This window comes from Paenibacillus sp. DS2015, assembly GCF_050433705.1.
Lineage (GTDB): Bacteria > Bacillota > Bacilli > Paenibacillales > Paenibacillaceae > Paenibacillus_AQ.
In genome coordinates this window covers 1-47,637 of the sequence record NZ_JBNPWS010000039.1, presented here as the reverse complement: position 1 = coordinate 47,637, position 47,637 = coordinate 1, and the positions used below count along the sequence as shown (strand labels likewise).

Here is a 47,637-nt window from a genome sequence, read left to right as displayed (position 1 = left end):
TAATGCAAGCTTTTTTTCAATTTCATTTTCATGTGATTGTTAAGCTTTCTGATTCGTTTTGACCGCCATTTGTTGGCCGGACTAATAATATATCATCTCTATTATTAATATGCAAGCTTTAATTTTAATTCAAAGCCAACACTACTGTTACGCATTATTGTAGCAGATCTATGGTTCTCCTCTTTCTCATAGCATAGCCTTGCCAACAATAGACGAGTTAATGATATTAAATCTCGCCTATTTATTAATCTGATGTACCATCGTAAAATTTCCTTTCATCTTATATAGCTCTTTTATCATCCTTCTTATGGTCTCATTTTCTTTGTATAACTAGCAGATCAGACAAGTGATCACAAAATAACCTTTAAGAGTTCTTCAAAGAATCATCTATGGAGCAAGGTGTAACACTAGAATATTTTCAGTATCAAATCTAACTTCAACCCTCGGAGTCCACTGCTCATGTAGGTTCCACTTACACCCTGCTACTCCTTCTTCGCTCTAAAACTCAGCTTGTCGGTCCTAAATAGTCGAATTTATGATTACGCACATTCGTATTTATGTATTCATCTGCTCGATGTTCTCTATTTATTTCACCTCCGTGACCTTGCCCTTCGAATCAATGGCCGCATTAAATGAGAGTTTGTTCATCTTAGTAATAATGCTTTTATTGTAGCTCTTATCCATGAAGTTAGGTTGACCTCTTATAATTTTTACTGGCGTAATTTTACTTGTCATTTTATCGTTATCAATTTCAAAATCTACCATCATGGAATCTAGCGTCTTATCTCCGCCACGTGTCGACCGATTAAATATGAAGTTACCTAATGAATAATAGATGGGCTTATTCTTATAATACTCAATCCCCATCAAACAATGACTATGTGATCCAATAATAATGTCCGCTCCGCTATCTATCATCTGTTTAGCCATCGTACGTGCATACTTTTCAGGATAATCCATAAATTCTTGGTTCCAATGAATGTACATAATCGTGAAATCATTTGCTTTGGCAGATTTTTTGATCTCACTTAGCATGGGTTCAAGCGTATAAGCCGAGGCTGCCCCTGCACTCTTCTTACCCGCATACCAGGAAGGATCTGAAAGTACACGGCTTACCCCAATAACTGCGATTTTTTTACCCTTTATCGTTTGAGTATAAGGCTTAAAAGCCTCTTTTATATTCTTACCTGCGCCCGTATAACCAATATTGTATTTGTTCAAATGTAATAACGTGTCTAGCATCGCATCTTGTCCATAATCGAGAATATGATTATTCGCTAGAGTAACTCCGTCTATACCAGCATATATCAATCCCTTGAGGCTGGTAGGCTTGGAGCGAAAGGCAAACATCTTATCAGCAGCTTTGCCCCTGAGTGAGACAGGTGTCTCCAAATTTGCAAAGGCCATGTCTGCTTTTTTCAATATAGGTGCTACTTTTACAAACGGGTAGTTGGCTCCAAACTTAGTAATCTGATCCCCCACATAACCATCTAGGAGAATGTCACCTACAAAGACAAGCTTAATGTTTGTTTTTGTGAGAGATTCACTAGATACAACCGAAGTAGGATAGATAAATAATAGAATTAGTATAATGCCTAGTAATTTTCGCAAGAACACACCTCATTTACATATTTATTTAATTATAAACATATTTAACAAATGATTCACACAAAAATATAACTCTCTTTATATTCCAACAGTAAAGTTATCTACGTGCCTACCGATTGCAGGGTCGGAGAGTCCAATTAGAAAAGAACATACAGGAGGATCAATATGAAAAAATTAGCTAGTAGAATCTTACCTTTTGCCGTTGTATCTTCATTAGCGATAACCACGATTTTCTCAGGGTCAATATCTTACGCAGCCAGCAAGGACAAAGATCAGCCAAAAATTAAGAACGTTATCTTTTTAATCGGAGACGGCATGGGTCAATCCTATACCACTGCCTACCGTTACCTTAAAGATGATCCATCTACCCCTGTTATGGAACCAACAGAATTCGACAAGTACCTTGTAGGTAATCAAATGACTTATCCACATGACGAGAAGGAGAATGTCACCGATTCGGCTTCGGCTGCTACAGCTATGTCGGCTGGGGTCAAGACCTATAATGCTGCTATCGCTGTTGATACTCATCAAAAGGACGTTAAAACTGTTCTTGAACGTGCTAAGGAATTAGGAAAATCGACTGGCTTAGTAGCGACTTCGGAAATTACCCATGCTACACCCGCTGCATTCGGAGCGCATGACATCAGTCGTAAAAATATGGATGCTATCGCAGACGATTATTATGATGACCTTGTCAACGGTAAACACAAGGTGGACGTCCTCCTTGGTGGAGGATTGAAAAATTTCGTCCGTGAAGACCGTAATCTAACCGAGTTGTTTACAAAAGACGGCTACGGCTACGTGACCGATCGAGCGGGGCTACTAAAGAACACGAATGATCGCTTGCTTGGTTTATTCGCCCCAGGCGGCTTAGATAAAGCCATTGATCGAACGAACCAAACTCCTTCTTTAGTGGAGATGACAAATGCCGCAATTACACGATTGAACAAGAATAAAGATGGTTTCTTCCTAATGGTAGAGGGGAGCCAGATTGACTGGGCAGGACACGACAATGATATCGTAGGTTCAATGAGCGAAATGGCTGATTTCGAGAAGGCTTTTAAAGCGGCCATTGATTTCGCTAAGAAGGACGGTCATACGTTAGTTGTGGCTACAGCTGACCATTCAACAGGCGGATTGTCCATTGGAGCACGAGGAACTTATATCTTTGACGTAAGTCCAATTAAGGCCGCAAAACGTACATCTGACTTCATGTCTCAAGAAATATTCAAAGGTGCAAGCGTAGAACTAACCCTCAAGAAATATATCGATTTAACATTGACCGCAGAGGAAATTCAGTCCGTCAAGGATGCAGCAGCTACTAAGGAGCAAGATAAAATAGACAATGCCATTGATCTTATCTTTGATATCCGTACAAATACAGGCTGGACTACAGGCGGCCACACAGGCGAAGATGTTCCTGTATTTGCATACGGTCCAGGTAAGGAAATGTTCTCAGGACTTATTGATAACACAGACAATGCTAAAATCATCTTTAAAATACTAGAGGATAACGCTCCGAAAAAAACAAAAACTAAATAACCCCTCATAAAATAAGAAAGGCTACGCCTGTGTACAGGGCGTAGCCTTTCTTATTTTATTCATGAAAGCCAGTTATGTGCGTGCTGGCTACCCAATAATATATTCAGTAGCTTCATTTAATAATTGTTCAAAATTATCTGGATAATCATGATCCAAACCATCAACTTCTATAAATACATGATCCACATTCTTCTCATCCAGTAAGGTCACCAACTGTAACGTAGATTCATAACAATCTTCATCGTCATTGCCGCATATCACATATCCCTTCATATTCTTCTCAGCTAAAGTGTCCAATAAAGGCTCCCACTCTTCAATCTCTGGAAGCCATGGTGCAACCAAAATGAATCCCTTAGCCGATATTTCCCGAGACAAAAGCGCATTCAATGCTACTCCCGCCCCAGCAGAAAATCCTCCCACAATAACATTTGCTGTATCCCTTCCCGGAATCTCTACGAGTTGATGGTAATGCTCTTGTAGCTCATCTACTCCTTTATCTACATCTTCCCAATCATAGCTGTCTGAGAATTGAATTTGCGAGGACTGTGGTAATGCTAACATACACTGAGCCGACACGATAGACTTCCAGTATCCCTCTGATATTTCGATATTCTCTTGATCACCATGTAAGGAAATTAGTAGTATCTGAGATTCATCTTCCGAACGGTTCTCATCACGTATCACTTTTAAGACAGGTATTGCTGTTTGCTGTGCCTTAGCTTCTCGTTCCTTACAGCGTTGGACCATCTCTTGAAAGGCTTCATACTTATGGAGCGACTGCAAATCCTCATCTTCTATTAAATAATCATATCCATACCAATAACCACATTCTATGATGGCTTCTCTCATGATAGTCAATGCCTCTTGTTCAAGCCCTGCCGCACCTGCCAACGCATATCTATAATTAAATATTTGTGCTTTATTCCCCTGCACATCTCTCGCATGTTCTGTAATAAATTGGTAAGCTTCCAAGCTACCTGCATCCTCACTTAACTCTAATGTCCTATTTATTAATTGTGTAAATGTTAGTGTCGTCATGTTACCCTCCTTGGAATCACTCAACTTTATATATTTATTGTTAGAAAACGTAATGATTCTGTCAACGATCAGACAAAGTGATCTCTTTATAAAAAGGGAGAAAATGACGATATAATAATAGATTGGCCTAACGTTACTCTTTTCACACGGTATACATTCTAGTGAAAACCAATAATATGAGGGTTGTCATTAATTCTTTCTATTAAGCGGTTGTTCAAAAAGCCATCTATTAACCACAGGAAGTAATATTAGAAGGATATTTCCCTTCTAACCTGAGTTTCAACCCTTGAAGTCCGTTGCTCATGTAAGTTCACCTACACTCAGCTACTCCCTCTTCGCTCTGAACTCATCTTCTGAAGCGTTTAAAAAAACGCAGTAGCTTAAGCATACGCTAGGGTACTGAATAGTCGACTTTTTAAACAATCACTAAGGCGTTTGCTTTTAAATCAAGCTATTCGCTTATTTCGTTCTCAATATATGGAGGTACTACTATGGCAAAGATTTTGGTGGTTGATGATTCTCTATTTATGCGAGTTATTCTAAAGGAAATCATTCTAAACATGGGTCACACTGTTATTGGAGAGGCTGAGAATGGCATCGAGGCTATTCAGAGATATTCCGAACTACAACCCGATCTAATCACAATGGATATTAATATGCCTATGATGAGCGGAATTACTGCCCTCAAAGAGATACTAGAAATAAATCCCCAAGCTAAGATTCTGATCTGCTCTGCTCTTGGTCAACAAAAGTTCATTACAGAAGCCATTCGAGCAGGTGCCAAAGACTTTGTTGTGAAACCGATTCAAGAGGAACGCGTCATTGAAGCTATCTCCAAAATTATTTCCCGTTAAAAATACTAGTACTAATATTGAAATAAATAGAGATGTCTTGCAGTCGCAAGCTTCAGCACAGCTCTATTTATTATTCCCCAAGTTCTAAGTTGAGGAGTGACTCTACGGTTAGCAGTTCAGTTTCTCTTGTACCGATTTCAATTTCTGCACGCTGGATGAAGCTTTGTCTCGACGATCATCTATTTTGACGGATGTGGACACGCGTTGAGCTCCTGATATAAAAGGAGATTCATGCAAAGCAACAATAGCTTTCCATACTTCATCAAGAGGTCCCTCAATAATGGTACTCATAGATGTTAGTTGGTAAGTAACTCCTTGCTGTTGTTTCAATACCTTTTGCATATCTGCTACATAGGAACTTAGACTGGTTGTGGATGTTCCAATAGGAACTATCGTCACTTCAGCGATAGCCATTTTTAGTGCCTCCCTCATTTATTCATACAATCATTGTAACCAACTCACGAAGCAATCGCAAAGCCCATATAGCGTCTCCTATCTGACCTTATATAACCCTAATGATGTATATATTTGTATCATTGTTAAAGTTCACAATGGTGATTCCAGAGACAATCTGTTATAATCCCACATCCACTTCAGCTTATATAAAACAAAGGTTGCGCATACTATATATTGATGATATATTGATTTAACTACTTAACGATCGCTAAATATAGTGAATACAAACAAGTTCTATTTTCCAGAAAAAAACAACATCATATGCAGAGAGACGGGGTAGACAGGGGTAAGGTCCATCCAGCGCAATCTATTATCTACTGTGATGACACTCTTTGCAATTATATTTCAATGCCAGCAAAACTCACAGTATAGTGGAGTTTCTGGAAGCAAGCTCGATCATGACCTTGCTCCTTATGTCGCTAAGTCATTTGCGAAGAAATTCAATATAGGGTTACACTACTTTAGTGAGAATATTCCTTCGGAAGATCAAGAAATTACTCAAGGCAATTTAACATTAGCTAACGCCCATCCCCGTTCGTTCTTTCTTTTGCAATGCAAGAGGTACAAGCAGCATGTCAACAAGCGGCAGAAAACTTAATTCACGACTTACACACCCTGTCTAGCCGCACTGGTGGTCAGATTCCATTCACTAGCATGAATTACCGTACATCTACTATAAGCTGAAGGACACATGGTTATCGATCGTCTGTTGACTGCCACAATGCATGGAATCGGTAGTGGAGAGACACCTATCTTTCTATACCCAATCTTCAAATAAAGGTGGGAGTTACCCTGTCACCCGGAGATCCTTACTATCCTTTATTCTTAAAAGCTACTACTCCCTCCCTGCGTTCGCTGGAGGCGCCTTTTCACGAGTTCTGAAACGCAAGTGCAATCTCATATGTGAACTGAATGCTAACGCACGTAGTCGTCAGACTCTTTTTGGAATCTTCCCTTTCGCGGAAGTACAAATCAGCGTATTATGGATATTCAGGCTCTCTGAATTCGTTCTGCGGCAAATATAATCTCTAATATGAGATGATAAATATTGAAAGGAAGAAACCCATGCCCCAATTTGTAACTAAACCGAACAATCGCCAACTCGCTTTTGATGAAACTCGTCTCTCCGTTTATACTGATCGTCAACTAGAAGGACTAGAAGCACTTAATAAAGAACGTCTGGTCAAAAGTGTACTCAGTAAGCTTCGTCGTGAGGAAGTAACGGGTGAGGAGATTAGCAACGCCTTTACAATGGCGGCACTTGAGCTTGTTACCATAGAAGAACCCAATTGGAAATTTGCAGCAGCACGTTCCCTGCTTACTACCCTATATAAAAAAGCTGCTTATTATCGCAGATATAAATCATATCCAGACGAGCCTTACGGTGCACTATATCCTCTAATTTCTGACTTAGTTCAGAAGGGAATTTATCGTGAGGAGCTCTTGGAATACTATACAAAGGAACAAATTGAGGAACTTGCTCAGATTATCGACTATCGTCGCGATCTTCTATTTGACTACATCGGTCTTTTGACACTTACAGAACGTTACCTAACGACAGATTTCGATGGACATGTTATGGAATTGCCGCAGGAACGTTATATGGTCATTGCTATGTACCTCATGCACAAAGAGCCGGCTGAAAAACGTATGGAACTGGTCAAAGAATCTTACTGGGCGATGAGTAATCTGTATATGACTGCTGCGACTCCAACGATGTCTAATGCAGGTAAAAAAGTTGCCGGTCAACTCTCCAGTTGCTTCATAGACACTGTAGATGACTCCCTAGAAGGCATTTTTGACTCCAACACGGATGTTGCCCGTTTAAGTAAAATGGGTGGCGGAATTGGTGTTTATCTAGGTAAAGTTCGCGCACGTGGTTCGGATATTCGGGGTCATAAGAACACAAGTTCAGGAGTCATTCCATGGATTCGCCAATTGAACAATACGGCAGTTAGCGTAGACCAATTAGGAACACGTAAAGGTGCAATTGCTGTTTACTTAGATGTATTCCATAAGGATATTCTAGCTTTCCTTGATCTGAAATTAAACAATGGTGACGAGCGTATGAGAGCCCATGATGTATTCCATGGCGTATGTATCTCGGACATGTTTATGGAAGCAGTAGAAGCTCGTGGTGAGTTCAATTTGTTCTGTCCTCATGAAGTTAAGAAAGTCATGGGATGGAAAAATGAAGATGGACGTCCCCTTGGACTTGAAGATTTCTACGACGAGACGCTAGGTCAAGGAACATTCCGTGATAAGTATGCAGAAGCTGTTGCCCATCCTCTGCTATCCCGTATTACGGTCCCAGCGATCGACATCATGAAACGGATTATGAAATCTCAGCTTGAGACGGGAACACCGTATATGTTCTATCGCGATACCGTAAACCGCGCCAATCCTAACAGTGCACACGGAATGGTATACTCCTCCAACTTATGCACGGAGATTATGCAGAACCAATCAGCGACTGTTGTCGAGCATGAAGAATTAGTGACTAAGGATGGACAAACTAGAATAGTTATTTCCAAAATTCCTGGTGACTTCGTTGTATGTAACTTGAATTCTATCCATCTTGCGCGTGCTGTACCTGCAGGTGTTCTAGATCGACTAGTACCTATTCAAGTCCGCATGTTAGATAATGTCATTGATATTAATAATATTGAAGTTCTCCAAGCACAATATACAAACAGCCAATATCGTGCCGTTGGACTCGGCACTTTCGGATTGCATCATTTACTTGCACTTGAGGGCATTCGCTGGGAGTCTGACGAAGCCGTAGCATATAATGATAACCTGTATGAAAGAATCAACTATCTTCTTGTTCGTTCCAGTATGGAACTAGCTAAGGAAAAAGGATATTACCCTAAATTCCATGGCTCTGATTGGGAAAGTGGTGAGTATTTCAATCACCGTGGTTATACCGATGGTCAACATGTAGGGAAATTCGTCACCACTGCGGAGTGGAAGGAACTTCAACAAGAAGTTCAACAAACCGGTGTTCGTAACGCGTGGATGTTCGCGATTGCACCTAACGGTTCAACTTCGATTATTGCGGGTTCCACGGCGAGTATTGATCCACTATACGATTTATTGTCCTATGAAGAAAAAACAACATACAAAATTGCTAATCCAGCACCAGACTTATCAGATAAAACGATCTGGTATTACAAGACAGCCTTCAATATTGACCAACATTGGTCCATTAACATGGCATCTGCCCGTCAACGTCATGTCGATCAAGGTCAGAGCTTCAATTTCTACGTACGCCCTGACATTAAGGCGACTGATTTCTTGGACCTACACATTCATGCTTGGAAAGCAGGTATGAAGTCCACTTATTACGTACGTAGCCGTGCGCTAACGATTGAAGAATGCGATTCTTGCTCAAGCTAATGGATGACCCTGACCCCTACTAGACCTTCTCTTTATGGGAGGGTCCACAAGTACAATTAAAGGAGTAGTTTGTATGAAAATGCAGCAAATTTTCAATACTGAAGCACCTAACCAATCGACACGAATTATTGAAGGAGAATGCTCCGGCATTCTGAACTGGAACGATATTCGTATGCCCCATATGTATAAATTATATAAAGTACTGCTGCTCAATCACTGGATTGCTGATGAAATCCCGATGTCTAAGGATGCTCAACAATTTCCGGGACTAGATCCTGAAGAGCAACGTGTATTCAAGATTAATATATCATTACTTGCTGTGCTGGATTCTATGCAGACGATGTTTGTAGGAGACGTGAAACGTTATTTCACAGACTCTTCTCTTGAAGCCATCTCTGCAATTATCGGTCAACAAGAAGTGGTTCATAACCAATCTTATTCGTATGTTCTATCTTCTATTGTATCTGATCAAGAGCAGAAGGAAATATTCGAATATTGGAAGAAAGATCCTGTATTGCTAGAACGTAATCGTTTCATCGCAGATATTTATCAGAATTTCCGCGAAAATCAGAATCCACAGACCTTCTTTGAGTCTATGGTAGCCGATTTGATTCTAGAAGGTATTTTCTTCTATAGTACATTTGCTTTCTTCTACAACCTTGCACGTGACCAGAAGATGATGGCGACTAGCCAAATGATCTCGTATATTCAACGCGATGAGAACCAACATTGTTATTTCTTCGCTGAAGTATTCAAACAACTTCTGGTTGACTTCCCAGAGTTAAATACGAAGAAGAACATAGATTATCTGTATACTACAATTGATCAAGCGGTTGAGCTTGAAATCAATTGGGCTCACTATACACTTACGAATGTCCGTGGAATTGATCTAGATGAACTATCCGACTATGTCAAATACACTGCCAATAAACGCCTTAAATTAATGGGAATGGAGAAAGCTTATCAAGGTGTAGATGTCAATTGTATGCCTTGGATTAAACCCTTCTCTGATGATGCACTCAATACAACCAAAACAGATTTCTTTGAGGCGAAGTCTCGTAACTACGGTAAGGTAGGCGATGATAACGGGTTCGGAGATCTATAACCATCATTGTAGCGCCATTATGAAGCGTTCCGAATATACAAAGGGATCTAATCGTTAGCAAGCGGTTAAACTAATATCCATCCATAATTCACAATTCATAAAAAGGCGGCCGAAAGGTCGTCTTTTATTTAACCTGACATATAAAAATGGAGTGTCAAACTGTCACCAGTTTACACTCCATTGTCTTATTAAATTGAATTTATCACCATAAAACGGAATAGATTAATAGTAAGTTCAGTTCGGTTTATTATAAATTATAACTTCAATCCACTTTCCTTACGCTCTACTTTGAATCTTGTCTCTGTAGCCAATTCTTCTAAAGCTGCCTGCAAACGAAGTTGTAGGTCTTCTGAAATTTCAGTTCCTCCATCATCAGTACGAACGACTTGAGAGTCTACGGTATATACGCCACCTAGAATGTGACGTGCACCTAGTACAGATAAAACAGGCTTCAGCGCATAATCAATAGCAAGTAAATGAGCTAAACTCCCGCCAATAAATAAAGGTAACGTAATTTTTCCCGCGAATCCCTTTTCGGGTACAAGATCAAGGAATGTCTTGAGTACACCTGTGTAGGAAGCTTTATATACCGGACTTGCAATAATCACTCCATCAGCTTCTGCAAGGAGCCCATTAGCTTTTACAATATGCTCACTTTCAAATTTGGTATGAATAAGATCTTCTGCTGGCAACTTCACTACATCAATACGTTCCACTTCAAATCCTGATTTCTTCAGAAGATCCTCTGTATATTCAAGGATTGCATTAAGTCTAGAAGTCAATGTAGGACTTCCGTTAATTACAACAATTTTAGGCATCATTTCATTCTCCTCATCACATCATAATAGGTTAAAACCAATTATTATTATTCTGCTCATTCCACTATTTATATCTATTCCGATTAGTTTACTTAGCTTTAATTATGGTATCAATCATTTTTAATATTGTCAACACCTAGTTAGAACATTTACCTATATTGCATATAGCCTTTGTTTAGTTTATACTAGCGTCAAAGAATTGAACAGCTTATCACGCCTATGATCAGAATCCAACTGTGAGGCGTTTACGATCGGAGCAAGACTTTAAGCTCTCTAAGTTAACCGGCATCCGTCCGTTACCGCGGAACCAAGAGGATCGAAATTTGACCATCATGTCAGATTTCATCAAGTTGGGTGGCACCGCGAGCAGACGCTCCTCGTCCCAAAGGATGAGGGCGTTTTTTGTATTTTTATAGACAAAGGAGCTTGCGGACATGTTAGATATTCGGTTCATTAGAGAGAATTCAGAGTTATTACAGGAAACAGCACAGCACAAAAACATGAAGGTCTCGATCCCTGAGTTATTGGAGTGGGACAGCAAGCGACGCGACCTTCTGCAGAAGACAGAAGTGTTAAGAGCAGATCGTAACCGCTTGACGCAGACTATTGCGACGCATATGCAACAAGGTAATCTTCAAGCTGCCGAACCACTCAAACAACAGGTAAGAACAATGAACGAAAGACTCACCCTCGCAGATAAAGAATGGGCGGATGCCGATCAGCGTTGTAACGAGCTCTTACTCATGATCCCTAACGTTGTATCTCCCGACACTCCCAGAGGAAAGAATGATTCCGACAATGTGGAAATACGTATCAGTGGCGTGCCAACTGCATTTACATTCGAGGCCAAAGATCATGTCACCTTAGGTGAATTGCATGATTTAATTGATATTCCTCGCGGCGTTAAGACGGCAGGGAGTCGGAACTATTTTCTCAAGGGAGCTGGCCTCTTCCTTCATCTAGCTGTACAACGCTTAGCGCTTGATCTATTAACATCATACGGATTCACGCCCATGGATGTACCCGTCATGGTTAGACCCGAAGCCTTAAGGCGAACTGGCTTCTTTCCCTCAGGAGAAGACCAAACGTATGAGTTAGTCGATGAGAATAAATGGCTGGTTGGTACTTCGGAGGTATCCCTTGTATCGTATTATAGTGATGAAATTGTTGATCTCACTGAACCGATTAAATTAGCAGGAGTATCCACATGCTTCCGTAGAGAAATTGGATCAGCTGGGAGAGATGTTCGCGGCTTGTATCGAGTGCATCAATTCGCTAAGGTAGAACAGGTCGTCTTGTGTCCCAATGATCCTGCTCTATCGGAGCAAATTTTACAAGAAATCACAAGCCATGCGGAAGAAATTCTTACCTTACTAGAACTTCCCTATCGGGTAATGGCTGTCTGCACCGGCGATATGTCGCAGAAAACGTACAAACAATATGATATTGAGACATGGATGCCGAGCCGTCAGGCCTATGGAGAGACACATTCATCTTCTAATGTGCATGATTTTCAAGCGAGAAGGTCTAATATTCGATACAGAGATGCTAATGGAAAATTAGAATTCTGTCATACACTCAATAACACTGCTGTTGCTTCACCTCGAATACTCATCCCATTACTTGAGAATCATCAGCGTGAAGACGGCTCCATCTATATTCCTAAAGCTCTCCGTCCTTATATGGGCGGGCTTGAACAGCTTAATCTTCTATAAATCCGTAAGTGCATGAACAAAACTAAGCCCTCTCCATTCACTCAATTCGTGAATGTGAGAGGGCTTTTAATTCTTCATTAAAGGGAGCTTAATGTCTCCACCATCTGAACCTTTTGGGTGTGGCATGTGACGTGGATTTCGATAGCTCTTCGATTTCCTTCATCATATCTGAAGTGTGTGCATTTCCTTCTATTCCGTAATCCATTCTTTGCTAGGCTTCGTCCTCTTGCCACTTCGTACTAGAATATTGAATAGGCATAACCACTCTTTGCATTTCTGGAAATCCTTCATACATAACTCTAACCCTCCCCGGAATGTTTGCAAGCATTTACCTTGCAAATAATCATCCATCTTTAGGTACTGAAGGATATAGCAAGGTGTTGCCTGCTAAATGTTGGTTGCGCTTCCATAATAACATATCTCCAGACTTGTAGTAATGTGTAAGTGCTCTAATAGGTGTCATCCTTGTGTCATTAGCACTAAAGTTATGGGTACAGGAACCTTTTCTTACGTTCGTGATTATGCTGATGTTATTGACCCCAGCGAACAGAAGGAGCAACTCATAATGAGGACTAAACCCTATTCTCCCATGATGTGGCGAATCGAAATTGGAAGATATGTATTGCATAAGTTAGCCTGTGCAGGACTTGCTTATTTCACGTTGATGTTATTGTTAAACGTTCTACATTCGTTTGTCCTAGATAACCACAATGAGCCCCTAATCATTCTCCCCCTTTCTCCGGAACAGTGGATCTACGGATATATCATGATTGCCACTATCCTCGGTGACATCATATATTCCAAATTTCACACTTTATTGAAGATGAGTTTAGCATTTCTGTATACAATATTGGGATTTCTAACAGGCTTCTTCTTATTTATCAATGAGGTGGTGGGTCATCCTTGGCTCATAGGTGTGATGGGAATGGGCTCTATTCTACTCTTCTATGCAAGCACAATAGCCATACCCCGGGAATCTCTTGCGACTCCCCTCATGGCATGGCTTATTCCAATCATAACTTGGGTATTGTTATAAGTAACTATTCAATACGCTACCGTAAACCGGGCACGTGTGAAATAAGGATCTTCCACTTCATCAATCATTGCAGCTGCAAAGTCTTGAATTGAAATATAACTTCGATCCGCTTCATCTAGAACGATCTTATCTGTACCAATTCGAAACTGGCCCGTACGGCGTCCAGATTCTATCGTCGCCGCTGGACTGAGATACGTCCAATCCAAGTCTGACTCACTATATATACGCAGGGCTTCAGCATGTGCAATAGCTAGTGGACGATACTCCTCAGGGAAGTCAGGTGTATCCATCAATTGAAGTCCAGGCGATACTTCCAAACTACCCGCACCACCCACAACAAGAAGTCGTAACACACCCGCACGGCGAACCCCTTCTATCAGTGACCGAGCGGCCTCCAACAGTGCATCTTCTCCACCAAAAGAAGGACCATAGGTACTAACAACAGCATCGTGACCTAACGAGATAGAGGCCACCGAAGCAGGATTCATAATATCGCCCTCAACCACTCGTAAATTATCGTGTTGTTCTGTCCATTGCTTAGCATCACGCACAACAGCGGTCACTTCAAAACCACGATTTAATGCTTCACGTCCAATACGCTGACCAATGTTCCCATTTGCTCCAAATAATACAATCTTCAATTCTAAGTCCCTCTTTTCATAGTCTTTATGTCTTTAGTACATTCTATCTAGGTGCAATCAATCTGCCCAAGGTTTTATTTATGGTTCAAGTTATTTTACCACCACAACCCTGCGCTTACACCCTACTGTCCTAAACTTTCTTTATGATGTAACATATAAACATGTTCATAAACCCCTTAAACTGGGTTATACATATAAGTATGTAGGAAAAATTTGAAAGGTTGGTGTCAGAAATGTCCAATACGTCTAAGCTTCTGAAATGGGTAACATGTGCTATCGAAGCTTTCTTTGCTATTCCTCTGATTGGAGGAGGATTCATTCTTTCATATGGCTGGACGCCACTGTTTGTCGCACTCATACTCCATGTAATCGCTATTCTGTCGCTCCTTAAAGATCGCGGTTCCATTATTGGTAATGGACTCGGCGTTATCACTTCCTTAGTGGGCATTATTCCTATCCTGGGTTGGATCATGCACGCCGTTACGGCACTAGTGCTATTGATTGAGGCTATTACATTGCGAAGCAAACCACGATATTAGTGTACCCACGTCTTATGCCATAATCACCACAACCTTGCCACCTTGAATATTCAAGTTGCTTATGCAATAGTGGAGTAAGAATAAAGAAGGAGGGATCGAGATTGTCCCTTACGGAGGCCATCACCACTTATATGAGCTCAATTGAAGGTGTCCTTGTTATGTGTCTTGCCGTCGTTCTATTTATATGGATGTACATACGCACTACTGTACAGCTGAGGACATCTGGTAAAGAGCGCCTAGAACGACTTCAGCAATCTTTGCTGCTATACAGCCGGGTGACTGGGCCGCTCGGCGAAATAACAACGAAGCACACGCCAGATCCTGAAGAAGTAAGTCATCTGGTTTTCCTACTACAGGAATGCAAGGCAGCCCCCTTATTAACACGAGATATACATGAACAGATTGACGCATACATAAGGGAACGAGATAAAGATCGGCTGCGACTACTATATAAATCTTTAGAGCGCGAGGTCAATCGTAGAATTGAGGAACAAAGTACGCTCTTAAGTAAACTCGATAATCCTAGCTGGGGATTAAGCTTCTGGCTATTATTGAAGCCAGCCGTCCCCTTTATGACCGCTATTGCTGTTCTAATCTGGGGCCTTCAACTATATCAAGTTCTTAGAGTTACAGGAAACTCCAGCTCATTTCCTTGGGGGAACATCAATGCTTGGATGCGTTTTGTTTCTTGCCTCATAGCTACATTTACAATCTATCTTGTATTAAGAGATACTAAGCGGACTTCCTATCGTGCTACATATAACCTATTGTGTATATTAATCTCTGCTGTTGCGCTACTTCATATATTAGGATTGTATATCGCCCCTTATATTCTAGCCGTTCAGCTGATCCTTTATTTAGCTGGCTTCCGACTAACCCCTAATCGCTCTCGTCGAGATAGACCTTATGCAGGTCACGATCTTTCACTTAAGGAAGCGGTACCGCTTATTCATGAGGATGCTCTTCCTTCAGTATCAGCAGCTATTGAAAGTACAGACCTATTGCCCAAAACCACACGTTCAGATCGGATCCTTTCTAGTTCTAAGAATGACAGATCATGACTTAGGCTAATTATTCTTGACAACCAACAGAAAAAGCCGCAAGTGTCCATGTCTCTTCTTCATACGGAGAGCTCATGTGAACACCTGCGGTATTATTTATTCATAACATATTGATTGAACTAAAGTATTCTCCCCAGAGTTCTATAGATTCTAAAGAAAATCCAAACGATACTAGATTGGCTGGTCTTTCGTTCAATCTCTCTACTTAACGTGAACTAGATTTTCTTAAATGTGGAGACGCCATCCGTGAGACTTCATTAGACTTAGCAGCGCCAGATGACGTGTTCTCAAAACGTTTGCGCTCCGTTCTTTCCATTTGGACAATTTGACCTTCATGCACTACAATCTGTAGTGAGCCAAATTCCATATCGTTGAGAAGATCAGTAATGCGCGTTATCCATACCTCATCTACTTTAAGTGGTTTTGCCATAAGATGTCGTCTCCTCCCCCCGATTCGTAAACCATTCACGTCTCCGTACTTTCCGCCTAAATGCTTTTACTCAATTATCATTCTTTTCCAATTAGTTTAGTGTGATTTAACTTTAGCATGCCCTTAAAAGAGATGTCAACGATCATTTTGACTTGAAAACCAACTTTTTAATAATAAAGTAACCATCGCGAGCAATAGAAGTAAGGATGCCACGGCAAAAGAGGCTGAAAATTGGTATTCGTTATAAAGAATCTCTACGTGTAAAGGTAATGTATTCGTCTCTCCACGTATATGACCAGATACAACGGAGACGGCACCGAACTCCCCCATGGCTCTTGCATTACATAGAATAATGCCATAGAGCAGGCCCCATTTGATGTTGGGCAGAGTAACCTTCCAGAAGATCTGCCAGCCATGTGCACCTAAAGTCACCGCAGCCTCTTCTTCTTGTAAACCTTGATCCTCCATCAAAGGAATCAACTCTCTCGCAACAAAAGGGAACGTGATGAACAATGTAGCCAGGATGATCCCAGGTACAGCAAATATTATTTTGATATTATGGTCAGACAGCCATGGTCCGAACCATCCCTGTGCGCCGAACACCAGTACATAGACCAACCCACCAATAACAGGCGAGACGGCAAAAGGAAGATCAATCAGAGTAATTAATATCCCTTTGCCTCGAAATTTAAATTTCGTAATGGCCCAAGCAGCAGCTACCCCAAATACGGTATTGAGAGGTACGGTAATTAGAGCTACCAATAAGGTTAGCTTCAACGCCGATAACGCATCGGGATCCGTTAATGCCATCGAATATACCGACCAGCCCCTTTTGAGTGCCTCCGTAATGACGATAATTAGAGGAAGTACAATTAACCAAAGAAGTACCAGTCCAGCACTTCCAATCAGTAGCCATTTGACCCACGATGCCTCTGTCGTTGCCGAGTGAGAAGCCGCCTTTCTTGGTGATGTCGTTAAAGGTACAGAACCCGCCATATGAACATCCCCTTCTTTAAAAAGTGATCACCCAGAGTACCTTGTTAGCGGGAGGCTCGACGGGTCCATCTTTGGAATGAATTAATAATGAGTAGTAGTACGAATGAAACGAAGAGCAGTATCATAGCTACGGCTGTAGCTCCAGCATAATCGTATTGTTCAAGCTTCGACATAATTAACAACGGTGCAATCTCAGTTCTCATCGGCATGTTACCTGAGATAAATACGACTGAGCCATATTCTCCAATTCCCCGAGCAAAAGCCAAAGCGAAACCCGTGATTAATGGTGGTATTAGCTCAGGAAGTAGCACTTTACGAAAGGTACGAAATCGTCCTGCTCCTAGTGTAGCTGCAGCTTCCTCCGCATCCTTCTCCATATCCAGTAAAACCGGCTGTACAGTTCGGACAACGAAGGGTATCCCAATAAACATCAACGCTAGTGTAATCCCAATGGGTGTGAATGCCACCTTAATTCCAAGTGGCTCCAACAGAGAGCCAATCCATCCATTCTGTGAGTATAATGCAGTTAGTGATATACCCGCTACCGCAGTCGGTAACGCAAACGGAAGATCAATTAAAGCATCAAACAATGACTTGCCCGGGAAGTTATAGCGTACTAACACCCAGGCCAGAAGGAGTCCTAGCACAGCATCCAATAAGGCAGCTACCGCTGAAGTTGTGAAACTAACACGATAAGATGCGAGCACACGAGGATCAGTCGCTACATGCCAGAATTTATCCCAAGTAAGTCCCGTAGAATTGAAGAGCAACGCCGTCAAGGGAAGCAATACGACCAAGCTTAAATAAAAGACGCTGAACCCCATCGTAATCCCAAACCCAGGAATCACTTTACGCTGGACACTCTTGACTTGACTCATGCCTCTTTCATCCTTTCCTTGCCTTCGGTTTAATGAACCGATCAGCTATGTAGAATGAGATCAAGTTCATTTACTACCTTGTTTTCATTCTAGGTTCCTTAGATTGAGATCAAGTTAATCTGCTTCCTTGATCTCATTCTAGGTACCTTAGATTGAGATCAAGTTCATTTACTTCCTTGATCTCATTCTAGGTGCCAGGTACATAAATCTGATCAAATACTCCGCCATCATTGAAATGCTTCGCTTGCGTTTCTTTCCATGTTCCAAATACATCTTTTAGCGTAAAGAGTTCAATGTTCGGAAAAGAATCCTTGAATTTCTCTTTAACACTATCTAGTGTCGGACGGTAGAAATTCTCAGCAGCAATAGTCTGACCTTCTTCAGTATACAAATACTTCAGATAAGCTTCAGATACTTCTCTTGTTCCCCGTTTATCGACCACTTTATCTACTATAGCTACTGGAGGTTCAGCCAATATACTCAATGGAGGATATACAATATCAAATTTATCAGGGCCTAATTCTTTGACAGATAGAATAGCTTCATTCTCCCATGCAATCAACACATCTCCGATTCCTCGTTCAACAAAAGTCGTTGTAGATCCCCGTGCACCCGTATCCAAGACAGGAACATGTGAGAATAATGCCTTTAGGAATTCCTGAGCTTTGGTTTCATCATTGTTATTCTGCTTCAGCGCATAGCCCCATGCCGCAAGATAATTCCAACGTGCCCCACCCGACGTTTTGGGATTTGGCGTAATCACTTCAACACCATCTTTAATTAAATCTGACCAATCATTGATACCCTTGGGGTTTCCCTTACGGACCAAGAACACAATTGTCGAGGTATACGGTGAACTATTCAACTCGAACTTGCTCTCCCATCCCTCATTAATGAAGCCTTTTTCTTGAAGAGCATCAATGTCATATCCAAGTGCTAATGTCACCACGTCTGCTTCTAGCCCATCAATAACGGATCTACTCTGCTTACCAGAACCACCATGAGATTGCTTAATCGTAACGTTCTGCCCCTTCTCCTTCAGCCAATAAGCCGAGAACGCCTTATTATATTGTTCGTAAAGTTCTCGTGTAGGATCATAAGATACATTCAAAAGCTCTACATCTTTTAGTTGTTCTGTCCCTGTTGTAGTCCCGGTTGTATTCGTAGGTTCTGAAGCCTTAGTCTCTGTTGTTTTGTTTCCGCATGCAGCCATCGTCACAGTCATCAATAATACTAAAGCCGTAATAACCCCTTGTTTTATTCCCTTTTTCATCTTCTTCACTCCTACAATTCTTCGATTACCCTACAAACCTAGGAACAACAAATAGACAAAGGAATACATCAACTGGACTGTCAAACCAACCTCGAAGAGATTGTGTCTGCAGCATACAAGTGATGATATTCCTCCGTCTGTACGGTAAGAACCATTATTTAATTATTCCTACCCGATTAGTAAGGTATGTCGTTATTGTAATGAGCATTACCCGAACTGTCAAACCTTTTTTTATAAATAAATAAAATAAATTTCCATTTGTGATAAACTCTTGGCTTTACACTGGTTGAATACACATCGGTCTAGGTATTAAAAGGTTGAATCCCGTCTCTGTCAAACGTCCCGTTTCCGACTCCATCGCAAAAGAAACGACGCTACCACTATCTTGATTAGCTACAATAATATGCCCCGATGGTGAAATCGCAAAGTTCCTCGGTGTCACTCCATGTGTAGATACCCACTCCACAGCCTTTAAACCGCCTGTTTCTGGATCAATCGAATAGAGACCTATACTATCATGTCCACGGTTAGAGACGTATAAGAATCGACCACAAGGGGATACATGAATGTCGGCGGCTGTATTGTCTCCTTGATACTCTAGTGGGAGTGTCGAGATGCTTTGCAATATTTTCAACTCTACCGACGTCTCGTTATATGCAAATACGGTAATTGTATTACTTAGTTCATTCACACCATACCCCCATTTCTTCTCAGGGTGAAAATCAAAGTGGCGTGGACCCGATCCAGGCGGAAGATTTACCTCATGGTGTGTAACAAGAATCCCGTCTTCCAATCGGTAGAATATAATCTGATCTATGCCAAGGTCACAGACCATCACATACTGACCTGACGTATCCGAAAAAACAGAATGAGGATGTGCTGCCTCTTGCCGATCCGTGTGGGTACCCGATCCTGTATGTACGATGATCGATGACATTTCGTCCAATGCACCATTACTCCCAAGCCGGAACACATTAATTTGTCCCCCAGAATAATTAGAGACGAACACGAACTGTTCATCAGAAGAAAGGCTTATATAACATGGATCCGCCCCTTCTGTTGGTTTTCGATCCAATAAATGAAGTTCACCCGTCTCCTCATCAATTGAATAGACTAGCACTTCCCCTTCAGACTGTTCACTTACTGCGTACAATCGATTCCCTGCTGCATTTAGCCTCAGATAAGAGCAATTATTGATTCCTGCCATCGTACTTACGATACGCATAGAACCATCATCCCCATTTATAGAGCAAATATATATTCCTTTCTCTTCATTCGACGTACTGTTAGCCGTATAAAAAAGCGTTTCATTATGCAAATTCATATCAACACCACTCCTTATATTAAGTCTATTCTAGTTATTACCCAGTTTATAGCTCCATATATCAAAAATCCCTCATACCATCACCGTAATGATGTTATAGAGGGATCAGATTAATCTATGAGCATAGCTTAAGATTTCCTTCTCAGCGCTTTAAATTGTTTGTATTGAAAATAAAGGGTGCAACCAATACAGTAACCACATATTGCAACAAAGGCTGCCACAAATAACATCCCAGCAAATACATAACCTACAATCGGTAATTGCAACAGAAAACCAAGTAACGATAACGTAATGAAACCCACTGCTAACTTGTTATTGAAGCGCTGTAACTCCACCGCCTGCGTAGCCCTTCCCTCAACCTTAAGAAAAGATTTAGCAAGCAACACAAACACATTCTTACCCGTAAGAAGTCCTATAATCTGAATAAGCCAGAGTGCAAGTAATATATATGGTTGATTAAACAATGCAGTTAAAACAACAAATAGAACAATACCTGTCTGATTCGTTTTAACGTACGCTTCTGGGATTTCTTTCATGAACGTCACCACCTTCGTGTTAAATATAATTCATTATTCATATATGTACAATAGGAATTATATCAGGCCAAATTGCGAAATAACCCGGTATTCACCGGGTTAAGTAGAATCTTTATTTTCTTATTAACAACTTTATTAAGATGAGGGTCGATGAAGGTCTTATTCGGAACTTTGATCATCTTCTAATGGAAATAACTGTTTACTCTTACCCGATTGAATATCACGAGTTACATCAGCTAAAGTGATGTTATCGTAATGTCGTTCTAATACCAATTCTCCACTACCATAGATTTGCTCCATTACCTCCTGGATGTGCTCTGAGACTACACACGCGGCCTCTCCACCACCAGAGAACCAATTCGGTTGAAGTGAGCCTCTAGCAAGTAAACGATACAAATCGCCAAGCGTTAATTCATCACTGTTGATGTTCAACAAATAACCTCCACCAACGCCTTCCTTAGTCGTGACATAGCCCTGTTTACGAAGTAACCCAAGTACTTTACGGATACGAGCAGGATGAGTACAGACACTTTTTGCAATTTCATCGCTGTTCGCCATATGGTCTTTTTTTAAACTAAGTAGGGTTAAACAATGGACGGCAATATTAAATTCACTATTCATTACATCGCTCCCTCTCATCTGTAAATATATATATAACAGTTTTTTATGTCAAGTCTTCTAATAATCAGTGACGAATCTCCTATAAAAAATGAGCCCTTTCCATAGAAAGGGCCCCAAGTAGATTAGACATATGAAAGGGTTTACAAAACCTATTATAATATGAATATTCGTTTTTGAAAACGCTTTTTTTGAATATTCATCCATTTTGATATTTATTCCTGTTTAATAAGGGGCTCATCACCACGATTAGCACTTAAAACGATGTGTAATATGGAACATAACGTTTAGCAGACGGAGACGCTTCCGATCGCTATTGCCCATTTTATTGTATATTCCGCTGTTTCCTGTGAAAACTATTTCTATGATTAAATATTTATTGACCAAAACTAACCTTGTTAGCTATAATACTAATTACATTAATTAAATTGCTAATAACATTAGTATTAGGAGGTATATTATGAAATCGACCACAATACAAAAAGTACATCAACTTTCATTCCTACCACGTCTATTTCCAATCAATGTGTACCTTGTAGAAGAAGACGATGGGTTAACTCTAATTGACACGGGTATGCCTTTTAGTAAGAATGGAATACTTAAAGCTGCTTCTAAACTAGGTAAACCCATTGTCCGGATTGTACTAACACATGCTCATGGTGATCATGTAGGTGCTCTTGATACTCTTAAAGTAGCTTTACCAGACTCCAAGGTATATATTTCCCGACGTGATAACGCCCTGCTCTCCGGTAACACAGAACTTGAAGCTCATGAACCACAGACTAAAATACGTGGGAGTGTACCTACCCATATTGTGACTAAACCGGATTATTTACTGGAGGATCTGGATCGCATAGGTTCACTACAAGCTATCGCTTCCCCTGGTCATACACCTGGACATATGGCATTCATAGATACCCGCAGTGATATCCTCATTGCTGGAGATGCCCTCCAGACACGTGGAGGATTAGCGGTATCGGGACATATGAACCCCTTATTTCCGTTTCCAGCACTAGCAACATGGAATAAAGAAACGGCATTAGAAAGCGCTAAGCGCCTATTGCTACTGAACCCAACTTGGCTCGCTGTAGGCCACGGCCTAGTTATGCAGAATCCTAGCCAGGCAATGGACCTAGCTATCACAAAAGCACAAGCTGCTCTAAAGGAGACATAGTAATGGTAAAAAAAATGAGGTTGGATCGCAACATTATATTAACAGCCGCAACAGAAATTGCTGATTCGCATGGTTTAGAATCCGTTACACTATCTGCGCTTGCAGAGAAATTGGGCATACGTTCCCCTTCACTATATAATCATATCGAAGGTCTACCCGGACTCCGAATTGACCTAGCCGTGTTCGGATTACAACAACTCCGACACCTGATGACCGAGGCAGTTATAGGCAAATCAGGTAATGAAGCGGCACGCAGTCTCGCCATTAGCTATGTTAAATTTGCTAGGCTTCATCCTGGGCTCTATGAAGCCGTATATCGCCCTCAACCTAATACTAATTCTGCCTTAGAAGAGGCAGGCAATGCCTTGGTTGAAATGATAATTCGCGTACTAGAACCTTTCCAGTTGGGAGAAAAACAGACTATTCACAGTGTTCGTGGTTTACGTAGTCTTCTACACGGATTTGCTTCACTTGAACAGAACGATGGTTTCCGTATGGGCATCGATCGAGATGAAAGTCTACATTTTATGATCGAAACTTTCCTTCAAGGACTGAGACAATAAGAAACAGGATTATCCACCTTCTATTGAGGTAATATTGAGGTAATAATGTTTGCACCGCTCTTCAATTGAAAGTCCCCATCTGTGTGATATAATAAACTTACTTCAAATTGCAAATTATTATAGAGAGGGGTATTAGACCTTGCCTAACATCAGTCCCTCAACTCTTCAAATAGGAAGTACTATTGGAGCTCTTGTTCTCGCACTGCTCACCATTTTCATCCGACTGAGAGCTAGTAATAAACCTGTAACCGTTAAGAAAATCATCATACCCCCTTTAGGAATGTCTACTGGATTCTTGATGTTCGTTGCCCCTATGACACATATTCCCTTGTGGTGGGGAGTTATCGCATTATTCGTGGGTTGGTTTCTCTTCTCGTATCCACTCATTCGTAGTACTCATTTCAAAAAATTGGATGGCTTGATCTATGCGGAGCGTTCTCGGAGTTTCATAGTTATACTACTCGGTCTACTCGTCGTTCGTACAATACTCCATCAGGTGATTGAACAATACGTTTCCATTGCTCAATCTGGTGCTCTGTTCTTCTTACTAGCCTTTGGAATGATATTACGGTGGCGTCTATTTATGTACAAAGAATATCAATTGTTTCTGCGTGATTAACTTATATGCCCTACATTCGACCATATAGCTCAACTTCGATCTAATTCTAGGTTGAGCCACATGATCGTAATAGCTTCTATTTATGCTTCCATTCACGATTCAATTTATGTTAAGTTATCTCAATTTCAATATCAGTGCTTACAAAATGGATAGTGGTGATAAATGATCTCTTACAGTTCATATTTTATTGTAAAATCCAAGAGCTAAGTGGTATATTTATATGAACGCTGAAAGAAACTGTCATCATCCATAATTTAAAGGCACTGCTACCCTTAACAAAAGGTACAACCTCGACTATTTACAGTCTTGTGTTGCGCCTTTTTCTTATAGTGGCTGTTAAAAAGTTGACTATTCAGCAACCTAGAAAAGGAGAGCAATAATACTATGTTTCTTGAAGCCGTATATCACCGCCCACAACAAAATTGGTGTTACGCCTATAATGGCACTACAATCCACCTCAGAATTCGTACCAAAAGGAATGATGTTACCAGCATTTCAGCAATGACTGGGGATAAGTATGCTTGGGATCGAACAATGGAATACTTACCTATGACCCTTTTAACTACCGACGAAATGTTCGACTACTGGGAATGTGAAGTGACACCCCCTTATCGCCGATTGAAGTATGGTTTCCTATTGCAAAAAGATGAAGAAAAATGTTGGATGACAGAGTATACATACCTAAACGAAGCTCCCGACAATCCTGATCGACTATTCGAATACCCATTTATCAACCCAGTTGATGTATTCAAGACGCCTGAGTGGGTTAAGAATGCCGTATTCTATCAGATATTTCCTGAACGATTCGCCAATGGAGATCCTAGTATTAACCCGACAGGCACACTTCCATGGGGTGAAACTCCGCTACGAGATAATTTCTTTGGCGGTGATTTACAAGGTGTCATCGATCACATTGACCACCTCAGTAACCTGGGGATCAATGCTCTCTATTTCACGCCGTTGTTTACGGCGACGACCAATCATAAATATGATACCGAGGACTATCTTCAAATCGATCCTCAGTTTGGTGACGTTGATCTATTGAAGAAGTTAGTAGCACTTTGTCATGAACGTGGAATACGCGTGCTTATGGATGCCGTATTCAACCATTCCGGAAGAACCTTTGCTCCATTCGTTGATGTACAGAAGAACGGGGAATCTTCTCGTTACAAAGATTGGTTCCACATTTCCAAGTTCCCCATTCATGTAGAGAATGGAATTCCAAGTTATGACACCTTCGCTTTTGAGCCATTGATGCCAAAGCTCAATACTGAGAATCCGGAGGTCAAAGCCTACCTTCTGCATGTAGCAGAGTATTGGATTAAGGAAGTTGGCATCGACGGATGGCGATTGGATGTAGCTAATGAAGTAGATCATCAGTTCTGGAGAGAGTTCCGCCAAGTGGTTAAAGCTGCAAATCCCGACGCTTATATTCTAGGGGAGATATGGCATGAATCTTCGAGTTGGCTGCAAGGTGATCAGTTTGATGCCGTGATGAATTATCCTTTCACCCATGCCACGCTTGATTTCTTCGTAGACGGTTCTACAGATGCAGAAGGATTCTCACATGCTATTGGCAAACAGCTGGCGCGCTATGCCCGTCAAGCCAATGAGGTGGCCTTTAACTTACTAGACAGCCATGATACACCGCGCCTAATTACACTCTGCAAAGAGGATAAACGTAAAATGAAGCTCGCTGTGTCATTTCTATTTACATTTATCGGCACACCATGTATTTACTATGGTGATGAAATAGGACTTACCGGTGATCAAGATCCAGCCTGTAGAAAATGTATGGAATGGGATCCTGAGAAGCAGGATCAGGATTTATTCAGCTTCTATCAAGAATTGATTAAGATTCGTCTGAAGTACAGCGCATTTCGTACAGGTACATTTACATTCCTTTCTTCTGAATCGCGTAGTACAACACTAGCCTATGCCCGCGAGGATGAGCAGGGTAAATTTATAATTCTCATGAATAATCACGATGAGCAGCAATCCATCGAAATACCCTTAGCAGAGAACCGATTAGAAGAGATCCGCTCGGGTGAGACCTATATGATCAAGAATGGATCACTAAACGTAACATTACCTTCTTACGGTTGTTTGATATTTAGAGTCGTACGTTAGTAAGTAGAGTCATTAACCCTAACAAAGGGGATATTCTTAGGTCAGATTATGACCTAAGAATATCCCCTTTAATTCGTTTAGTAGCGACTCAGCATTAATTGGGTTTTTAACCCGTCTGCAGGAACGAGCCAACCCTTATTATTCAAGCTATTAATGAGTGCTGTACGGTTAACGCTAGCCTCGTTATAATTCGCCGTTTTGAACGATATTTCTACGAGCGGTTCTATTCCTGTACCCGCTGCATCACGTATAGGCCACACTTCCACATCTACCTCAAGCCCGTTCCAGCTACCTTCATATTTACTGACAAGCACAGGACCGTAAGCACGGGCATTTTGAAGCTGTCCCTTACCCCAATTACTTGAGCTCCAATCTTTCAACTTACCAGGCAATTTATCCAGCAACATCCCCCGGGCAACGGCTTCAGATGGAAGTCCTAAGGCGCCATTTAATGAAGTACTGACCTTTTTATCTAGCGATATGCTTAAGGTTTGCTTGCCATATCCCCAATCTACCTCTGCCTCATAATTATCATCCGTAATATCAAAGCCCTCGTTATTCGCAAGGGTTAGAGCCGCTTGGATATCCCCATTTTGAATCGCATACCTTTTTTTGTAGTTTAACTCGTAGTTGTCTTTATTCTCTTTTTTTCTAAAACGTGCATTCCAGCCTTGCGCCTCAAGATCTAAGCTGAGGGTATCAAAGTACTCGACATTAACCTGTTTGGGACTGGATAGACTGAATTCGGACCTTATAGCAGAGGTCAGTGAAAGATTTCCATCCAATACTTGCGTAGAATCCAGCAGCAACTTGACCTCGTAGGATGGAACCATGTTAGCCTCCTGGCCCTTTGCTTGAACCATCTCAGGTGCGTGTAGTACCGATACTAACATTGTCGCACCAAGGAACACTGCACTTGCTTTTGCCAACCAATGTTTCATCCTCTCAACTCCTATTCATGAATGGGATTACAAATACTATGTTAGAGGTCCATTGTCATGAAGAGATCAAACGGGAAAACTAATTTTGTTAATTATTCCACTAATTTATAGATGAGAGGCAAGAATTTTTAAAGCTACTATGAAGTGTATCAATAAACTTCTCTGTCAATCGGGAGTCATAACGATCCTTGTTATAGCAGCAATGGATAGAACGCTCGAAATTAGCATGGGGTACTTGCCGCATGAGCAAGCGTCCCTGCTTGACTTCCTCCTGTACAGCCAGACCTGAGATAAAGGCGATGTGTCCGCCCTGCTGCACGGTCTGTTTGATAGCTTCAATCGAATCCAATTCGATAGGGCCAACCAGGCCAACCTGGTGATTGTTCAGCCACCTCGTCGTCATTTCCCTCGTACTTGATTCTTTCCCGTGAAGCACAAAATTAGCTGTCGCTATCAAGCCCGGATTGAGCTCTTCATAAGATGCCAAATGATGATCAGGCGAAAAGATGACGACCAATTCATCCTCGCAAAGGCTGTGAGTGGATAAGAAAGACTTCTCGAAAGGCTCCGATGAAATAATCCCCAAGTCAATTTCGTGATTCCAAAGCTTCTCTTTAATGATAGGCGCTGGCTTGACCAATACCGACAATTCAATACCAGAATTAGCTTTGGAAAAGTCACTCAGTACCTCCGGCAACACATAGGTCGCTGGAACATAGCTGGCTCCAATGGTGAGCTTCCCCCTGGCAAGACTTCCGTATTCCTTCACGACACGTTCGGCCTCCTGCGCCAGCTTATTAATGCGGGAGGCGTAATGGAGTAAAGCCCGTCCGGGTGCGGTCAAGAAGGTCTTATCCCCCCGCGATTCGAACAGTTTAACGCCCATATCCTGCTCCAATCTTTTCATATGATAAGTGATGGTCGGCTGCTTTAGCTCTAGTACGTTGGCGACAGCTGTGATTTTCTTATGTTTTTCTAGTAACTCAACGATTTTTAATTTCAACAAATTCATGCGCTAACGCCTCCAATTCCGTTTTATCCACTGTAGCATAGAAAAATTCGATGATTGTTAAAGCAAATCCACTAAAAAGTTAATGTTTCATTTACATATCTCAAACAAAGGACAAATAGTTCGCCGCTATACTGATCACAAGACTGATAACAAGCTTAAAGAATAGGCAGGTTAACAAAAATGGGAGATATCACTATCCGTCTGTTAGAAAAGTCCTTTGGTTCAGTCCAGGCGCTACGACCTTCAAGTCTGACGATTGCCAAAGGCAGCTTCACTACACTACTCGGCCCTTCCGGCTGTGGGAAGACAACGCTTCTACGGATGCTGGCTGGACTGGAGACCCCCGATGCAGGAGAAATTCATGTGGATGGAGAGTGCTATTATTCGAAAGACCAACGAATTAATAAGCCAGCTCACCAGCGCCATTTCGGGATGGTATTTCAGGACTTTGCACTTTGGCCACACATGACTGTTTTTGAAAATGTTGCTTTTGCTCTGCGCGCAGCTAGAAAGAAAAATGGCTTAAAGGAGTCGGTGCTTCATGCGCTGAGAACCGTGCGGCTAGAAGGTATGGAGAAGCGATTTCCGCACGAGCTCTCTGGTGGACAGCAGCAGCGAGTAGCCTTTGCCAGAGCAATCATAATGAAGCCACAGCTCGTGCTGTTCGATGAGCCGCTCAGCGCCCTTGATGCTATGCTCCGCGAAGAAATGCGTGCAGAGCTGTTGCATTTAGTCAAAGAGATTGGTATTACCGCCCTCTATGTCACACATGACCAGACAGAAGCCATGAGCATGTCAGATGAGGTTGTAGTGTTGCAAGAGGGAGAAATATTACAGCGAGGGACGCCGGAGCATATTTACAGCGCCCCAACCCATCCCTTCGTTGCTCAGTTCATAGGTAAGTCTAATTGGCTGATGAAGGATAAACGAATGGTTCGACCTGAGCATATCCGCTGGAGGGAGGAGAACATCGCTGATCATCGCTTTGAGGGTACGCTACGCCATGCCAGCTATATGGGAGACCGCTACGAAGTTGAGCTTGACATGCATCAGGATCTTGGAATATGGACAGCGTACTCTTCTTCCCGGTTGTCCATCGGTGAGACGATACAGGTATATGTATCTCCAGAACATGTACATGATGTTGTGTTATAAGTTACTTCATTCGTTAATGGAAGTTATAGCAATCACGCTAGCCTGAACAGGCGGCGCACTATGATTAGGGGGCAATACAAATGAAAATAGCCAAACAAGGGTTGATGCTTGCTTTAACAGTATGTATGGGAATAGGTTTAGTCGGTTGTGGAGCAGCAGGAAACAATGCACAACCTGCGGAAACAGCACCAACAAATTCAGTATCAGCACCCGTGGAACCACTGGATACAAATAAGAAACTAAGCGGCACTTTAGCCGTCTATAGTGCAGGCCCAGAGGGCTTAGCCAATAAGATCAAAGAAGGATTCGAGGCCAAAACAGGTGTCAAGGTAGAGATGTTTCAAGGGACAACAGGAAAAATACTCGCTCGTATGGAAGCCGAGAAATCAAATCCAGTCGTAGATGTCGTTGTGCTCGCATCGCTACCAGCGATGCAAGGGCTCAATCAAGATGGCATGCTCTTGGGCTATCCTGAGGCGATCAACGCAGACAAACTGATCGCGGACTGGTCTGACCAAGATGGACATTATTTCAGTTATAGCGCATCTGCTCTTGGCATTGTCTATAATACGAAGCTTGTTCAGACCCCTCCTGCTTCGTGGGCGGATTTAGCCAAGCCTGAATGGCAGGGAAAGGTGAACATCCCCGATCCATCCTTATCTGGTTCTGCGTTGGATTTCATCTCGGGCTACCTGAGTGATGTAGGGGAGAATGGCTGGACGCTCTTTGACAGCTATAAACAGAATGATGTGGCAATGGCTGGAGCTAATCAGGAAGCTCTTGATCCAGTTATTACAGGCGCCAAATCCATTGTGGCCGCTGGTGTTGACTATATGGCTTATAAAGCGAAGGCCGCAGGAGAGCCTATTGATATTGTTTATCCTAAGGAAGGTAGTGTCATCAGTCCGCGCCCAGCTGCCATTGTGAAGACGAGTACAAACACCGACAATGCTAAAGCATTTATCGATTATCTGATTTCAGATGAGGCACAAGAGATGGTAGCCAGCGCATACTTGCTACCCGGTCGCTCGGATGTTGAGGCGAAAGACCGCACAAATGCCAGTGAGATAACCACATTTAATGTGAACTGGCAGTGGATGAACGAGAACAGCGACAGTGTTACAACGAAATTCTCGCAATTGTTTAAGTAAGACGAGCCGCCCGGCGGTTCGGGCTTAGATGGGTGGTACGACAATGCAAACCAATTCTTTCAAATCATATAGATGGATATGGCTCGTGCTGGCACTGCTACTACTTGGCATGCTGGTGCTAGCACCACTGATGATGATCTTTTGGACGAGTCTGTATCCTGACCAGACCTTTGATTTACAGGCGCCGCTACGCAATATCATGCAGAGCGATTTAAGCCAGGTACTATTCAATTCCATCTGGTTGGGAATGTGCGTCATTGCCGTGACAACGGTACTGGCATTCCCCCTGGCTTGGATTATGGCGAAAACGGAACTGCGCCGTCATAAATGGCTTGATATCGTGCTGCTAATACCATTCATGACTCCTCCCTATATTGGTTCGATGGGCTGGATGTTATTTATGCAGACCAACGGTTATATGGAACAGTTCATCCCAGCGGCTTCGGCCCTGACCCCTGCGTTCTTTAGCTTCGGGGGAATGGTTACTATTATGAGCCTGCATCTGTTTCCTTTCCTGTATTTGTTGCTGCGCAATTCGCTTCTCCAAATCAGCGGAAATATGGAGGAAGCGGCAGCTGTGCATGGCGGTGGATTTCTTTATCGTATTAGACGAATCATTCTGCCGCTGCTCTTATCAAGTTATGTCATGGGTGCCCTGTTGATATTCGTCAAAACGATTGCCGAATTCGGCACACCCGCAACCTTTGGTCGCAAGATTGGATTCTATGTCATGACGTCGGAAATCCATAAATACATTTCAAGCTGGCCGATCGATTTTGGCAAGGCGACTTCGCTTGCTTCCGTGTTGCTCGCCTCTTGTTTAGTCATGTGGTATATCCAGAGCGTTATCAGCAGCCGTTATTCGTATCGTCTAGTCGGTGGCAAGGGAACGACTAGCAGATACGCTTCCGTTAAGAGTTGGAGAGGTCTTGTATGTTGGCTCTATATTGGTCTGCTACTGCTGGCTTCGATTGGGGTCCCGTATTTCTCTATTATTACAGCCTCACTGCTCAAGTTGCGCGGCGAAGGGATAGCCTGGTCCAATCTTACGCTACAACACTACGCTGATTTATTAGCTCCAGGATCGGATAGCTTGAATGCGCTGTTGAACAGCTTCGGCTTATCGATCGTTGCATCCACGATTGCAGTCGTGCTAGGCACCTGGTTGGCACTGACCGTACAGCGCTCCCGTACGCCGGGACAGAAGCTAGTTGATCTGTTCAGCTTGTTACCTAATACAGTGCCAGGTATAGTCATCGTCGTGGGATTGATTCTGCTATGGAATGCCAAATGGATGCCTATTCCACTATATAATACGTACGGCATGGTGGTGCTTACCTATGTCATCCTGTTTCTTCCCTACACCGTTCAATACGTGAAATCCAGCTACGGACAGATCGATCCCATGCTAATGCAGGCAGGCCATGTATTCGGCGGGCGTAGGCTGTATGTGCTACGGAGAATCTTACTTCCGCTTCTGCTACCCGGAATGCTGGCAGGATGGATGATGACCTTTACGATATCCAATCGTGAATTAGTTGCTTCCTTATTAATTTTACCGCCCGGGATGAAGACCTCAGCGACCTATATCTTCGCGCAATTTGAACAGGGTGCAGTGTCCATGGGCATGGCTATGGCGGTAATCTCCGTCGGAATAACGACCGCACTACTACTTGCAATGTCTTATATTAGTTCACAACAGAAAGTGGAATAGCTTATGACTCAACTAACCATTTGGGGTGGGGCCGGAGAACACGGCCGCTCCAGTTATTTATTACAGCATGGAGAGCAAGCCTTATTACTTGATTGCGGAGGAAAAAAAGAACGAGGGGGCCAGTATCCACTCATAGATGAAGAGGTTCTGCCTCATCTTAAAGCGGTGTTTCTGTCCCATGCGCATGAGGATCATTCGATGGCCATCCCTTTATTATATAAGCATGGATTTAAGGGGAAAGTATGGACAACCCGCACAACGGCTCAACAGCTACCCGTGTATTTTCAAGCTTGGAGCCACTATGCCTATTCTCAGTCTATCAATCTGCCTTATAATGACCAACATATCGAGGCTATTGATTACGTTTTTCTAGAGGATAGGTCTGTTCCGGGAGTCTGGGGCGAGGTGTTTCCTGGATTGCGAATGAAATGGGGGCGTAGCGGGCACCTTCCCGGTTCGGTATGGTTTGCACTTGATTGGGCTGACAAGCTGATCTACTTTTCGGGGGATTACACGGAAGAGTCTAGCTTGCTTGCTGTTGATCGACCTGTGCATTTACTAGGTCCGCAGCAAACCTATGTGGATTTGGCAATTATTGATGCAGCCTATGGTGCTGACCCAGATTCTCAGGCGATCGGGCTAGAGGAACTTGAAAGAGTGACCCGAGAAACACTGCGAAAGAATGGCACTGTGCTCTATCCCGTCCCGACCTATGGTCGAGGTCAAGAATTACTCGTATGGGCGAACGAGGTCTTTCCTGAAGCAGCTCTAATTGTGGAGCAAGTGCTCATGGAACAACTCCATCAACTTGCAACGATGCCAGACTGGCTGCATGATAATGCACTTGCCCGTATTGAGGTGATGCTTGCCTGCGGAAGGCTGAACATTGTAGCTGACACAGAGGCTCGTGAACACGCACTTTCCCGCACAGAAGGGGCGATTATTTTTACCGATGACGGTATGATGCAGTCTAAAACTGCGCAATGGTACTATAAGCGATTAGCCAGTTCAACGAAGAATGCTGTCATTCTGACAGGCCATCTAGCTGCTGGCTCTTATGGCGAGTTGCTGTTAGGAACAAATAGTACTCAGGTCCATCATGTCCGGTATAAGGTTCATCAGGGGTTGCCCGATGTTCGAAACATGCTGGAATGGGTACCAAGCAAAGCCACAGTTCTTGTACATGCCTCCAAGACAGAAACTGACCTTTTACTCAAAGCGCTACCGCATGAAGACCATCATACGCTTCATTCCCTCTGTTCTGGGGAGATACTAACCTTTTGAGTGCTCCTCCTCTGTGGTACTCTCTAGTAATACTTCTTTGTAATTCAACCTACATTTCGGACATAACAAAGCAGCTAAGGATCTACCCCTTAGCTGCTTTTCCATTCCTTGATTCTTAGATTCTCATCTCCCTACGTTTTAAATTTCACCAATGACTGCTTGAACGTCTCTGACATTTCTTCAAGTCTTTTCGACAAATCCACCAACTTCTCACTGACTATATACTGTTGCGAGGACATCGACGCTACTTCTTCTGTCGAAGCACTCGTCTCCTCGACCACTGCACTAATCGAAGTAATGGATACAGATAATTGTTGCTGGGACTCGATTAGTTCTTTAACGAACACTGAAGAGTTATCAATCTCTACTAGAAACTCATCCATTTGCTGTTTCACACTCTGAAAAATACTAGATGCCTCTTTAACAGATACCCTCTGCTCAGCCATCATAGGTGATACGGCATTCAGAGACGCTGTCGTATGCTCAATCCCACGCCAGATCTCATCTGTAATCTCTGCAACGGTTTGGATGGATTGCTTCGATCCGTCTGCTAGATTCCTAATTTCATCAGCAACCACCATGAATCCCCGTCCTGCTGTACCCGCTCTCGCTGCCTCAATCGAAGCATTCAGCGATAGAATATTTGTCTGCTGTGTCATGCTGCCCATGAGTTCAAGTATTTTTTGTATAGAGGATGTACTTTTCTTCAATGTTTCTGCATGGTTAACCATCGTTCTATTCATTTCAACAATTGTATCCGTTTTGCGCACTAATTCATCCATGTAATCTGAGCCTTGTTCACTCACCTGCACTACTCGACTAGCTGCTTGTTCCATAGTGTTATTAGATAACGATACTTTATTAATTTTCTCTGCAATACTTTCAGACAGCACACTTTCACTCTCAGCTTCCATCGCCAGATTTGAAGCTCCTACCGCAATCTCTCTGGAGGCATCGGCAATCTCTCCCGCTGCAATCGATGTACTTTTTGAGACTAAAGTCAATTCATCAGCGGTATCCAGCACTTCTTGAGCCGAACGATTCGTCTGATCCACAAGTAACCCAATTTGATGCATCATTTGATTGAAGCTAGATCCTAACCGACCGATTTCATCCTCACTATGGAAGGTGGTACGTACCTGTAGATTACCTTCTTCCCCCTCTACCATTAAATTACATAATTTAGCGAGAGGTCTACCTACATTCCGAACGACATAATAGCCAATTAATAGTGCAAACATCACTGCTACAAGGATCACGATGACAGTAACATACAGTAGTTGATTCGTCCCTTTTACAAAATCACTGATAGGGGCGTATCCCATCATTGTCCATTTTGTCGTATCCAAAGTTTTGTACACAACAAGCTGTTCTACACCATTCTCATCATCCGTTGTAAATGAGGTATCGCTTTCCTCCCCATCCTTGTCAATATGAATAAATGACTGCGTTTCAAGAAGAGCGTTATCTTGGGCATGAACTATCCGATTACTATCCGTTATCACTTTCACTTGGCCATTCACACCAATTTTTAGATTCGATAGTATTTCTCCAACTGCCTTATCCTTAATTTCAAATAATAGAATATATTCAGCCTCAGGTTGCTTCATATTCCGCAACAATCTTCCCATGGTAAGCGTTGCCTCCGAATATGAATTGAAGAACCCCTTAGTAGTGGTAGGGAACCATACAATCTGACCCTTAGCGTCAATAATTTGTTTAACCTTTGCTTGAATATCGTCATCCGTTCGAACACCACTAACACCAGCGGATTTATACGAGCTAGCTTCAACTAAGTCCTTTTTCACCAACCGAACACCCATAAGTCTACTATCAGACCCCGAAATAGAAGTTAATTTATTGCGTATTCCCTCTTCCAAATCACGCTTTTGCACAGTCCCAATATCTGCTTGGTTAATTAACTCTAAGTCATGCTTCAACTCCGTATCTACAGCTAATTGTTTGGATGAGGCCTCATATTGTAGGAATAGAAAATCAAGTTTATCAGCGGCTTGTACAATGGCCTGTGAGGAAGCTAAGGAGACCTCCTGTTTAATTATCCCTTTAGATAATTGGTAGGAAGAGAGACCTAGTGCTGTAGACAATATAACAATTCCACTAAACAAGATTGCAAATAATTTCGTACTAATAGATTTAAAGCGGAGTATACGTATTTTGTTCAATGTTGTTGCTCCCCTTTCGCAATTCTTCCTATGTAGTGAATAAAAAAAAAGGGTACAACCCACCTATTGCGAGAACTGTACCCAAATGTAACATTACTAATGATTGTATATCTAAGTTCTATATGTTACTCATTATTAAGTTTATTGATTTATTGTAAGACTTCGCCTTACCCTTTGCTCGCTCCTGATGTTAAACCTTCGACAAGAAGACGCTGTAGGAACATAAACAGAATAGTAATTGGAACAGCGATCAGGACTGCACCTGCTGCAAACAGGGTGAAGTTCGTATTCGTGTTCGAATTCACCATGTCATACAAACCAACGGCTACTGTCCATTTTTCCTTAGACCGAAGTACCATCCTCGCAAAGATAAAATCTACCCATGGACCCACAAATTGCGTCAGAGCCATATAGGTCAGCATCGGTCTAGAAAGCGGAAGAATAATACGAGTAAAAATCCTTATATTACTTGCTCCATCTATTTTAGCTGCCTCATCCAACGATCGTGGAATCGTATCTAGGAAACCCTTAGCGACAAAGGTTCCCATTAAGGGAGCTCCTGCTGCGTACACAATAATAAGTGCAAGATGTGTATCAAGTAAATGGAACTCTTTAAGGAGTAGAAAGATTGCGATCATGCTCATGAACCCAGGAAACATCCCTAGAATCAACACACCTGAGAGTGTTGTCTTCCGTCCCCGGAAGCGGAAACGTGACAGGGCATAACTTGTCAACAAGGTAAGTACAACCCCAATCAACATGGAGGCAATCGATATTTTCAACGTATTCATATACCATTGACCAAAAAAGTAACTTTTAGATGTAAATAGTTCTCGGTAATGATCCAGCGTGAACTGATCTGGAATTAGCGACTTACTATACAGTGACTTTCCTGGTCGAATGGATCCCATGATGACCCAAAGTGCAGGATATATAGCAGCAATGGCCATAAAGATGAGAATCAGATAACTTAACGACAGTTGAATGGTTTTCTTAATTTTGTATATACTCATTGGATCATATCCTCCTCTTTAAATGACTTCGTTCGACGATAGTTATAGATCGAGAACGTCGCAATAATTAAGAAGATAATGATACCTACAGCAGAAGCCATATTATACTTATTCTGTTCTAATGTTAACTTATACAACCAAGTTACAAGTAGATCGGTCGCCCCTGCATACTGATAGTCCCCGACATTCGGAGCTCCATTCGTAAGTAGGAAGATGGCATTAAAGTTATTAATATTTCCAGCAAACTGCGCAATGAGTATCGGTGCTGTTGAGAAGAGCACCATCGGTAGCGTAACAATCCGAAATTTCTGATAATTAGTTGCACCATCGACCTCAGCAGCTTCGTACATATCCCGAGGGATCGTTGTTAGAACACCCATAATCAAGATCATGGAGACTGGAATCCCCACCCACATATTGACAACAATGACGGTAACCTTTGCCCAAAAGGGATCGGTCAACCACGGAAGTCCTGCTAATCCGAAATATCTAAGATACTGGTTAATCGGTCCAAATTGACCATTAAACATATTTCTCATGACAAGCAATGAGATTAGCTGTGGAATAGCATAAGGAATAACTAGAAGCGTTCTCCAAAATCCCTTAAATCTGATTCCCTTTTGGTTAATAAGCAATGCAACAAGTAATCCTCCGAAATAAGTAGTTACCGTTGATAGAACCGCCCAGATAATTGTCCAAGTTAGGACGCCATAGAATGTATGACTCCATGTCTTGAGTGTTAGCAATTCCTTAAATGTATTAAAACCAACCCAATCGACTAGTTTAGCCGGTGGAATATGGTTAGGGGCAGAATAGTTCGTGAATGCCAACATGACCATGAATATAATCGGCATTATTGTAAGGAATAGTATACCTGCGCCTGGTAATGTCAAAAAGGCTTGCGCAAATTTGTAATCCAGGACATAGCGAATAGATTGTAGCATATTGTTCGGCGGAATTCCCCGATCTCTATTCTCTGCCGTCTTACGTGCATCTATGATATTCATAATATAAATACCTATAAAAATAACGAAGATTAACAATGTAATCAAACTTTGAATCAGGATAATAATTGAATTATCTGCCACTAGTACCGGTGGTTTACTTGTAATGTCTCGCGCTTTATCTCCCAAAGTGATAACGCCCCACAGGGCCCTCTGCAAATTACTACCGAAATAGAATATCGCAAATACTTCCACAATCAGAAATATAATACCCTTAATAAACTGTCTATTATATATTTGGCCAAGCCCCATGCTTATTATCGACAGTATGGTGGCTTTGTTTCGATGTCTACCCACAAGCTCTCTCCTCTCTCTGGTAAATCGAGGAATTACCCGCCACAGATTGCGACGGGTGATCTCTAATCGTTATTCCTCTGACTAGCCAACCGTGTATATTACTTCGTTACGCCGTTGTTCAAGTCTTTAATTTGCTCTACCGCTTTATCCAACACTTCTTTCGGATCTTTATTGTTATCCCACATTTCAGTCAAGGCAGCACCGATTGGTGTCCATGTATTATTCATTTCTGGAATGATAGGCATAGGGTTAGAGTTTACAACTTGTAGAGCAAAACCAGCTATGATTGGATCATTCTTGATTTGATCAGAATCTAATGCTTCTATATTCGTTGGTACAGAACCGACAAGCTTATTCAGAACTAGTTGTGAATCCTTAGAAGATGCGAACTGAGCGAACAACTTAGCTGCATTCGGATATTGCGTGAACGAATTTACAAAGAAAGATTTAATTCCGGAGAATGAAATGGCAGGTTTGCCATCAATCGTTGGAATTGGAGCGATAGCAAGGTTATCTCCTAGTACTTCTTTATAACCTGCAAGTTCCCAAGGACCTGTAATATCCATGGCTACATCGCCAGCGTTGAACAAGCTACGTTTAATGTCAGGCGTAATATCTCCACTCTGAATCGGGAGTGCTTCTTTTAATTTCATATAAGTCTCGAATCCTTTAACAGCACCTTCGATATTAATTCCGATATCATCTTTATTCGTACCATTCTCACCATAGATATACCCACCACCGGTTGCAATAAATGGATAGTTGAAATATAAGTTACCTGTTTCCCACATAATTCCGTATCTGTTCTTGGACTTATCTGTGAACGTTTTACTGAAAGCAATGACATCTTCAAATGACTTTGGAGCTTCCTTAATTAAGGATTTATTGTAGAAAAGAGCATATGTTTCAGCAGCTCTTGGGTATCCGTACAATGTACCATCAACCGTTACACCTTGAATGGATGCTTCTGTGTTGTTCTTAGTCGTTTCTTCACCAAAAACATCATTTGGTAATATTAGTCCTGCACTTACTGCTCTACCCACATTATCATGTGGAAACATTACAACGTCTGCAGCCAATCCAGAAGGCCCGTCTGTCGTTAATTTTGTAGCTTGATCTGTTGCCTGTACTTCTTCAACTTTGACGGGAATATTATATTTTTCTGTAAATTGCTTTGCCATTTCATCTGCAAATGCCCGTTCCTCTTTACTTTCCCAAATAATCAGTGAAGCGCCTTCTTCTGGTTGAAGTCCTGGGTCAGCAACCTCTTCTGGAGCGACAGCAGGTTTGTTAGTCGCATTCGTGACTGGAGCAGGCTCCGCATTCTTACTTGGTGTGTTGGAACCACAGGCCGTAATCGAGATAGCCAAGGTCATAGCAGTAACTAGCGTCATTACTTTGTTCATCTTCATTTTTAAATTAACCCCTCTCTAAATGGTCTAACGTTGTTAAACTTAAAACCTCTGAAAAATTGCGCAAACGATTTCATGTATTCGTTAGAATTGCCACTTACAGACTTAATTGTGTGGGTATAAAAGTTATATGATATAAGTAAGCGCTTTATTCATGGGTCTATCATACACAATAACATTTGCTTTGTAAAAACGTTTGCACACGGTATTTATGGCTATATTATCCTAAAACAACGATAATAGCCACTATTATCTTCGATTTTTACAAATTTACACAATAATGCGTTCATTTACTTCAAAATAACGGAAGAGTATGGAGAAATCAAGAGTGAATTTAAGTTAATCTCTGTATTTTTGTCTGTTGCTCTTAAGATCTCAGTGTATTTATGCTCTACTCTGCGATCAAGCGTAACTCGTTGCACTTGATCTGATAAATTATGCACAATAAGTACCTCATCAGAGAGTGTACGCCGTGTATAAGATATGATTTGTGCATTGCCTGTGTCATAATATTGAATGTCTCCATCATGAAGTGCTACTATTTCATTTCTCCATCGTACCCATTCCCGATAATGGGCCAATAATGAATCCTTCTCGCTTATCTGCAACTCAACGTTAGGTGTATGCTCTCCAACATTATAAATGGATTCTTCCCACGTTGTCTGTCCCTTCCCTTCAACCCCTTCTTCATACCAGCTCATAGGTTCACGAATTTGTTCATCTGGCTTCATTCCTAACATACCAATCTCTTCACCGTAATAAATAAACGGGTTACCTGGTAACGTCAGAAGAATAGAAGCAGCCATCTTGGCATGATCCATATTGCTATCAAGCTGACTCATGACCCGATTCTGATCATGGTTACTCAGAAAGATAGCATCCACAAATTGTCCCTCTGATTTAGCGTTAAACAACTTATATGTTCGCTCTAGCGTAAATATCATGTTGTTATCTCGTTCACTTGTCACGCTGCTAATAATAGATTCCGCTAGACTGAAATTGAATCCAGAATCAAATGCCTTATCCAAATAAGGGGCCACTGAAGCAACGGAATTCTCCCACACTTCCCCAACGATATACGCATCTGGATTAATCTCATTCATACTGCTTCGGAACTCCTGCCACCATGCAATATTCTTAGCTTCTGTTTCCTTGTTCTTATCCGATACTAAATCTTCAAAAATGTGCTTTGCTGCATCCAATCTAAACCCATCAAGACCTAGCTTAAGCCAATACTGACCGATATCCTTCATTTCTGTTCGTACAACAGCGTTATCGAAATTAAGATCAGGCATCCCATCCCAAAATGTCCCCAGATAGTGGGTATCTTTCAATTCATTCCATGGACTAGCACCCGATGCGGCACTCACGCCACTTAGATCACGGTTCTGATCCTCTGCCCATACGTACCAATCTCGATAAGGACTGTGCTTACCTTCTGCAGCATCTTTGAACCAAGGATGTTCATTGCTAGTATGGTTAACAACCAGATCCATAATGACTTTGATACCTCGTTTATGCGCTTCGTCAATTAATGTTGCCATATCTTCCATTGTTCCGTATTCGGAATTAACACTTCGATAATCAGATACATCATATCCGTGATAGCTCGGAGAGGGTTGAATCGGCATAAGCCAAATTCCACCTACACCAAGATCATCTGTCGTAGATGGGTCCCCATCGTTTAAGTAATCAAGTTTTTCTATGACTCCACGTAAGTCACCAATACCATCCCCATTCGTATCATAGAAAGATCGAACAAAAATCTCATAATAGACCGTTGAGGGTTGTTCATTAATGGAATCAATAGAAACTGCAGTAGATGATTCCTTATTCTGCCCTTCTACAAGAGGTTCAGAAGTCCTTTGTCCATTCTGCTGTGTACGTGTTACATTAAGATTATCATTGTTGCAGCCTACCAAAAGCGTTCCAAGAAGGACTGCCCCGGTTAACCCAATAGCGACCCGTTTGAGATATGTGGCTGATTTCATATTTTTCACAATTTTCCCTCCACCTAAATTTTATTGTATTTTATGGGTATCATCATAACGGAGGAGTCTCTTAAGTCAAAACGTTTGCAGTCCTATATTCCGGCTAATTCATTGATTACGGGAATATAATATGGATCTTGGCTTCTTATTTCACCATTTATCTCGATTTTGATCCAATTTGTTATTATTTATGTTATAATTAACATCAACATGCAAGGTTTGTTATTTACAACCCTCAGACATTAGATTAAGATATCAAGTGTGAAAAAGAATATCTTATTTGTTTGATTTATCGATTTACGGAAACGGTATCAACCTGGAGGTCATTATGTCTGTAACCATTAAAGATGTTGCTAAAAAAGCTGGCGTATCACCCTCCACGGTATCCCGAGTGCTATCCAATCACCCGAGAATTAGCCGTGAAACTTCTCGAAAAGTTAAAATCATTCTTGATGAGATGGGCTATCATCCCAATATCATGGCTCAGAGCCTGGTTTCTAAGACAACGAACAGCATTTGCGTTATTCTGCCTAAATCTGCTGAAGAGCTATTCTTGAATTCATTTTTCATGGAATTAGTTCGTGGTATTGTCACACAAGCTAACCGTTCCGGCTATGATGTAGTACTTAGTTCGGGGGGCAGTGAACAAGAGGAAGTCGACGTTGTATCCCGTTTAATTAATGGAAAAAGGGTCGACGGTGCTATTTTACTCTATTCACGTAAAGATGATCTTGTTGTCGAATTTCTGCAAAGCAACAATCACCCTTTCGTCTTGATTGGGCGTAGCGATAAATATCCAGATCTATTATCAGTAGATAATAATAATGTTCAGGCCGCTTATGATGCTACCAAGCACTTGATTTCCTTCGGCCACAAACGAATTGGATTTGTCAGCGGACCCCCAAATCATGTCGTTTCAATAGATCGACTTAAGGGGTACCGTCAAGCTCTTGAAGAAAATGGACTTGACATGCGCAAGGACTGGATTGTTGAAGGAGAATTTCTACAAGAAAGTGGCTACCGAGCTATGTCTTTCTTTATGAATTTACCAGAAAGGCCTACGGCCTTAGTTGTGGTCGACGACCTTGTATCATTTGGTGTTTTGCGAGGTTTACATGAGCTTGGATATAAAGTTCCTAATGATCTAAGTATTGTTAGCTTTAATAATATATCTATTGCCGAACTCTCAACACCACCCATTAGTAGTGTCGATATTGGTATTTATAATCTGGGGTATACGGCTTCACAAGCATTAATCCAATCGATCCAGAATGATAGAGAGAAACAATTTCAAAAAAGAAACATTATCCCGCATCGGCTCGTGGTAAGGGAATCTTCTATGATGCCAATGGTTGATCAGAACCATTGAATTTAGATATAATTATCTTTCAACATCAACTTTCGACTCTATCTAAATTTTCTTTACATTTAGAAATGCGTGGAGCAATCAAATTTGCTTCATTTATTTTTAATAACAATACAAACGTTTGCACAATAAAGGAGGAAGCTACAAAATGAACCCAACGAATTCCCCTATCCAAGCTTGTTTATTCGACCTAGACGGCGTCCTTGTTGACACTGCAAAATATCATTTTTTAGCCTGGAAAAGACTCGCTGATGAACTTGGATTTGAATTTACTGAGAAGGATAATGAAAGACTTAAAGGTGTAAGCCGTATGGCTTCCTTAGAGATCCTACTTGAAGTCGGTAACGTTCAGCTCGATGATGAGACCAAGCTCGCACTCGCAGAGAAGAAAAACAATTGGTATGTAGACTACATTTCAACAATGGATGACTCAGAGATCCTACCTGGTTCGCTTACTTTTCTAAAAGAGTTGAAACAACATGGGATTAAAGTAGCCTTAGGTTCTGCCAGCAAAAATGCCATGACTATATTAAACAATGCAAACTTAGTTCCTTACTTCGATGCCATTATTGATGGAACCAAAACTTCCAATGCTAAACCAGATCCTGAAGTATTCCTACTCGGTGCAGAGGCAGTTCAAATATCTCCAGAACATTGTGTTGTATTCGAGGATGCCGAAGCTGGGATTGAAGCTGCTATCCGTGGAGGAATGCGGACGATTGGCATTGGATCACCCGGGACCCTTATCCTAGCAGAATATGTCGTCCCTTCTCTCGAAGAAATGTCTGTTGAGAAATTACAACTTATCATGGCAAGAACCTAAACCAATTGCACCGATTTTTTCTCCATTCATAGGAATGTAGGAAATAGAAACACTATACTAAATCACAACTTCTGAAGGAGACGATTCACGTGAAGCAATATTTGAAATTAGACCCATGGAACATTATTGAAGAGGGATTTGACCCTCATAACCAAGAAATATCAGAAAGCGTTTTCAGCATTGGTAACGGATATATGGGTCAACGAGCTAACTTTGAAGAAGATTACAGTGGTAGTACGCTACAAGGAAGCTATATGGCTGGCGTCTACTATCCTGATAAAACTCGTGTTGGATGGTGGAAGAACGGCTATCCAGAGTATTTTGCCAAAGTACTTAATTGCACCAACTGGATTGGAATTCATGTCAATATCGCGGGTCACCCTCTTGATCTTGCCCTGTGTACTGTTAAAGATTTCGTTCGTGTATTAAATATGAAAGAAGGGACGCTCTCACGCAGCTTCATTGCGGAGCTACCTGATGGTAAGGAAGTGAAAGTGGAAGCCATTCGTTTCATCAGTGTTAGCCACCGAGAAATTGGAGCCATCCGTTATGCTCTGACTCCACTTAACTTTAGTGGTCAAATTTCCTTCACTCCATATCTTGATGGAGATATCAAGAATAAAGATTCAAATTATGACGAGAAATTCTGGATGGAAGTGTCCAAAGAGGCTGGACCAGATGATGCTGTACTAACCATTAAGACTAAGAAACTGGACTTCCACGTTACTTCAGTTATGTCCTACACCATCAGTAAGAATGGGCAACCTCTAACCGTTACTCCGGAATCGGTTCAACAAGAGAAATATGTCGCTCACCACCTCCAATTGGATGTACAAGAGCAAGAGCAAGTTGTGCTCTATAAATATGTTGCTAACGTTACTTCTCGTGATCATGGCCTAGGTCAATTGATCACTACAGCACGAGCAATACTTCAAGAAGCCATGCAAATAGGCTTTGAAGGTCTACTCCAAGAACAAATTAGTAGCTGGGATAGTAAATGGCGTGAGAGTGATATTGTAATTGAGGGTGATATTGCTGCACAGCAAGCGATCCGCTTCAATATTTATCAACTTAACCAGACCTACAATGGTGAGGATGATCGACTGAATATCGGTCCTAAAGGATTTACTGGTGAGAAATATGGTGGAAGTACTTACTGGGATACAGAAGCCTACTGCTTGCCGTTCTATCTCAGTACATCCGATGCATCCATTGCTCGTAACCTTCTAGTATATCGCTACAAGCATCTAGAAAAAGCAAAGGAAAATGCTAAGAAATTAGGCTTCAGTAAAGGTGCATTATACCCGATGGTTACGATGAATGGGGAAGAATGCCACAATGAATGGGAGATCACTTTTGAAGAAATCCACCGTAATGGTGCAATCGCCTATGCTATATATAACTATGTTAATTATACCGGAGATACAGCTTATCTAGGACAATATGGTCTAGAAGTACTCACAGAGATTTCGCGATTCTGGGAAGAACGCGTTAATTATGTACCTACCAAAGACAAGTATATGATGCTAGGGGTCACAGGACCCAATGAATACGAGAATAACGTTAATAACAATTGGTATACGAACAGTATGGCAACCTGGACAATGGAATACACACTTGAGGTCCTAGATAATTTACAGCATAATGAACCACTTATCTATAAAGAACTCATTGACAAACTTCGATTAAAAGAAGAAGAAACATCTAAGTGGAAAGACATTATTGCTAAGATGTACTATCCCTTCGATGAAGAACTGAACGTATTCCTTCAGCAGGATGGATTCCTAGACAAAGATCTAACTCCGGTCAGTGAGCTTGATCCTAGCAACCTACCTCTCAACCAAAAATGGTCATGGGATCGTATTCTTCGCTCTTCTTATATTAAGCAAGCCGATGTTCTACAAGGTATATTCACATTAAGAGATCGCTTCGATTTAGACACAGTTAAGAGGAATTTTGATTTCTACGAGCCGCTAACGGTTCATGAGTCATCTTTATCTCCGTGCGTTCATTCCATCTTGGCCTGTGAGTTAGGTTATAAGGAAAAAGCTTACGAAATGTATATGCGTACATCTCGTCTTGATCTAGATAATTATAATAATGACACCGAAGATGGCTGTCACACGACAAGTATGGCAGGTACGTGGATGTCTGTAGTTCACGGATTCGGTGGGCTCCGCATTAAAGATGGTAGCGTCTACCTAAGCCCATTCAATCCCGGTCATTGGAAATCCTTCTCTTTCAAGGTCATGTTCCGCGCATCACGTCTTAAAGTAACCGTCTCAGAGCATGATGTTACAGTAAGTAATGAGACCGATTCCCCTGTACAGGTTAATGTACATGGTACTGAATATATGGTTGGTGGCCTATCCACTATTCAAGTAAGCATGACGCAATAAAGAAATGTTAATATAGATGAAAGCACAAGCCCCACAGCACTTATAACGTGCTGTGGGGCTTTTTCATTAGGAATTAACAATCGACAATTGATGAGATCTGTATTAAAAACAAACAAAATTCATAACAAAAATAACATTTTTTTCGTATTTATTAAATAGAACGAGCCTTGGGATAACTTCCAGGCTCGTTCTGCGTTAGATATCTTTCTATAATTGACGAACACTAATCAAATTATAATAGGTTCTCATAAGATGCTATTAGCTGATCTGAATTCCGTGTGGAGGACGATCTGCAGGCTTGCCGAAGAAATATCCCTGAGCAAACTCGACACCAGCTTCTCTACAGAATTCAAAATCTTCATATCGCTCAATCCCCTCAGCGAGTACCAATCCATTGAAATGGGATGCTCCCTCAATAATTCTTAAAATTTCATATTGTTTCACAGGATCCTTGCCACAATGATCAATGATGCTACGATCAATCTTGACATAGTCAGGCTCAAGTGTGTTCATCAACTCAAGGGTAGAATACCCAGCACCTACATCATCAAGCGCAACCTTCATCCCATTTCTTCGATATACATTAAAAATTTCAAGTAAATGAGGAAGGTTATCGATCTTCTCCGTCTCTACCACTTCAAAAACGAAATCTTTAGGGTCCAAGTTCAGTCGGTTAATGGTTTCAAAGGTATGCGTCAAACAATATTCAGGATTATATATGGATGAAGGTAAGAAGTTAATAAATCTCTTATAACCTCTCGGTAGCCACTTTGCACTCGTCTCAATAGCTGATATCCGCGCTGCTCGATCCAGAAATGAATGTAAACCCGTCTCATGAGCGACTTCAAATAGATTAGAAGGTTGAAAAGCTACCCCTCCCACGGCAGGGCGAAGCAGAAATTCAAATCCAACAATTCGTTCCTCTCTATCCACGATGGGTTGCATATGATTACTGAATTGCTCTTTGCGAATAATATCCACAACAACGTGATGCTCTAACGTAGCCTCAATCTGTGATAAAGTCAGCCATGGACTGTGTTCACTATTTTTTCCAATTCCGGTTACAGATATCATCAGTTCCTCAAAATTCCCACTCGGTAAATTATGTATCCACTGGAGTAAATGTAGCATCTCTTCTTTACTATGATATGAAATGGTCACAAACTCCGTGGACATTTCCATGTTCAGTCCCTTTGCTTGAATTGCAGCAGTTAACTGTAAGTTCAATGGTTTTAATCTTACCAAACCTTGGTCTTCTATAGGTTGTATTGGGGCACAGTTGCTGCAGTTCAATAGAACTCCTCCTTGGCATATTTTACCGAAAACCTTTTACAATATTATACCATGCGCCTATTTTTGTGGGAATAGTTTTGTTTCTTTTGTATTACCTTTTAGCTAACCTTTTACCTAAACTATAAAAAAATAAACTGACAGCCATAAATACTGTGAACATCAATTGTAAAATACCTAATATCAGCAGTTGAAAATTCCCCACAAATAGCCGACATACTCTCCGAGGGGAGAGAAATATATGGTCAA

Annotated in this window: 41 protein-coding genes; 21 read left to right on the top strand and 20 right to left on the bottom strand. The window is 41.6% G+C overall.

Annotated elements, in window-relative coordinates; translation table 11 throughout:
- Nucleotides 1-585: 585 nt before the first annotated feature.
- The gene (locus J2T13_RS23260; RefSeq protein WP_429374804.1) at nucleotides 586-1,611 is read right to left on the bottom strand and encodes a CapA family protein; all 1,026 of its coding nucleotides are present in this window, start codon (nucleotides 1,609-1,611) and stop codon (nucleotides 586-588) included.
- A 162-nt stretch (nucleotides 1,612-1,773) separates the two neighbouring features.
- Here J2T13_RS23260 and J2T13_RS23255 point away from each other — a divergent pair, with 162 nt between their 5' ends.
- Nucleotides 1,774-3,150 (top strand): alkaline phosphatase, encoded by a 1,377-nt coding sequence (locus J2T13_RS23255; protein ID WP_429374803.1) that lies wholly within the window; start codon nucleotides 1,774-1,776, stop codon nucleotides 3,148-3,150.
- Nucleotides 3,151-3,237: 87 nt separating this feature from the next.
- Here the strand turns inward: J2T13_RS23255 and J2T13_RS23250 are convergent, their stop codons facing one another.
- Complete coding sequence (locus J2T13_RS23250; RefSeq protein WP_429374802.1) at nucleotides 3,238-4,188, bottom strand: alpha/beta hydrolase; 951 nt, start codon at nucleotides 4,186-4,188, stop codon at nucleotides 3,238-3,240.
- A 491-nt stretch (nucleotides 4,189-4,679) separates the two neighbouring features.
- On the opposite strand from J2T13_RS23250, the gene J2T13_RS23245 reads away from it, so the two are divergent.
- On the top strand, nucleotides 4,680-5,042 hold the full coding sequence (locus J2T13_RS23245) for a response regulator (RefSeq protein ID WP_429374801.1): 363 nt from the start codon (nucleotides 4,680-4,682) through the stop codon (nucleotides 5,040-5,042).
- A gap of 108 nt (nucleotides 5,043-5,150) precedes the next feature.
- On the opposite strand, the gene J2T13_RS23240 is transcribed toward J2T13_RS23245, so the two are convergent.
- Nucleotides 5,151-5,456: an MTH1187 family thiamine-binding protein gene (locus J2T13_RS23240; RefSeq protein WP_429374799.1), complete on the bottom strand. Its 306-nt coding sequence runs from the start codon at nucleotides 5,454-5,456 to the stop codon at nucleotides 5,151-5,153.
- A 361-nt stretch (nucleotides 5,457-5,817) separates the two neighbouring features.
- Here J2T13_RS23240 and J2T13_RS23235 point away from each other — a divergent pair, with 361 nt between their 5' ends.
- The 4 genes from J2T13_RS23235 (at nucleotide 5,818) to J2T13_RS23220 (ending at nucleotide 10,002) form a co-directional block, all read left to right on the top strand.
- Nucleotides 5,818-6,096, top strand: a complete 279-nt coding sequence (locus J2T13_RS23235; protein ID WP_429374809.1) for a hypothetical protein — start codon at nucleotides 5,818-5,820, stop codon at nucleotides 6,094-6,096.
- Nucleotides 6,051-6,182, top strand: coding sequence for an anaerobic ribonucleoside-triphosphate reductase (nrdD, locus tag J2T13_RS23230; protein ID WP_429374797.1), 132 nt, complete (start codon nucleotides 6,051-6,053; stop codon nucleotides 6,180-6,182). The genes J2T13_RS23235 and nrdD overlap by 46 nt, the downstream gene beginning before the upstream one ends.
- Nucleotides 6,183-6,563: 381 nt before the next feature.
- Nucleotides 6,564-8,897, top strand: a complete 2,334-nt coding sequence (locus J2T13_RS23225; protein WP_429374795.1) for a ribonucleoside-diphosphate reductase subunit alpha — start codon at nucleotides 6,564-6,566, stop codon at nucleotides 8,895-8,897.
- Between the two features lie 73 nt (nucleotides 8,898-8,970).
- On the top strand, nucleotides 8,971-10,002 hold the full coding sequence (locus J2T13_RS23220; protein ID WP_429374794.1) for a ribonucleotide-diphosphate reductase subunit beta: 1,032 nt from the start codon (nucleotides 8,971-8,973) through the stop codon (nucleotides 10,000-10,002).
- A gap of 254 nt (nucleotides 10,003-10,256) precedes the next feature.
- On the opposite strand, the gene ssuE is transcribed toward J2T13_RS23220, so the two are convergent.
- Nucleotides 10,257-10,820 (bottom strand): NADPH-dependent FMN reductase, encoded by a 564-nt coding sequence (gene ssuE, locus J2T13_RS23215; RefSeq protein WP_429374808.1) that lies wholly within the window; start codon nucleotides 10,818-10,820, stop codon nucleotides 10,257-10,259.
- A 434-nt stretch (nucleotides 10,821-11,254) separates the two neighbouring features.
- Here ssuE and serS point away from each other — a divergent pair, with 434 nt between their 5' ends.
- Nucleotides 11,255-12,535, top strand: a complete 1,281-nt coding sequence (serS, locus tag J2T13_RS23210; RefSeq protein ID WP_429374793.1) for a serine--tRNA ligase — start codon at nucleotides 11,255-11,257, stop codon at nucleotides 12,533-12,535.
- A 565-nt stretch (nucleotides 12,536-13,100) separates the two neighbouring features.
- Entirely contained in the window at nucleotides 13,101-13,571 is a 471-nt protein-coding gene (locus tag J2T13_RS23205) for a hypothetical protein (RefSeq protein ID WP_429374791.1), read from the top strand.
- Nucleotides 13,572-13,579: 8 nt separating this feature from the next.
- Here J2T13_RS23205 and J2T13_RS23200 read toward each other — a convergent pair whose 3' ends face one another.
- Entirely contained in the window at nucleotides 13,580-14,212 is a 633-nt protein-coding gene (locus tag J2T13_RS23200) for an NAD(P)-dependent oxidoreductase (protein WP_429374790.1), read from the bottom strand.
- Nucleotides 14,213-14,445: 233 nt separating this feature from the next.
- On the opposite strand from J2T13_RS23200, the gene J2T13_RS23195 reads away from it, so the two are divergent.
- On the top strand, nucleotides 14,446-14,751 hold the full coding sequence (locus J2T13_RS23195) for a hypothetical protein (RefSeq protein ID WP_429374789.1): 306 nt from the start codon (nucleotides 14,446-14,448) through the stop codon (nucleotides 14,749-14,751).
- 101 nt (nucleotides 14,752-14,852) lie between these two features.
- Nucleotides 14,853-15,812 carry a hypothetical protein gene (locus J2T13_RS23190; RefSeq protein ID WP_429374788.1) on the top strand — a complete coding sequence of 320 codons (960 nt, stop codon included), beginning with the start codon at nucleotides 14,853-14,855 and terminating at the stop codon, nucleotides 15,810-15,812.
- 205 nt (nucleotides 15,813-16,017) lie between these two features.
- Here the strand turns inward: J2T13_RS23190 and J2T13_RS23185 are convergent, their stop codons facing one another.
- The 7 genes from J2T13_RS23185 to J2T13_RS23155 form a co-directional block, all read right to left on the bottom strand.
- Nucleotides 16,018-16,242, bottom strand: a complete 225-nt coding sequence (locus J2T13_RS23185) for a YezD family protein (RefSeq protein WP_429374786.1) — start codon at nucleotides 16,240-16,242, stop codon at nucleotides 16,018-16,020.
- A 135-nt stretch (nucleotides 16,243-16,377) separates the two neighbouring features.
- On the bottom strand, nucleotides 16,378-17,238 hold the full coding sequence (gene cysW, locus J2T13_RS23180) for a sulfate ABC transporter permease subunit CysW (protein WP_429374784.1): 861 nt from the start codon (nucleotides 17,236-17,238) through the stop codon (nucleotides 16,378-16,380).
- A 44-nt stretch (nucleotides 17,239-17,282) separates the two neighbouring features.
- Nucleotides 17,283-18,116 carry a sulfate ABC transporter permease subunit CysT gene (cysT, locus tag J2T13_RS23175; RefSeq protein ID WP_429374783.1) on the bottom strand — a complete coding sequence of 278 codons (834 nt, stop codon included), beginning with the start codon at nucleotides 18,114-18,116 and terminating at the stop codon, nucleotides 17,283-17,285.
- A gap of 187 nt (nucleotides 18,117-18,303) precedes the next feature.
- Entirely contained in the window at nucleotides 18,304-19,389 is a 1,086-nt protein-coding gene (locus J2T13_RS23170; protein ID WP_429374781.1) for a sulfate ABC transporter substrate-binding protein, read from the bottom strand.
- A 277-nt stretch (nucleotides 19,390-19,666) separates the two neighbouring features.
- Nucleotides 19,667-20,713: a lactonase family protein gene (locus tag J2T13_RS23165; protein ID WP_429374779.1), complete on the bottom strand. Its 1,047-nt coding sequence runs from the start codon at nucleotides 20,711-20,713 to the stop codon at nucleotides 19,667-19,669.
- Between the two features lie 128 nt (nucleotides 20,714-20,841).
- Nucleotides 20,842-21,249: a DUF4395 domain-containing protein gene (locus tag J2T13_RS23160; protein ID WP_429374777.1), complete on the bottom strand. Its 408-nt coding sequence runs from the start codon at nucleotides 21,247-21,249 to the stop codon at nucleotides 20,842-20,844.
- A gap of 159 nt (nucleotides 21,250-21,408) precedes the next feature.
- Nucleotides 21,409-21,870, bottom strand: coding sequence for an RrF2 family transcriptional regulator (locus J2T13_RS23155; RefSeq protein ID WP_429374775.1), 462 nt, complete (start codon nucleotides 21,868-21,870; stop codon nucleotides 21,409-21,411).
- A gap of 457 nt (nucleotides 21,871-22,327) precedes the next feature.
- Here J2T13_RS23155 and J2T13_RS23150 point away from each other — a divergent pair, with 457 nt between their 5' ends.
- The 4 genes from J2T13_RS23150 (at nucleotide 22,328) to J2T13_RS23135 (ending at nucleotide 26,353) form a co-directional block, all read left to right on the top strand.
- Nucleotides 22,328-23,041 carry an MBL fold metallo-hydrolase gene (locus J2T13_RS23150; protein WP_429374773.1) on the top strand — a complete coding sequence of 238 codons (714 nt, stop codon included), beginning with the start codon at nucleotides 22,328-22,330 and terminating at the stop codon, nucleotides 23,039-23,041.
- A 2-nt stretch (nucleotides 23,042-23,043) separates the two neighbouring features.
- A complete protein-coding gene (locus J2T13_RS23145) occupies nucleotides 23,044-23,604 on the top strand; it encodes a TetR/AcrR family transcriptional regulator (RefSeq protein ID WP_429374771.1) in 561 nt (186 codons plus the stop codon).
- A gap of 139 nt (nucleotides 23,605-23,743) precedes the next feature.
- Nucleotides 23,744-24,223, top strand: a complete 480-nt coding sequence (locus J2T13_RS23140; protein WP_429374769.1) for a CcdC family protein — start codon at nucleotides 23,744-23,746, stop codon at nucleotides 24,221-24,223.
- 384 nt (nucleotides 24,224-24,607) lie between these two features.
- On the top strand, nucleotides 24,608-26,353 hold the full coding sequence (locus J2T13_RS23135) for an alpha-glycosidase (RefSeq protein WP_429374767.1): 1,746 nt from the start codon (nucleotides 24,608-24,610) through the stop codon (nucleotides 26,351-26,353).
- 77 nt (nucleotides 26,354-26,430) lie between these two features.
- Here J2T13_RS23135 and J2T13_RS23130 read toward each other — a convergent pair whose 3' ends face one another.
- Together J2T13_RS23130 and J2T13_RS23125 are read right to left on the bottom strand one after the other, a co-directional pair.
- A complete protein-coding gene (locus J2T13_RS23130) occupies nucleotides 26,431-27,294 on the bottom strand; it encodes a hypothetical protein (protein WP_429374766.1) in 864 nt (287 codons plus the stop codon).
- A 100-nt stretch (nucleotides 27,295-27,394) separates the two neighbouring features.
- Nucleotides 27,395-28,306 (bottom strand): LysR substrate-binding domain-containing protein, encoded by a 912-nt coding sequence (locus J2T13_RS23125; protein ID WP_429374764.1) that lies wholly within the window; start codon nucleotides 28,304-28,306, stop codon nucleotides 27,395-27,397.
- A 180-nt stretch (nucleotides 28,307-28,486) separates the two neighbouring features.
- On the opposite strand from J2T13_RS23125, the gene J2T13_RS23120 reads away from it, so the two are divergent.
- The 4 genes from J2T13_RS23120 (at nucleotide 28,487) to J2T13_RS23105 (ending at nucleotide 33,610) form a co-directional block, all read left to right on the top strand.
- On the top strand, nucleotides 28,487-29,461 hold the full coding sequence (locus J2T13_RS23120; protein WP_429374763.1) for an ABC transporter ATP-binding protein: 975 nt from the start codon (nucleotides 28,487-28,489) through the stop codon (nucleotides 29,459-29,461).
- A gap of 80 nt (nucleotides 29,462-29,541) precedes the next feature.
- The gene (locus J2T13_RS23115) at nucleotides 29,542-30,612 is read left to right on the top strand and encodes an ABC transporter substrate-binding protein (protein WP_429374762.1); all 1,071 of its coding nucleotides are present in this window, start codon (nucleotides 29,542-29,544) and stop codon (nucleotides 30,610-30,612) included.
- Nucleotides 30,613-30,910: 298 nt separating this feature from the next.
- Nucleotides 30,911-32,326, top strand: a complete 1,416-nt coding sequence (locus tag J2T13_RS23110; RefSeq protein WP_429374760.1) for an ABC transporter permease — start codon at nucleotides 30,911-30,913, stop codon at nucleotides 32,324-32,326.
- A 3-nt stretch (nucleotides 32,327-32,329) separates the two neighbouring features.
- Nucleotides 32,330-33,610 carry an MBL fold metallo-hydrolase gene (locus J2T13_RS23105; protein WP_429374758.1) on the top strand — a complete coding sequence of 427 codons (1,281 nt, stop codon included), beginning with the start codon at nucleotides 32,330-32,332 and terminating at the stop codon, nucleotides 33,608-33,610.
- Between the two features lie 131 nt (nucleotides 33,611-33,741).
- On the opposite strand, the gene J2T13_RS23100 is transcribed toward J2T13_RS23105, so the two are convergent.
- The 5 genes from J2T13_RS23100 to J2T13_RS23080 form a co-directional block, all read right to left on the bottom strand.
- Nucleotides 33,742-35,793, bottom strand: a complete 2,052-nt coding sequence (locus J2T13_RS23100; RefSeq protein WP_429374757.1) for a methyl-accepting chemotaxis protein — start codon at nucleotides 35,791-35,793, stop codon at nucleotides 33,742-33,744.
- A gap of 167 nt (nucleotides 35,794-35,960) precedes the next feature.
- Nucleotides 35,961-36,806: a sugar ABC transporter permease gene (locus tag J2T13_RS23095; protein ID WP_429374755.1), complete on the bottom strand. Its 846-nt coding sequence runs from the start codon at nucleotides 36,804-36,806 to the stop codon at nucleotides 35,961-35,963.
- Nucleotides 36,803-38,107, bottom strand: coding sequence for a carbohydrate ABC transporter permease (locus J2T13_RS23090; protein WP_429374753.1), 1,305 nt, complete (start codon nucleotides 38,105-38,107; stop codon nucleotides 36,803-36,805). The genes J2T13_RS23095 and J2T13_RS23090 overlap by 4 nt, the downstream gene beginning before the upstream one ends.
- Before the next feature lie 98 nt (nucleotides 38,108-38,205).
- A complete protein-coding gene (locus J2T13_RS23085) occupies nucleotides 38,206-39,519 on the bottom strand; it encodes a sugar ABC transporter substrate-binding protein (protein ID WP_429374751.1) in 1,314 nt (437 codons plus the stop codon).
- Between the two features lie 290 nt (nucleotides 39,520-39,809).
- The gene (locus J2T13_RS23080) at nucleotides 39,810-41,510 is read right to left on the bottom strand and encodes an alpha-amylase family glycosyl hydrolase (protein WP_429374806.1); all 1,701 of its coding nucleotides are present in this window, start codon (nucleotides 41,508-41,510) and stop codon (nucleotides 39,810-39,812) included.
- A 328-nt stretch (nucleotides 41,511-41,838) separates the two neighbouring features.
- Between J2T13_RS23080 and J2T13_RS23075 the strand changes: the two genes are divergently transcribed.
- The 3 genes from J2T13_RS23075 to J2T13_RS23065 all read left to right on the top strand — a co-directional run bounded on the left by J2T13_RS23075 (nucleotide 41,839) and on the right by J2T13_RS23065 (nucleotide 46,098).
- Nucleotides 41,839-42,879: a LacI family DNA-binding transcriptional regulator gene (locus tag J2T13_RS23075; RefSeq protein ID WP_429374749.1), complete on the top strand. Its 1,041-nt coding sequence runs from the start codon at nucleotides 41,839-41,841 to the stop codon at nucleotides 42,877-42,879.
- Nucleotides 42,880-43,024: 145 nt separating this feature from the next.
- Nucleotides 43,025-43,699 carry a beta-phosphoglucomutase gene (gene pgmB, locus J2T13_RS23070; protein ID WP_429374748.1) on the top strand — a complete coding sequence of 225 codons (675 nt, stop codon included), beginning with the start codon at nucleotides 43,025-43,027 and terminating at the stop codon, nucleotides 43,697-43,699.
- An 89-nt stretch (nucleotides 43,700-43,788) separates the two neighbouring features.
- Nucleotides 43,789-46,098 (top strand): glycoside hydrolase family 65 protein, encoded by a 2,310-nt coding sequence (locus J2T13_RS23065; protein WP_429374746.1) that lies wholly within the window; start codon nucleotides 43,789-43,791, stop codon nucleotides 46,096-46,098.
- A gap of 258 nt (nucleotides 46,099-46,356) precedes the next feature.
- Here J2T13_RS23065 and J2T13_RS23060 read toward each other — a convergent pair whose 3' ends face one another.
- Nucleotides 46,357-47,391, bottom strand: coding sequence for an EAL domain-containing protein (locus tag J2T13_RS23060; RefSeq protein WP_429374744.1), 1,035 nt, complete (start codon nucleotides 47,389-47,391; stop codon nucleotides 46,357-46,359).
- Nucleotides 47,392-47,637 lie beyond the last annotated feature (246 nt).

Excerpts from the sequence above, each read along its gene's own strand:
- J2T13_RS23225 (WP_429374795.1), top strand. The coding sequence starts at position 6,564 with ATGCCCCAATTTGTAACTAAACCGAACAATCGCCAACTCGCTTTTGAT.
- J2T13_RS23170 (WP_429374781.1), bottom strand. The coding sequence starts at position 19,389 with ATGAAAAAGGGAATAAAACAAGGGGTTATTACGGCTTTAGTATTATTG.
- J2T13_RS23105 (WP_429374758.1), top strand. The coding sequence starts at position 32,330 with ATGACTCAACTAACCATTTGGGGTGGGGCCGGAGAACACGGCCGCTCC.
- J2T13_RS23155 (WP_429374775.1), bottom strand. The coding sequence starts at position 21,870 with ATGAATAGTGAATTTAATATTGCCGTCCATTGTTTAACCCTACTTAGT.
- J2T13_RS23110 (WP_429374760.1), top strand. The coding sequence starts at position 30,911 with ATGGCGAAAACGGAACTGCGCCGTCATAAATGGCTTGATATCGTGCTG.
- J2T13_RS23240 (WP_429374799.1), bottom strand. The coding sequence starts at position 5,456 with ATGGCTATCGCTGAAGTGACGATAGTTCCTATTGGAACATCCACAACC.
- J2T13_RS23125 (WP_429374764.1), bottom strand. The coding sequence starts at position 28,306 with ATGAATTTGTTGAAATTAAAAATCGTTGAGTTACTAGAAAAACATAAG.
- J2T13_RS23245 (WP_429374801.1), top strand. The coding sequence starts at position 4,680 with ATGGCAAAGATTTTGGTGGTTGATGATTCTCTATTTATGCGAGTTATT.
- J2T13_RS23120 (WP_429374763.1), top strand. The coding sequence starts at position 28,487 with ATGGGAGATATCACTATCCGTCTGTTAGAAAAGTCCTTTGGTTCAGTC.
- J2T13_RS23255 (WP_429374803.1), top strand. The coding sequence starts at position 1,774 with ATGAAAAAATTAGCTAGTAGAATCTTACCTTTTGCCGTTGTATCTTCA.
- cysW (WP_429374784.1), bottom strand. The coding sequence starts at position 17,238 with ATGGCGGGTTCTGTACCTTTAACGACATCACCAAGAAAGGCGGCTTCT.
- J2T13_RS23150 (WP_429374773.1), top strand. The coding sequence starts at position 22,328 with ATGAAATCGACCACAATACAAAAAGTACATCAACTTTCATTCCTACCA.
- serS (WP_429374793.1), top strand. The coding sequence starts at position 11,255 with ATGTTAGATATTCGGTTCATTAGAGAGAATTCAGAGTTATTACAGGAA.
- J2T13_RS23205 (WP_429374791.1), top strand. The coding sequence starts at position 13,101 with ATGAGGACTAAACCCTATTCTCCCATGATGTGGCGAATCGAAATTGGA.
- J2T13_RS23080 (WP_429374806.1), bottom strand. The coding sequence starts at position 41,510 with ATGAAATCAGCCACATATCTCAAACGGGTCGCTATTGGGTTAACCGGG.
- J2T13_RS23160 (WP_429374777.1), bottom strand. The coding sequence starts at position 21,249 with ATGAAAGAAATCCCAGAAGCGTACGTTAAAACGAATCAGACAGGTATT.
- J2T13_RS23095 (WP_429374755.1), bottom strand. The coding sequence starts at position 36,806 with ATGAGTATATACAAAATTAAGAAAACCATTCAACTGTCGTTAAGTTAT.
- nrdD (WP_429374797.1), top strand. The coding sequence starts at position 6,051 with ATGCAAGAGGTACAAGCAGCATGTCAACAAGCGGCAGAAAACTTAATT.
- pgmB (WP_429374748.1), top strand. The coding sequence starts at position 43,025 with ATGAACCCAACGAATTCCCCTATCCAAGCTTGTTTATTCGACCTAGAC.
- J2T13_RS23130 (WP_429374766.1), bottom strand. The coding sequence starts at position 27,294 with ATGAAACATTGGTTGGCAAAAGCAAGTGCAGTGTTCCTTGGTGCGACA.
- J2T13_RS23075 (WP_429374749.1), top strand. The coding sequence starts at position 41,839 with ATGTCTGTAACCATTAAAGATGTTGCTAAAAAAGCTGGCGTATCACCC.
- J2T13_RS23115 (WP_429374762.1), top strand. The coding sequence starts at position 29,542 with ATGAAAATAGCCAAACAAGGGTTGATGCTTGCTTTAACAGTATGTATG.
- J2T13_RS23085 (WP_429374751.1), bottom strand. The coding sequence starts at position 39,519 with ATGAAGATGAACAAAGTAATGACGCTAGTTACTGCTATGACCTTGGCT.
- cysT (WP_429374783.1), bottom strand. The coding sequence starts at position 18,116 with ATGAGTCAAGTCAAGAGTGTCCAGCGTAAAGTGATTCCTGGGTTTGGG.
- J2T13_RS23185 (WP_429374786.1), bottom strand. The coding sequence starts at position 16,242 with ATGGCAAAACCACTTAAAGTAGATGAGGTATGGATAACGCGCATTACT.
- J2T13_RS23135 (WP_429374767.1), top strand. The coding sequence starts at position 24,608 with ATGTTTCTTGAAGCCGTATATCACCGCCCACAACAAAATTGGTGTTAC.
- ssuE (WP_429374808.1), bottom strand. The coding sequence starts at position 10,820 with ATGCCTAAAATTGTTGTAATTAACGGAAGTCCTACATTGACTTCTAGA.
- J2T13_RS23220 (WP_429374794.1), top strand. The coding sequence starts at position 8,971 with ATGAAAATGCAGCAAATTTTCAATACTGAAGCACCTAACCAATCGACA.
- J2T13_RS23165 (WP_429374779.1), bottom strand. The coding sequence starts at position 20,713 with ATGAATTTGCATAATGAAACGCTTTTTTATACGGCTAACAGTACGTCG.
- J2T13_RS23145 (WP_429374771.1), top strand. The coding sequence starts at position 23,044 with ATGGTAAAAAAAATGAGGTTGGATCGCAACATTATATTAACAGCCGCA.
- J2T13_RS23195 (WP_429374789.1), top strand. The coding sequence starts at position 14,446 with ATGTCCAATACGTCTAAGCTTCTGAAATGGGTAACATGTGCTATCGAA.
- J2T13_RS23250 (WP_429374802.1), bottom strand. The coding sequence starts at position 4,188 with ATGACGACACTAACATTTACACAATTAATAAATAGGACATTAGAGTTA.